The sequence below is a fragment of the Flavobacterium algoris genome (assembly GCF_048158525.1).
GTDB classification, from domain to species: domain Bacteria; phylum Bacteroidota; class Bacteroidia; order Flavobacteriales; family Flavobacteriaceae; genus Flavobacterium; species Flavobacterium algoris.
This window is the reverse complement of record NZ_JBLNKT010000002.1, coordinates 1-57,671: the sequence shown is the minus strand read 5'-3', so window position 1 is coordinate 57,671 and position 57,671 is coordinate 1. Positions and strand designations below refer to the sequence as shown.

Sequence of the window (57,671 nt, the reverse complement as noted above, 5' to 3'; positions counted from 1 at the left end):
TCAAAAGTATAGATGGAAAGTGAATTTTTAGTAACTTAAAAAGACGTTTTCTTTTGAAGTCATTTCAGCTGTTTTCTTTGTGAGTCTTGAAGTGGAGGCGTATTTATTCTTAAAATTTTACTATCAAATCAACAAATCAACAAATTGTCATTAAATTTGCACCATGCAAATCGATAAAAAAGACATACGAGCCTTATCAAAAGAACAATTACGTGATTTTTTTGTGGCTAATAACGACAAAGCCTTTCGTGGAAATCAAGTTTATGAATGGTTGTGGAGCAAAGGTGCACACAGTTTTGAAGATATGACTAATGTTTCTAAGGGAACACGTACTATGCTTGAAGCTAACTTTGTTATCAATCACATCAAAGTGGATACCATGCAACGCAGTGAAGACGGAACCGTGAAAAATGCTGTTCGGTTACATGACGGTCTGGTCGTAGAATCTGTTTTGATACCTACAAATACGCGAACTACAGCTTGTGTTTCTAGCCAAGTGGGTTGTAGTTTGGATTGTAATTTTTGCGCTACAGCACGATTAAAAAGAATGCGAAATCTGGAACCAGCCGAAATTTATGATCAGGTAATTGCCATCGATAAAGAAAGTCGTTTGTATTACAATCATCCGTTGTCCAATATTGTTTTTATGGGAATGGGAGAGCCGCTCATGAATTACAATAACGTTTTGAAAGCAATCGAAATGATCACTTCTCCGGAAGGTTTAGGGATGTCGCCCAAACGTATTATGGTTTCCACTTCGGGAGTTCCTAAAATGATAAAAAAACTGGCTGATGATGACGTGAAATTCAAGCTGGCTGTTTCCTTACATTCTGCGATTGATGAAATCCGTTCTAGAATTATGCCTTTTAGCGAAAATTTCCCTTTGGCAGATTTACGCGAATCATTAGAATATTGGTACCGAAAAACAAAAAGTAAAATCTCTTACGAATATGTGGTTTGGAAAGATATTAATGATAACAAAGCTTCGATTGATGCCTTAGTGAAATTTTGTAAATATGTTCCTTGTAAAGTCAATTTGATTGAATACAACCCAATCGATGACGGAGAATTCCAACAAGCTTCAGAAGAGTCTATTAATGCCTACATCAAAGCACTTGAGGCCAGTGGTATTGTTGTGAAAGTACGCCGTAGCCGCGGAAAAGATATAGATGCTGCCTGTGGTCAACTGGCAAATAAAGAAGCATAAAAAAGGAGTTCAATCTTGAACTCCTTTTTTGGTTTAATATCTATTAAGTCTTTTAATTACCTAAAGTAATTTGAGTTGCTGTACCACCATCAATGGATAGCATGGCTAAATTATCACAATCACCTGTTCCATAATCAATTGTTGCGAAATGCGAGTTTTTTGAAAGTTTTACTATTCCAGAAACAGGAAATGGCATCGGAACGGGTATTAAACTACAAGCAGTTTTATGAACTAAGGGTGTTGCTGATTCTATTAAAGAAGTAAAAATAGTCCCATTTGGGTGTGTTGTTGTAAATGTCCCATAAGTTGAATATACATCATCCGTTGGACTTAAACGAGTTAAAAATCCAGCAGTCATTTCTCTTATACGATCTCCATTACGTATGTAAATTCCAGTCGATGTGGTTAATTTCATATCGGTCATAGTAAATGTGGTTTTTGGATGCAAGGTGGTCCCACTGCCCAGCATTTCTCTTTTCCAAGTTGAGACTCCTTCCAGTTTATTATCATTGATGTAAAAATTATGATAGGTAACAGTCATGATTTTAGGAAAAGTGGTTCCAATAGTTCGGGTTAAAATAATTTGCCCTTTTAGAGAATGTCCTCTAAAGATACAGGCGGAAGTTTCAGTTCCAAAAGTAATAGTTAAGACTCTAACAGAAATGGTTGATCCTAAATCACTAACTATTGCACAGCTAGGTAATAATGAATGATAATTCTCCGTAATTTTGCCAGTTGTGGAACCTTCACTTACTTCATATTGATTATCCGCAATAAATGATATATCGTCTATGGCATTATCCATTTTCTGAGTTGAAGCGACATCACTACTGGTAACTGTTGCTTCTGCAGTTGTAGAACTAGAGTCTTGCGAACAGCTTGTGAATGCAAGAATGCTCAAAGTTATTCCAAATAATAAAATTTTCTTTTTCATAACAAATAGGTTTTAGGTTAAAGCTTTGATTTGTAAAAGTATAAAAGGTTTAATTGGGGCTCAATTAGACTATAAAAATACAAAAATTTACTTAGAAAAATTATCGTTTCATAAATTTAGTTCTGTTAGAGAGCTATTTATAAAGACAGAGAACAGAGAGTCAAAAATGGGTTTTAAAATAGAAAGCGATTAAAAAAACATATAACTACAGGAAATAGATAAAGGTTTTTATTTAAAATAGTATATTTGAAATCTAAATGAATGTCACCTCTAAAATAAAACAGCCCATTTTCAATGAAATGGAACTTTTTGAAAAAAAGTTCTACGAATCGATGACTTCAAAAGTGGCTTTGTTAAATAGAATCACCTATTATATTGTAAACAGAAAGGGAAAGCAAATGCGTCCTATGTTTGTTTTTCTGACTGCCAAAATGGTTTCGGGAGGTATTGTAAACGAAAGAACCTATCGAGGAGCTTGTGTTATTGAACTTATTCATACCGCTACATTAGTTCACGATGATGTTGTTGATGACAGCAATCGTCGAAGAGGTTTTTTCTCTATCAATGCCCTTTGGAAAAATAAAATTGCAGTTCTGGTTGGGGATTATTTATTGTCTAAAGGATTGTTGCTTTCTATAGATAATGGGGATTTTGATTTACTTCGAATTATTTCTGTCGCTGTTCGCGAAATGAGTGAAGGCGAGTTACTCCAAATAGAAAAAGCCCGAAGACTTGACATCACAGAAGATGTTTATTATGAAATCATTCGAAAAAAGACAGCAACACTTATTGCTGCCTGTTGTGCTCTTGGTGCAAAATCCGTTATTGAGGATGAAGTTCAGGTGGAGAACATGCGAAAATTTGGTGAACTCATCGGAATGGCTTTTCAAATAAAAGATGATTTGTTCGATTATACCGATGAAGCCATTGGAAAACCAACAGGAATTGACATAAAAGAACAAAAAATGACTTTACCTCTTATTCATGTTTTGAATACGTGTACTTCCAAAGAAAAAAGTTGGCTGATTAATTCCATTAAAAACCATAATAAAGATAAAAAACGCGTTAAAGAAGTTATTGCTTTTGTAAAAAACAATAATGGATTACTTTATGCAGAACAAAAAATGGTAGAATTCCAGCAAGAAGCACTTTTACTTTTAGATAATTATCCAGATTCTGAGTTTAAAGATTCGTTGATTTTGATGGTCAACTATGTTATTGAAAGGAAAAAATAATTTTTTTCCAAAATAATTTCCCTTCGTAAACTATTGATTTTGTTATCTTTTTTTATTTTCGAACAATAAAATAAAAAAAAATATAAAATAACATGCAACCTTTTTGCATTGTTAATCGTCTATGCTAATAGAAACACTTTATAAAGATTTTGAAAGTAATCAACTTACATCAGGAGGAAAATGAATTAATTCAGTTAGCTGTCGAAAGTAATCGGCAGGCGCAACAGAAGATTTATACCCAGTTTTCTCCAAAAATGTTAAGTGTTTGCCGTCAATACATAAAAGACATTCATCAGGCAGAAGATATCATGATTACCGCTTTTATGAAGGTTTTTACCAATCTGAAAAATTTTCAGCACAAAGGAAGTTTCGAAGGTTGGATTAGAAGAATTATGGTGAACGAATGTATTTCTTTCATTAGAGTCCAAAAAAAGGTGAAATATATTGAGGATGAAGACTGTTTTGAAGAAAGCTTCAATAACATCGAAAGCCAATTTTCAATTGATGCTATTCAATTTTTGATCGACAGTTTGCCGGATGGCTATAAAATGGTTTTCAATTTATATGCTATCGAAGGCTATAAACATCAGGAGATTGCCAGCATGTTAGGAATTAATGAAGGAACATCTAAATCGCAATTGTCGCATGCCAGAAAAATGCTGCAAGGACAAATTAGCAAGTTAAAAAATTACGATAATGGAACGGAATAAATTAGAAACACAGTTAAAAGAGCAATTGGATTCTCGGGAAATCAAACCATCAGAAATGGCTTGGAACAAACTGGATGCAATGCTTACGGTTGCTGACCCGAGCAATAGCGAACAGGCGAAGCAAAAACCGAAAGCTAAGTTTCCGTGGATGTATATTGCGGCAAGTATTCTGGGGTTTCTATTAATAGGGACTGTTTACTTTAGTCAAAAAGAAGATGCAATTAAAAATCAGAAAAATGAGGTTGTGATTCAGAATACGGTTAATCCTAAAACTACTGTAACTCCTGCTATTGTAGTCAATCCGAAAATAGAAGAAGAAAAAAGGGTAGCTGCGAATGTTGTCCAAAAACCAACTTCAAAAATCAATAAAACTACTCAGTTAAAAGAAGAATCAATAATCATTAAGAAGAGTTCAAATCATAATCAAGTAGCAGAAGTTTCAATCATTAATCAAAAAAAAGAACAAAAATCAATCACACCCCAGACCAATAGTGTTTCAATTGACGAACTGTTAGCAGCTGTTGAAAATCCTTCGAAAAGGGAAAAACAATTGAATCAAAAACCGGTTGTGCATGTAAATGCAAGTAATTTGCTCTCGCAAGTGGATGGAGAATTAGAGCTTTCCTTTCGAGAAAAAATAATCAATAAGGTAAGTAAGAATTACCAAACAGTAAAAGTAGCTTTGTCCAATCGCAACTTAGAATAAAAATCATCAATCATCATTAAAATCAAATCATCATGAGAAATTTCACCATTTACTTAGCACTACTTTTATGTCTTTATGCCAGCAAAATGCTTGGACAGGAAACTTTTGAAAAACGAGCAAAAAACATCGCTTCAAAAATAGAAACGATTACAAAAGAAGAAAAAGCAGCTTTGAAAATAGAAGTAGAAGCGGTTAACAATCAATTAATAAACGGCACAATTTCTAGAGAAGAAGCAGAGAATAAAAAGAAAGTATTGGCAGAAGCCAGAGCTGTAAATATTGAATCGAAAGTGGCTCAGGAGCAAGAAAACTTGAAAAATCTAGTTCAAGAAAAAGTAGATGGAAAAATTAAGGAGCAGGATACTCTGAAAAAACGCAAATTTGAATTGAATTGGGATTGGGAAAAAGATTCAAAAAGGAATGATTCTATTCGTTCAACAAAAGGAGAGCTAAGAACAACCTCGCAATTTGTTTTTGCAGCGGGCTTAAATAATTTAGTTACAGATGGGAAAGTTCAGGATTCTGACTATAGATTTCTTGGTTCGCATTTTTACGAATTAGGGGTTTCATATAATAGCAGAATCGCTAAAAATAATAATCTGCTTCACGCTAAATATGGCTTGTCAGTGATGTATAATAATTTACGCCCCACAGACAATCGTAATTTTGTAGTAAGTGGTAACCAGACTAATCTTGTGGTTAATCCTGTTGATTTAAATGATTCTCGTTTTAGAAATGTATATTTAGTGGCACCAGTTCATTTAGAGTTTGATTTTTCAGGTAAAAAGATGAAAGAGGACAAGCCATTTTTCAAAACACATCAAAGTTTCCGTCTTGGAGTAGGTGGTTATGCAGGAATCAACTTAAAGTCAAAACAAATTATCAAATATGATGATAATGATTTAAAAGCTACTGAAAAAACCAAAGGAGATTTTAATACCAGTAATTTCATCTATGGTTTGAGTACTTATATTGGATATAAAGAAACGAGTTTGTACTTGAAATATAATTTGAATCCTTTGTTTAAAGACAATGCAGTGAAACAAAATAACGTTTCTTTAGGACTGCGTTTCGATTTAAATTAAAATTTGGTTCAGTTAGTTTTATACTTTGAGAAGCACTTTGAAAGAAGTGCTTTTTTTATTTTAGATAGAATTATCAAATTTGATTTGTGTATTTTTACAAACTTTTCAATTATTAAATATTACGTAAAATTTGATTTCAAAAGCCACTATAGATACTGTTTTCGAAACTGCTCGTGTAGAGGAGGTTATTGGTGATTTTGTGCTATTGAAGCGTGCAGGAAGTAACTTCAAGGGATTAAGTCCATTTTCTGAAGAGCGTTCTCCATCGTTCATGGTTTCTCCTGCTAAAGGAATTTGGAAAGATTTTAGTTCTGGAAAAGGTGGTAACTCTGTAGCTTTCTTGATGGAACACGAAAAATTTACGTATCCGGAAGCTATTCGCTATTTAGCCAAAAAATACAATATTGAAATTGAAGAAACCGAGCAAACGGATGAAGAGAAAGCCAATACTGATGTTCGAGAAAGTATGTATTTGGTCTCAGAATTTGCAAAAACTTATTTCCATAATACACTTTTAAACTCTGAAGAAGGAAAAGCAATTGGCTATTCTTATTTCAAAGAACGCGGTTTTACCAATGAGACTATAAAGAAATTTGGATTGGGTTATTCACCTGAAGCTTGGGACGCTTTTACCAAAGAAGCTTTAGGAAAAGGATACAAATTAGAATTCCTGGAAAGTACGGGTTTAACAATAGCAAGAGAAGACAGACCGTTTGATCGTTTCAAAAGTCGTGTAATGTTTCCTATACAAAGTATGTCTGGAAGAGTTTTGGGTTTTGGAGGTCGTATTCTTACGAATGATAAAAAAGCGGCAAAATACCTGAATTCTCCAGAAAGTGATATTTACCATAAAAGTAAAGTACTTTATGGAATTTTTCAAGCCAAACAAGCTATCGCTAAACTGAACAACTGTTATTTGGTTGAGGGATATACGGATGTAATTCAGTTCAATCAATCCGGAATTGAGAACGTGGTTGCTTCATCTGGAACGGCATTGACACCAGACCAAATCCGTTTGGTCAACAGATTGACCAAGAATATTACCGTTCTTTTTGATGGAGATGCTGCGGGACTTCGTGCTTCTATTCGAGGAATTGATTTGATTCTTGAGGAAGGAATGAATGTAAAAGTATGTACTTTTCCTGATGGTGAAGATCCTGACAGTTTTGCTAAAAAAACATCGTATAACGATTTAGTTTTATATCTCGAAAATAATGCAAAAGATTTTATTCAATTTAAAGCATCGCTTTTGATGAATGAAGCTAAGAATGATCCTATAAAAAAAGCCGATTTAATACGGGATATGGTATTGAGTATTTCTAAAATTCCAGATAGAATCCAGAGAGAAATTTATATTCAGGAATGTTCCAGAATTATGGATATTTCGGAGCAAGTGCTTGTTAGTACTTTGGCACAATTAGTTCAAAAAGATGTTTCTGAGGTTGGAAAAAAACAAAAACAAGAGCAAAAAGCTTTTGAAGTTGTGAAAAATGAAAATCCGGTTGAAGCTGAAAAAGTGGACGTTCTCTATCGTTTGGAAAGAAAAATTATCGAGATTCTTTTGTTGTACGGAAATAAAACTGAAGAGTTTGAAGATACTTTTTTGAAAACAAATGAGGATGGAGAAATAGAAAATGTTTTAGAAAAAAAGGAATATAAAGTATATCAGAGAATTTATTTGAGTCTTCAGGAGGATGAGGTTGAATTAGCCAATCCATTGTTTCGCGATATATTCAATAATTTGATAAACTTCTATCATCAGAATGAAAACTTCAGTTTAGAGCAATATTTGATGCATTTACAGGCAGATTTAGCGCAAGAAGTAACTGATATTTTAATGGAAGATGAAAGAGTTATTTTGCACAATTGGGAAGGGCAGAATATTTTTCCAAAATCTAAAAATGATACAATAGTTCAGAATGTTTCCGAGACTATTTTAACTTTGCGATGGTATTTAGTAGGTAGAATCATCGAAGAATTAAAAAGCTCTGTATTATCGGAAGTAAATTCAGATAATACAGAGCCTATGTCAATGATTATGGATTATAATATGTTAATCCATTCGTTTTCAAAAAAATTAGGAAGAGTAATGTCTAGATATTACTAAACAATTTCTAATGTTTTTGCTTTGTTTACTAAATCAACTAAATTGGTAACATTCAGTTTTGTTAGTAATCTTAATTTGTAAGTACTAATTGTTTTTTCGTTGAGTTTTAGAATTTCCGCTATTTCATGATTCTTTTTTCCATCACTTAAATAACGTAATACTTCTACCTCACGGTTAGAAAGCTTTCGATACAATCGTTCGCTCTTACTTTGTTTTGCAATTAATGCTAGGTTTTTCTTAACGGTTTCGTTAATAATTATCTTTCCTTGATGTACTTTGATAATTGAAATTCCTAAAGTTTCAAGTTTTTCTTTTTTGTGAATAAACCCTGAAACCCCAGCTTTTATGGCATTTGGTGCATAAATTTGTTCAGAAAGACCACTGAATATAATAATTTTTGTTTTTGGGAAGTTTTTCAAAACTGCTTTTACTTCAAAAATGCTTGAAAGCCCCTCTAATTCCAAATCCAATATTAATACATCAATCTCTTTGGTAAGCAGTATATCTCGTACCATCAAAAAATTACCAACATTGGCAACTATTGATATTTCGGCATGGTCTTTAAAGTAAGATTTTACTCCAAAATGCACTACGGGATAATTGTCGGCTAAACATACTTTAATCATGGTATTTAATTTTATTTAAGTGTTGTTTATTTTTTGGACAGTAAATTTAATAAAAAAATTCTGTAATTAATTGGAAATCAATACAAAATATTATTTTTTTTATAAATTTGATATTAAACAAACTGGTATTGCATTCATTTTGTGTTTGTTGGTGTTATTTAGTCGTTTGTAAATTTCAAAAACTACCTTTTCTCTGCTGGTAAAATCATTTGCTGATTTTCCAGTTTCATCCTCATTCATTGCCCATTCCAGCTCATCATAACTGGCACCTAATTGATCTTCATCAGTTCTTTCATCACCAAATAATCCATCAGAGGGAGATGCTTTTAAAATCGAATCTGGAACTTCTAAGTAAGCACCCAAGCTATACACTTGGGATTTTAATAAATCAGCAATAGGGCTCAAATCTACACCGCCATCGCCATATTTAGTGTAAAATCCAACACCGAAATCTTCTACTTTATTTCCAGTACCGGCAACCAGTAATCCATAAATGCCTGCAAAATAATACAAGGTAGTCATTCGTAAGCGTGCACGCGTATTGGCTTGAGATAAGTGGAGCTTATGGGTGTCAACATTATCCGGAACTATTTTTTTAAAACTTTCAAAAACATAAGTTAAATCAGCTTCAACACTTGTTACGTTTGGGAATCTATTTTTTAATTGTTCGATGTGTTCGCGTCCCCGGGTTACATGGCTGTGCGGCTGGTGGATTGGCATTTCGACACACAAAACTTGCAATCCGGTTTGTGCGCATAATGTTGAGGTCACCGCTGAATCTACTCCTCCAGAAATTCCTATGACAAATCCGTTAACTTTAGCATTTTCGGCATAAGTTTTTAACCAATTTACTATATGAGTATTCACTTTTTCAACTTGAATTGTACTTTTTTTAGTCATAATAGTTTACGTTTTAAAAATCAGGAATGTATATTTGCAAAGTCAATTTGTTGCGCACTCGCTTCCTTAGATTCTTTGGAAACAAATTTAATTAATATATATGAAAAAATATCTGTTTCTTGTAGTCTTTTGTCTCTTTATTTTATCCTGTGATAAAAAAAACAAAGTAGAAAGCGCTGTAACAGCAATTCCTTTAGAAGTAAAAGTGGAGCGTTTTGATAAAATATTTTTTGAAACTTCCCCGAAAGATTTAGAAAAAGTCAAAAAGGAGTTTCCTTACTTTTTTCCTGAAGGGAATGATAATAGTGTTTGGTTGCAAAAGATGCAGGATCCCATCTTGAGAGAATTATATACTGAAGTTCAAAAAAAATATGCTGATTTTGACCCTGAAAAACTTGAGCTTGAGTCACTTTTTAAACATATTAAATATTATTTCCCCCAGACTAAAGCGCCAAAAGTTATCACAGTAATCTCTGAAATGGATTATAAGAACAAAGTCATTTATGCAGATAGTCTGGTCATTATTTCGCTCGAATTGTATTTGGGCAAAAACCATAAGTTTTATCAGTTTCCAAATTATATAAAACAAAATTTTGAGCAAAGACAAATCTTACCTGATGTAGTTTCAAGTTTTTCATCTCGTAAAATTGCTCCTGTGACTGATAAAAAAATGTTAAGTCAAATGATTTATTTTGGAAAACAATTGTACTTAAAAGACTTACTTTTGCCAAATTATACGGATGCAGAAAAAATGGGATACACTCCTGAGCAAATAAAATGGTGTGAAGAAAATGAAAGTTATATGTGGCGTTATTTTATCGAAAAAGAAATGCTTTACAGTGATGATCAAAAGTTAATACCTCGATTTATAAATCCAGCGCCATTTTCTAAATTTTATTTGGAAATTGATAATGATTCGCCAGGACAAGTTGGTGCCTGGATAGGGTGGCAAATCGTTCGATCCTACATGAAAAATAATGAAGTTCCTATTGCAGATTTATTAAAAACAGATGCAAAAGAAATATTTGTGAAATCAAAATACAAACCTAAAAAGTAATGTCAAATCAAAATACCTCAGAAATTAAGTTTCTAATCGAATTAGACGATAACCGTGTTCCAGAAAAATTAATGTGGTCCGCAAAAGACGGTGGAGTAGAACAGGAAGAAGCTAAAGCTATTATGTTGTCCATTTGGGACAGTAAAGTAAAAGAAACGATGCGTATCGACTTATGGACAAAAGATATGCCTGTTGATGAAATGAAAATTTTCTTTCATCAAACTTTGGTTGCTATGTCTGAAACTTTCAAACGAGCCACTGATGATGAAAAAATGGCTGACACTATGAAAGATTTCTGTGATTATTTTGCAGAAAAATTGGACCTAACGAAATAAATACCGTTTTGTTCCAAAAAGAAATCCCAAAACTATTTTTTTGAAGTTTTGGGATTTTTTGTTTCTAAAATGTGACTAAGATTATTTTTTAAAACTGACTGTTGTTTTTGAAAACTTCTTGATTCACTTCGTCAATATAGGAAAGTAACTCTTCTTTTCCTGTAGATTCTGTTGCTGATGTAACAAAATAATGAGGCATCTCGGCCCAGTTATTAGCAAACATTTTCTTTTTGTATGCAGCGATATGAGAATCGATTTTTACTTTGCTTATTTTATCTGCTTTAGTAAAAACGATGCAAAAAGGAATTTCACTTTCGCCCATGTAAGACATAAAATCGATATCTATGGTTTGTGCTTCATGACGAATATCAATCAAAACAAAAGCGCAAACTAATTGTTCTCTTGTTTCAAAATAATCAGTGATGAATTCCTGAAAAATAGATTTTGTTTTTTTTGAAACCTTGGCATAGCCATAACCTGGTAAATCAACTAAGAACCAGTTACTGTTGATCAAAAAATGATTAATCAATTGTGTTTTTCCTGGTCTGCCAGATGTTTTAGCTAACTTTTTATGGTTTGTTAGCATGTTTATCAAAGAGGATTTACCAACATTTGATCGGCCTATAAAAGCATATTCCGGCAAAAAGTCTTTGGGACATTTGGCTACATCGGAGTTACTAATAATAAATTCGGCGGTATTAATTTTCATTTCTTTTAGGTGTAAAATTCTTCTTAAAGATTAGTGTATTGCTAAATGGGTATGAGTTAACCAATCCTCTAACAAACGATTAAACTCATCCGGATGTTCCATCATGGCAGCATGTCCGCATTTGTCTATCCAATATAGAGTGGAGTTAGGCAATAATTTATGAAACTCCTCTGCTACATCTGGAGGGGTAACTTTATCATTTTTCCCCCAAATAATACAAGTTTGAACATGCATTTTTGGTAAATCTTTTGCCATATTATGACGAATGGCACTTTTTGCTATCGTCAATGTTTTTATTAATTTTATTCTGTCATTTACGGATGCGTAAACTTCATCAATAAGTTCTTTAGTTGCTACTTTTGGATCATAAAATACATCTTCGGCTTTTTTCTTGATGTATTCATAGTCTCCTCTCTTTGGGTAGCTGTCGCCCATAGCGCTTTCGTAAAGTCCTGAACTACCTGTTATTACGAGTCCGGATACTTTTTCAGGATACATTTTAGTGTGATACAAAGCAATGTGTCCGCCTAATGAATTTCCTAAAAGGATTACTCTTTCTAATCCTTTGAATGTGATAAAATCTTTAACGTATTTTGCAAAACTTTTTACGTTTGTTTTTAAAATATTCTGTGTGTATATAGGTAAATCTGGAATGATTATTTTATATCCTTTATTAGAAAAGTAGCTTGCAACAGCATCAAAGTTGCTTAGTCCTCCCATTAGACCATGTAAGATGACAATTGGTGTTCCTTCGCCTGCTTCATAATAGCTGTATCTACCTTCTTTTTTATAGTATTTTTCCATGTTTTTGAATCTGGATTTTCAATTTTGACAAATATAGGATTTAATAAATAAAAATGAATTTTTACAACAATTTTTAATTATTAAATTCTATCGGCAAATATGAAAATAAGAAGCTATTTTTTGCGTATTTATCTGCAATTTTATGATTATACTCTTTTTATCCCTATTGATTTTAAAGGATGTTTCTGACTCTTTTAATCTAGTCTTTTTTAATAACATTATCTTTCTTACAAATAAAATAAAAATAACCTAACGCTCTGATTGTCCAAAAATTAAGGGTTTTTACTCAAAAGTGGTTAAACTTATTAACAAAGTGGTATATAGTGGTAAAATGTGGTAATATTTTTTATATTTTTGCTCAACATCATTTAAACTTTTTACTTGGATACAATTATTGGAACATATGAATGTAAAGTTGATGCTAAAGGAAGGTTGCTGTTGCCGGCGCCTTTAAAAAAGCAATTGGCTTCTTCTCTTCAAAACGGTTTTGTTTTGAAGCGTTCCGTGTTTCAGCCTTGTTTGGAGTTGTATCCTATGAAAGAATGGGATTTGATGATGCAAAAAATTAATAAATTGAACCGATTTGTAAAGAAAAATAATGACTTTATCCGCAGGTTTACCGCTGGAGTAAAAGTGGTTGAGATAGATGCTTTAGGTCGGTTATTAGTGCCTAAAGATTTAGTGGTTTTTGCGAGTATTGCTAAGGAAGTTGTGTTTTCATCGGCAGTGAACATTGTTGAGATTTGGGATAAAGATTTATACGAAAAATCGATAAATGGTGAAGATGTTGATTTTGCGGATTTGGCAGAGGAAGTAATGGGAAATATAAATGACGACGACAATGGAATATCATAATCCGGTTTTGCTTCAGGCATCAGTAGATGGTTTAAATATTAAGCCAGACGGCATTTATGTAGATGTAACTTTTGGTGGCGGAGGCCATTCAAAAGAAATTTTGAAAAGACTGGGACCAGATGGTAAATTATTTGCTTTTGACCAAGATGAAGACGCATTGGCAAATGCTTTACCAGACGAAAGATTTACGCTTATCAATGAAAATTTCCGTTTTATAAAACGGTTTATGCGTTTTTACGGAGTGAAAAGTGTTGACGGAATCTTAGCGGATTTAGGCGTTTCATCACATCAATTTGATGTTCCGGAAAGAGGTTTTTCTACTCGCTTTGATGCGGGTTTAGATATGAGAATGAGTCAAAAAAATGATTTAAATGCGTATCGTGTTGTCAATGAGTATGATGAGGCGAATTTAAGAAGGGTATTTTTGGATTATGGTGAATTAAAAAATGCACCAGTTTTGGCAAGAACAATTATAGAAGCCAGAGAAGATCTACCAATCAAAACAACGGATGAATTAAAAGAGGTCTTGGCGAAATATTTACCTGAAAGAGTTAGAAATAAAATATTGGCTCAAATCTATCAGGCCATCCGAATTGAAGTAAATCAGGAAATGGATGTTTTGAAAGAATTCTTGGAGCAATCCTTAGAAATATTAAATCCAGGCGGCAGATTAAGCGTGATTTCGTATCATTCTTTAGAAGATAGATTAGTGAAAAGATTTGTGAAAAATGGAATGTTTGAAGGAGAGCCAGAACGTGATTTTTTTGGTAATTTTTCGGTTCCGTTTAAAACTATTGGAAAATTAATTGTTCCGGATAACGCTGAAATAAAAGAAAATAATAGAGCAAGAAGTGCCAAATTAAGAATAGCTGAAAAGAGATAATTAGTTATGAAAAACGGAGTTTACAGCTTATTAAAAGCTAGATTTCTTATAGATGATGATGCTGTTAAAAACTGGCGATTCATTGTTTTTATAATTATTTTGGCGATTGTTATGATTGCTAATACGCAACGTTTTGAACAGAAAGTATTTATGATTGCCGATTTGACAAATCAAGTTAAAGAATTGCGTTCGGAATTTGTCGACAGACGTTCAGAATTGATGAAATTGAAAATGGAATCGACTGTTTCTGAAAAAATGGTAGAAAAACAAATTTTTCCGTCAACAGTTCCTCCTGTTAAAATCAAAGTTAAAAAAGAAGAAGAAAAAAGCTTTTTCAAAAAAATATGGCAGTAGAAGATAAATACATATCGTACAGAATTTATCTAGTAGCATTCGCTATCTTTTTGATGGCCATTGCGATTGCCGTAAAATTAACAAATATTCAATGGGTCGAGGGTGATTATTATAGAAAATTAGCCAAAGAAAGAACCGTTAGAAATTTTGTGATTCCTGCTAATAAAGGCAATATTTATTCGGCTGATGGGAGTCTTTTAGCAACTTCTATTCCTAATTATGAAATTCGATTTGATGCTGTTGCTCCAAAAGCAGAAGCATTCGAAAAAAACGTGAAGTCATTGTCAGATTCACTGGCATTAGTTTTAGGAAAGCCGTCAAATTTTTTCCAAAACGAATTAAGAAAAGCCAGAGCTAACAAAAACAGATATTATTTAGTTGCCCGTAAATTAAGCTATACTCAGTATTTTAAAATAAAAGGTTTTCCATTATTTAATTTGGGTGCTTATAAAGGTGGAATTATAATCGAACAAGAAACCGTAAGAGAACATCCGATAGGGAGAATTGCTGAACGAACTGTTGGTTATGAGAGAACTTCTCATGGTGCATCACTCGATGGAAAAGGAATTGAATGGGCTTTTAGAAAATATCTGAACGGTAAAGACGGGAAAATTTTAAAGCAAAAAATCGCAAAAGGGCAATGGAAACCAATACGGGATATCAATGAAGTTGACCCGCAGGATGGTTACGATGTGATATCGACAATTGATGTTTATATTCAGGATATTGCGCATCATGCATTGCTAAAACAATTGGAATTGTATCAGGCAGACCACGGTTGTGTTGTTGTTATGGAAACAAGTACAGGTCATGTGAAAGCAATTTCAAATTTGGGAAGAGCTACTGACGGAACGTATTTTGAAACAACTAATTATGCAGTAGCCGAATCTCATGAGCCGGGTTCTACTTATAAATTAGCCGATTTAATGGCACTTCTTGAAGACAAAAAAGTAGATACCAGCGCCGTTTATGACAGCAATGGTGGAGTCGTTGTTTATTCAGGAAGAAAAGTTCGGGATTCACACGAAGGCGGTTATGGAAAAATTTCTTTAGCAAGAGGTTTTGAACTTTCGTCGAATACGGTTATGGTTCAAGCCGTTTATAATAGCTATAAAAATGAACCTTCAAAATTTGTAAATCACCTTAATAATTTTGGATTAAACAGACCTCTGGGACTTTCGATTAAAGGAGAAGGTCGTCCTTATGTTCCACAACCAAGTGATAAGCACTGGTCAAATATTTCACTTCCTTGGATGGCTTTTGGATATGGAGTTTCTATTACGCCAATGCAAACATTAACCTTTTATAATGCTGTTGCTAACAATGGAGAAATGGTTAAACCGCAGTTTGTTTCTGAAATCAAGGAGTGGAATAAAACAATAAAAAAATACGATAAAGAAGTTTTGAATCCTAAAGTATGTTCGCAAGAAACAATCAAAAAACTAAAAGCCGTTTTAGCGAATGTTGTAAAAAAGGGAACAGGTTCAAAACTCTATTCTAAAGATTTTTCGATGGCAGGAAAAACCGGAACAGCTGCCGCTAATTATGGTAAAGATGGTGGCTCAGGAAAATATTATATTTCCTCTTTTGTTGGTTATTTTCCAGCGGATCATCCTAAATATTCTTGTATAGTTGTAGTACATAAACCAAGTACAGCGTTAAATAATTATTATGGTGCTGATGTGGCAGGCCCAGTTTTCAAACGTATTGCGCAAAAGATTTTTACCGATGCGCCTTCAACTAATGAGATTAAAAATTTAGATAGGAAAATACAGAAACAAGAAAACAATTACGATTCGTATTTTGTAAAGTCACAAAAGAAAGAACAATTAATTCCTAACGTAAAAGGAATGTCAGGAATGGATGCTGTAGCCTTATTGGAAAATTTAGGTATAAAAGTAAAAGCTATTGGAGTTGGAAAAGTGAAAAAACAATCGCTTCAGGCAGGACAAAACATAGTTAGAAACACAACAATTTTATTAGAATTATCGTGAAAATCTTAAAAGACATATTGTATAAAGTTGCTATTGAAGCGGTAAAGGGTCCGACGGATATTGCCATAAACAAAATGGATTTCGATTCTAGAAAAATCGAGGTCAATGATGTTTTTGTTGCTATTCGTGGTTCAATTTCAGATGGTCATGATTTTATAGAAAAAGCAATTCAGCAAGGGGCTCTAGCTATTATATGCGATACATTTCCGGAGAATATTGTAATAGGAATTACTTATGTTCAGGTAAAAAATACCAATTCAGCGGTAGCATTTATGGCTGCAAATTATTTTGGAGACCCTTCTCAAAGCTTAAAGTTAGTTGGAATCACAGGCACAAACGGCAAAACAACGATTGCGTCTTTGTTATACCAATTATTTAAAAAAGCAGGTTTTAAAGTTGGATTACTTTCTACTGTAAAAATTTTAGTTGACGATGTTGAATATAAAGCGACTCACACCACTCCGGATTCGATTACAATAAACCACTATCTACAAGAAATGGTAGAGAACGGTGTTGAATATTGTTTTATGGAAGTGAGTTCTCATGGTATTCATCAAAAAAGAACAGAAGCATTGCATTTTGTTGGCGGTATTTTTACCAATTTGTCTCACGACCATTTGGATTACCATCCAACATTTGCAGAATACAGAGATGTAAAAAAATCGTTTTTCGATAATTTGCCTAAAACGGCATTTGTATTGTCCAATATTGATGATAAAAATGGACCAGTGATGTTGCAGAATACTGCAGCTAAAAAATTGACTTATGCTTTAAAAACCTATGCTGATTATAAAGCGCAAATTCTGGAAAATCAATTATCAGGTTTATTATTGAAAATAAATGGAGATGAAGTTTGGGTAAAACTAATAGGGACATTTAATGCTTATAATTTATTGGCTATTTATGGAACGGCGGTTGAATTAGGGATGGAAAGTATGGAAGTCCTTCGATTATTATCTGATTTAGAAAGTGTTTCAGGACGTTTTCAATTTATTGTTTCCACTTCAAATATTACAGCGATTGTAGATTATGCGCACACGCCGGATGCATTAGAAAATGTGCTAAAAACAATCAATGACATTCGTACTAAAAACGAGCAATTGATAACTGTTGTAGGTTGTGGTGGCAATAGAGACAAGACTAAACGTCCAATTATGGCTGGAATTGCAGCTGAGTTGAGTGATAAAGCAATTTTCACTTCGGATAATCCAAGAAATGAAGATCCAGAAGTTATTATTACTGAAATGGAGCAAGGTGTTGGACCTCAAAATTATAAAAAAACATTGACTATAACAGATAGAAAGCAGGCGATAAAAACGGCTTGCCAATTGGCTCAGCCAAATGATATTATTTTAATTGCCGGAAAAGGGCATGAGACGTATCAGGAAATAAATGGCGTTCGTCATGATTTTGACGACATGAAAATAGTGAAAGAAATATTAGTCCAACTTGGAAAATAAGGGTCAAAGGATTATTTGATTATTCAAATAGTCACAAAATCAAAAATTAACGAAATTAAAAAGCAACGATTAACCAAATAAACAAAGATATATGCTATACTATTTATTTGAATATTTAGACAAAACATTGGATGTTCCTGGGACAGGCGTTTTTCAGTACATCACTTTTAGATCGTCATTGGCGTTGTTGCTTTCTTTGCTGTTATCTACAATTTATGGTAAAAGAATTATCAGTTTCCTACAAAGACAACAAGTAGGAGAAACGGTTCGTGAACTTGGTTTAGCAGGTCAAAATGAAAAAGCAGGGACGCCAACAATGGGAGGTTTAATCATCATATTTGCCACTTTGGTTCCAGTAATACTTTTCGCAAAACTGCATAATATTTATATCGTTTTATTGATTGTGACTACATTATGGATGGGAACGATTGGTTTTATAGACGATTATATCAAAATTTTCAAAAAAGATAAAGAAGGGCTAAAAGGTATTTTTAAAGTTGTAGGTCAAGTAGGTCTGGGTTTAATAGTTGGGACAGTTCTTTATTTTAGTCCGGCAGTTACAGTGCGTACCGATACTTCAACATCAGATATCTTTAAAGTCACAACAACCGGAACGGTTATTCTGCCTGCTCCAGTTGAAGAAAAATCAACGGCAACAACAATTCCTTTTTTTAAAAATAACGAATTTGATTATGCGGAACTATTAGCTTGGACGGGTGAAGGATATGAAAAATGGGCATGGTTGATTTTTATTCCAGTTGTTATTTTCATCATTACTGCGGTTTCTAACGGCGCTAATTTAACGGACGGGATTGATGGACTTGCCGCAGGGACTTCAGCAGTTTCAGTTCTTGCGTTAGGAATATTTACGTTTGTTTCGGGGAATATAATTTTTTCCAATTATTTGAATATAATGTACATTCCTAATTCGGGGGAAATGACGGTTTTTATAGCTGCTTTTGTGGGATCATTAATTGGATTTCTTTGGTACAATTCCTATCCGGCATCAGTTTTTATGGGAGATACAGGAAGTTTGACTATCGGTGGAATTATTGCAGTTCTGGCAATTGCTGTTCGAAAAGAAATGTTGATCCCGTTATTATGCGGAATTTTTCTTGTCGAAAATCTATCCGTTGTTTTACAAGTAAGTTATTTTAAATATACAAAAAAACGCTTTGGCGAAGGCCGAAGAATATTTCTAATGTCCCCTTTGCATCATCATTATCAGAAAAAAGGGTACCATGAAAGTAAGATTGTAACCCGTTTTTGGATTGTTGCTATAATGCTGGCCATATTGTCAATTGTCACTTTAAAATTAAGATAAGATGAGGCTAGTAATTTTAGGTGGTGGAGAAAGCGGAGTAGGAACTGCTATTCTGGGTAAGAAAAAAGGATACGATGTTTTTGTGTCTGATTTTGGAAAGATAAAAGGAAATTACAAAGAGGTTCTTATTATTAATGAAATTGCTTGGGAAGAAGAAAAGCACACCGAAGATTTGATTCTGAATGCTGATGTGGTGATGAAAAGTCCCGGTATTCCAGATAAATCTCCAATGATAAAAAAGCTTTTAGCAAAAGGTGTTTCAGTATTATCTGAAATTGAGTTTGCAGCTCCTTTTACAGATGCGACTATAATAGGTATTACCGGAAGCAATGGAAAGACCACCACTACGATGTTGACCCATCATTTGCTGAAATCAGCAGGATTGAATGTAGGATTAGGAGGGAATATCGGGAAGAGTTTTGCTTGGCAAGTTGCTGAAAATAACTACGATTCTTATGTGCTGGAATTGAGTAGTTTTCAATTGGACGGAATTATAAATTTTAAGCCACATATTGCGATTATTACGAATATTAGTCCAGATCATTTAGACCGATACGATTACAAATATGAAAATTACATTGATTCAAAATTTAGAATTACAATGAATCAAACCGAGGAAGATTACCTCATTTATGACGCAGACGATGAAGCCATTACAGAATGGTTTAAAACACACACAACAAAAGCTAAATTAATTCCTTTTTCATTGACCAAAACGTTCAGCGAAGGAGCTTATATAAAAAACAACAAAATGGAAATTTCAATCAATCAAGAAGAGTTTACAATGGACACAGCGCATATTGCCTTGGAAGGAAAACATAACATGAAAAACGCAATGGCAGCAACCTCTGTGGCAAAATTAATGCAAATTAGAAAAGCTACCATACGGGAGAGTTTATCTAATTTTCAAGGAGTAGAACACCGTCTTGAGAAAGTATTGAAAATTCAAAACGTACAATACATCAATGATTCAAAAGCAACCAATGTAAATGCCACTTTTTTTGCATTAGACAGCATGAATACGCCTACGGTTTGGATTGTGGGTGGCGTTGATAAAGGAAATGATTACAATGAATTGATGTCATTAGTTCGTGAAAAAGTGAAAGCTATTATTTGCCTTGGCGTGGACAACAAGAAAATAATAGATGTTTTTGGCAATGTGGTTGATATGATGATTGAAGTTGACAATATGAATGATGCGGTGAGAATGGCGCAACGATTATCAGAAAAAGGAGATACGGTATTATTGTCGCCTGCTTGTGCCAGTTTTGATTTATTCGAAAACTACGAAGACAGAGGAAATCAGTTTAAGCAAGCGGTTAAGAATTTATAAAAACGTTTAAGGTTTAAAGTTTAAGGTTGAAAAACGTTAAACTTTAAACACAAAAACTTTAAACAAAAAAGAAATGAAACAACTAATAAACAATTTAAAAGGAGATAAAGGAATTTGGTCATTTGTGGCCTTATTAGCCTTGTTTTCATTTATGCCTGTTTTTAGTGCGAGCAGTAATTTGGCTTATATTGGTCATGGAACTGGAAATACATTAGGTTATCTGGTAAAACATTTAGCGCATATTGCCTGTGGTTTTACGATTATTTATTACGTACATAAAATTCCCTATCATTATTTTCGTTCTATTTCTAAATGGTTATTGCCTGTAGTATGGGTGGTTTTGGCCATTACAATGATAAAAGGAACGGTGATTGGCGGAGCGAATGCGAGCAGATGGCTTCAAATTCCTTTTGTGGGGATTTCGTTTCAGCCCTCGGCTTTTGCTGCTTTGGTTCTGTTTGTATTTGTGTCGCGCTATTTGTCCAAAACGAGAGAGAAAGCGATTGATTTTGTTGAATCATTAAAAGAGCTTTGGTTGCCGGTTTTTATAACGCTGATGTTTATCTTACCCTCAAATTTTTCGACCACCGCTCTTATTTTTTGTATGATTATAATGCTTGCCTTTATTGGTAAATATCCTTTAAAATACATTGGAATAATTATAGGTTCTGGGATATTATTTTTAATGTTTTTTGTTTTGCTTTCCAAAGCTTTTCCGGATGCAAAATTTTTTAACCGCGTAAAAACGTGGGAAAGCCGTATCGAAAACTTCTCAACGGATAAGCCCGATGAAGATGATTACCAAATAGAAAAAGCTAAAATTGCAATTGCCTCGGGACAACTATATGGATTAGGTCCGGGTAAAAGTGTTCAAAAGAATTTTTTACCACAATCGTCTTCCGATTTTATTTACGCCATTATAGTTGAGGAATACGGACTTTTAGGAGGTTTGGGAGTTCTTGGATTGTATTTGTTATTGTTGTTTCGATTTGTGATCGCTTCGCACAAAGCCAATACATTGTTTGGGAAATTGGTAGTCATCGGATTGGGTTTCCCCATGATCTTTCAGGCGATGATTAATATGGCCGTTGCAGTGGAATTATTACCCGTTACCGGACAAACATTACCATTAATAAGCAGTGGAGGAAGTTCCATCTGGATGACTTGTTTTGCACTTGGAATTATCATTAGTGTAACTAAAAAGGAGGAAGAGATCGCTCAGGAATTAAAAGACGCGGCTAAAAGAGAAGAAGCACTTCAAAAACTAATCGATAGAGAATTAGAAGAGGAAGTTGTGACAGAAGAAAATTATTCTATTGAAGATAAAGCTACGAATCCAATGCATGCAGTTTTAAATAAGTAATTCGGTTTTCAGAGAAAAAGTAAATTATAAAAACTTAGGAACTCAGTAACTTTAATAAAAATGAAACACTATAAATTCATATTAAGCGGTGGCGGAACAGGCGGACATATTTATCCGGCGATTGCAATTGCCAATGAACTAAAATTTCGTTTTCCTGATGCCGAAATTCTTTTTGTAGGTGCCAACAATAAAATGGAAATGCAAAAAGTACCTCAAGCAGGTTACAAAATCAAAGGACTTTGGATTGCAGGATTACAACGAAGACTGACATTTGATAATGTGCTTTTTCCAATTAAATTGCTTTCAAGTTTGTTAAAATCCAGAACGATAATAAGGGACTTTAAACCGGATGTTGTTATTGGAACCGGAGGTTTTGCTAGTGGGCCTTTACTGCAGATAGCAGGAATTGCGGGTATTCCAACAGTAATTCAAGAACAAAATTCCTATCCTGGAATCACCAATAAATTATTGAGTAAAAAAGCAAGCAAAATTTGTGTTGCTTACGAAAATCTGGAAAGATTTTTTCCAAAAGGGAAAATGATTTTGACCGGGAATCCAGTGCGTCAGGATTTAATTGATATCGAAAGTAAAAGAGCGGAAGCCATTCAATATTTTAATCTAGACTCTGAAAAGAAAACATTATTAGTTCTTGGAGGAAGTCTGGGAGCAAGAAGAGTCAACCAATTAATCGAAAAAGAATTGGAAAATATTCTTTGTCAAAATGTTCAGGTGATTTGGCAATGCGGGAAATTATATTTAGAAGATTATAAAAAATATAACAAAGAAAATGTTCAGGTTGTCGCTTTTATCGAAAGAATGGATTTAGTTTATGCTGCTGCAGATGTTATTATTTCCCGAGCAGGAGCGTCATCAGTTTCGGAATTGTGTATTGTTGGGAAGCCAGTAGTTTTTATTCCTTCACCAAATGTTGCTGAAGATCACCAAACTAAAAATGCACAGGCGATTGTTGATAAAAAAGGAGCATTAATGCTCAAAGAATCGGAGCTTGATTCGCAATTTGGTCTTGTTTTTGAAGCCTTGTTGAAAGATCAGGGAAAACAAAACCAGTTGAGTGAAAATATAAAACAATTGGCTATGCCAGAAGCAACAAAACAAATTGTTGACGAAATTGTGAAGTTGATTAAATAGAAAGAAAAAAGATAATAGTGCAAAGACTTAAAATAATATGAACTTAAATCAAATACATAACGTCTATTTTATAGGAATTGGAGGCATCGGGATGAGTAATCTGGCGCGTTATTTCAAGAATTTGGGAAAACAAGTTTCAGGATACGATAAAACAGCTTCAGCGCTTACGAATGAATTAATAGAAAGCGGAATTTCAATTCATTTTGAAGACAGTATCGATTTAATTCCAACAGATTTTTACGTAGAAAATACGTTGGTGATTATTACGCCAGCAGTTCCAAAATCGCATTCGGAATGGAATTATTTCTTGGAAAGAGATTTTCAGGTTAAAAAAAGAGCCGAAGTTTTAGGGATTATTACAAAAGATACTTTCTGTTTTGCAGTAGCGGGAACACATGGAAAAACGACTACCTCAGGTATTTTAGGTCATATTTTGCACGAAAGTGGCGCTGATGTTACTGCTTTTATTGGTGGAATTGTAGAAAATTATAATTCGAATTTAATAGGAAACGGAAAAACAGTAACTGTTGTTGAAGCTGATGAATTTGACCGTTCGTTTTTGCATTTGCATCCTAATATTGCCTGTATTACATCAATGGATGCAGACCATTTGGATATTTATGGAACCAGTGAAGCGATAGAAGAATCTTTTGTTGAATTTGCTTCTAAAGTAGAAGATAAGAGCAAGCTTTTTATAACGAAAGAATTGCCATTAGAAGGTATAACGTGTGCTGTAAATGAAGTTGCTGTTTTTAAAGCTTTTAATGTTAGAGTAGGAAATGGCAGTTATGTTTTTGACGTACAAACTCCTACGGAGATAATCAAAGATTTGTATTTTGGATTACCAGGTAAACACAATTTGATGAATGCATTAATGGCTATTGCAATGGCAAATATATTCGGCACCCCAACCGATGCCATTGCAAGTGCCATTAAATCATTTAAAGGGATAAAAAGAAGGTTTTCGTATCAAATTAAAACAGATAAGTTAGTTTATATTGATGATTATGCACACCATCCAACGGAGATAAATGCAGTACATCAGGCGGTTAGAGAATTGTATCCAAACCAAAAAGTTTTGGCAATTTTTCAACCACATTTATTCAGCAGAACGAGAGATTTTGCGGATGATTTTGCCAAAAGTTTATCTGCTTTTGATGACGTAGTTTTATTAGATATTTATCCGGCCCGTGAATTGCCAATGGATGGCATAAATTCACAATGGTTGATGGATAAAATGACCAATAATCATAAAAAAATTGTTGCTAAAAATGATTTAATACCAACAATTTTAGCTAGCGATGCTACCGTTATTGTAACTATTGGAGCAGGAGATATTGGAGAATTAGTGCCATCCATTAAAAAAGCGATAAATGAAACTATTTAATTGGACAAATATTCGATTAATACTAATGTTTATAGTAGTAATTTTTCTGTTTTCGTTTACGTCAAATCGAAATAAAAACAGAAAATTGACTAAATCTGTAGTGGTTTTTGTTGGAGATAATGCGCCTTTTGTTAAACAGGAAACGGTTAATAAATTGTTAATAGAAAATAAACGAGAGGCATCAAGCATTCAAAAAGTTGATTTAGATTTGAATAAACTGGAAAGAACGCTAGATGCACAAGAAATGATTGAAAAATCAGATGTATTTGTGAGTATTGACGGTGTGTTGAAAGCAGTAGTAAAACAAAAAACTCCTATAGCTAGAGTTTTTGATGATGGTGGTTCTTTTTATATTGATTACGAGGGGAATAGAATGCCACTGTCAACTAATTTTACAGCGAGAGTTCCACTTGTATCCGGGGGGATAAATAAAAAAAATAACGAAGATTTAGCCGACTTATTTCGAGCAATCTATGACGATGCGTTTTTGAAAAAAAACATCATTGGAATTGAAATTATGCCGAATGGTAGCTTAAAAATGCTCAATAGAAATTTCGATTATCAAATTGATTTTGGTAGAATGATAAATGTGGAGCGAAAATTTAAGAATTACAAAGCTTTTTTTCAGAAGGCGGTTTTAGATAGTTCGTTGTATAAATATAAAAAGATTGATCTCCGATTTACGGAACAAGTAGTTTGCACTAAATAATAGATAATGGAAAAAGAGAATATTGCAGTAGGTCTAGATATTGGGACAACTAAAATAGTTGCCATGATAGGCAAGAAGAATGAATACGGGAAACTAGAAATTTTAGGTGTAGGAAAATCTAAAAGTTTAGGTGTGGCCAGAGGCGTTGTAAATAACATCACTCAAACCATACAATCAATACAACAAGCGATACAAGAAGCCGAAAATAATTCAGGCTATAAAATAAAAGATGTAGTGGTGGGAATTGCGGGCCAACACATCCGTAGTATTCAACATACAGACTACATCAGCAGAAATAATCCAGAGGAAGTAATTGGAGGAAATGATATTCAGCTTTTGATTGACCAAGTAAATAAATTGGCAATGTTACCTGGCGAAGAAATAATTCATGTTTTGCCACAAGAATTTAAAATTGACGGACAATCTGAAATTAAAGAGCCTATAGGAATGTATGGTGGAAGATTAGAGTCCAGTTTTCATGTTGTAGTAGGACAAGCCTCATCAATACGTAATGTAGGCAGATGTATTCAAAGTTCAGGAATTGAATTGTCAGGTTTAACCTTGGAACCATTAGCTTCGGCAGATGCAGTTTTGAGTCAGGAAGAAAAAGAAGCAGGAGTTGCACTTATCGATATAGGTGGTGGAACAACAGATTTAGCCATTTTCAAAGATGGTATTATTCGTCATACAGCGGTAATTCCTTTTGGGGGAAATGTAATCACAGATGATATTAAAGAAGGATGTTCTATCATTGAGAAGCAAGCTGAATTATTGAAAGTTAAATTTGGATCTGCTTGGCCAGGGGAAAATAAAGACAACGAGATTGTTTCTATCCCAGGATTGAGAGGTAGAGAACCAAAAGAAATTTCATTAAAGAATCTTTCTAAAATTATTCATGCTCGTGTTGTTGAAATTATTGATCAAGTTTTTACGGAAGTGAAAGCATACGGACACGAAGATCCTCGTAAAAAACTAATCGCAGGAATAGTACTTACTGGTGGTGGTGCTCAATTGAAACACATCAAACAGCTAGTAGAGTATATTACAGGAATGGATACAAGAATAGGATATCCAAACGAACATTTAGCTGGAAATTCAGACGAGGAGATTTCGAGTCCTTTATATGCTACTGCAGTTGGATTAGTAATGAACAGCATTGAAAATAATACTCAAAGTGCGGTTAGAATGGATGCAATTGAACAACCAAAAGCACCAGTTTACAGACAGCCGATAGTTCAAGCGCCAGTAATTGAGGTTTCTGAAGAGAAAGTTGAGGAAGAGGCACGAAACACTAATGAAAAGCAGAATTCTACAGTGAACAGAATTCAGAGAAATTTCTTCGACCGTTATGTGGATAAGATTAAGGATTTCTTAGATAATGCAGAATAAGGGCAGTGCCCAAAAAACACAATAAATAATAAATATCAAAAACCAAATAAAATGATGAGCAACTCAGAATTTGGAAGTATTTCATTTGATTTACCAAAGAACCAATCAAATGTAATAAAAGTTATTGGTGTAGGTGGAGGCGGAAGTAACGCCATAAATCACATGTTTAAACAAGGAATCAAAGGCGTAGATTTTATTGTATGTAATACAGATTCTCAGGCCTTACAGAGCAGTTCCGTGCCTAACAAAATACAGTTAGGAGTACATTTAACTGAAGGACTTGGTGCTGGAGCAAACCCAGATGTAGGTCAGCAATCAGCTATTGAAAGTATTTCCGAGATTGAAAAAATGTTGGACCGCAATACTAAAATGGTGTTCATCACTGCCGGAATGGGTGGTGGAACTGGAACAGGAGCTGCACCAGTAATCGCACAATTGGCTAAAGAAAGAGATATTCTTACTGTAGGAATTGTGACATTACCTTTCTTATTTGAAGGGAAAGTGCGTCAGGAACAAGCATTAATTGGTATAGAAAAGTTACGTAAACAAGTCGACTCTTTAATTGTTATCAATAATAACAAATTAAGAGAAGTGTATGGGAATCTTGGTTTCAAAGCCGGGTTTTCAAAAGCAGACGAAGTTTTGGCAACAGCCTCAAGAGGAATTGCTGAAGTAATCACGCATCACTATACTCAAAATATTGATTTAAGAGATGCCAAAACAGTATTGTTTAATAGCGGAACGGCTATTATGGGATCTTCTGTTTCTTCAGGTGAGAATAGAGCTAAGGAAGCCATTATTGCGGCTTTAGATTCTCCTTTGTTAAATGATAATAAAATTACTGGTGCCAAAAACGTATTGTTGCTTATCGTTTCTGGAACTAATGAAATTACTATTGACGAAATTGGAGAAATCAATGATCATATTCAAGTTGAAGCAGGTCATAATGCGAATATTATCATGGGTGTTGGTGAAGACGAATCGCTTGGAGATGCTATCGCAGTGACTATAATCGCTACAGGTTTTGATATTGAACAACAAAATGAAATCGTAAATACAGAGCCTAAAAAAATAATTCACACACTAGAGGATGAACAAAGAAGTGTTCATAATCTAAGTAATAAAACGGTTACTGGATTCGATTTGAATACAGAATCTCCAGTTTCTAATTCAAACGAAAGAATTGTTTTCGATTTGTTAGAAGATACTGTAGTTGCGCCTGAACCAGTGGTACCAACACCAGCGCCAACAATCAATAAAGAAGAGTTGATGGTTATGTCTGAATTTATTAAAAATTTAGATGTCACTTTCGAAATTGTTTCTCCTATCACTGATATTGATTTCACAATTACATCACCTGTAGCCGAAGTTAAAGAAGTAAAAGCGGTACAGCCAAAAGTTATTGAAAGACAAGAACAAACTACTTTCTCCTTTGATTTGCCACTTTTCAAAACAGAGCCGGTAGCACAAGTGGAGGAAAACAAAGTTTTGTTTGAACTAACGAATGAAACTCGTGATATTAAAGTAAATGAAGCAGTTCAATTTGTTCCGGTAACGGAATTGACTGACAACGGAATTATCAAATATTCTCTTGAAGAATATATGGAGCCTGAGAATGATTTCATGGCTAAGCCAGTTGCTAAGACTCCAGAAGTTGTTATTCCGGCTGAGTTGAACATTACCATGAAACAAGTTAATACACCGGTAAATACACCAGTTGATTTTGATGCTATTTCTCCTATGGAAATGACTATCGAAGAATCATTAAGAATGAGAGCTGATGAAAGAAGAAAAAAATTAAAAGAATTCAATTACAAGTTTCATAATAATGTTTCTAAAATTGATGAGTATGAAAAAGAGCCTGCTTACAAAAGATTAGGAATAGACATTTCAAACAATCAAACTAATAATACAAATTCAAGAATTTCTGTTGGAACAGACAGCAACAACGATCTACAGTTGCGTTCTAACAACTCGTATTTGCATGACAATGTAGATTAACTAACTCAAACCAAAATGAGAAAGCCCGAAAATTTAATTTTCGGGTTATTTTTTTGTGTAGTGAGAAGAAAGCAATCTATTGTTAATTCCAGTAAATTTCTTTAAATTTGTCGGGCCTTAATCCAGCTGTCGTTTCAAGCTTTTTCTCGAAAATGCTTTTTTCTAAGTCCTTAAAAGAGCTTCTAAAGTCGCTTTTTAAGTCCAATAAAAAATACATTTTCTCCTAAAAAGGCTTTTCACTACCATCTGGGGCATTAAAAAAGCAGTCGTTTTCATAATTAGCATTTCAACAATCGATTAAACAAATAATCGATTAACCAAATTAACAATAAAGAATATGAGTTTATCAGTACAAATCATGGACGAAATGAAAATCGCCATGAGAGCCAAAGATACAGTTGCACTTGAAGCGTTAAGAGCTATCAAATCTGAAATCTTGTTAGCACAGACAGCTACAGGGTCTAAAGAAGAAATAACAGAAGATGACGAGGTTAAATTGCTTCAAAGATTAGTAAAAACCCGTAAGGAAAGTGCTAGAATTTTTACAGAACAAAACCGTTTGGATTTGGCTGAACCAGAATTAGCTCAAATTGCAGTAATCGAAAAATTCTTACCGGCACAATTAAGTGAAGTAGAAGTAGAAGCAGTGATTGCAAAAATCATTTCCGAAACTGGAGCTTCAGGTATTGCTTCAATGGGAAAAGTGATGGGGTTGGCTGCTGCGCAATTAGGCGGAACTGCTGAAGGAAAAACCATTTCTACACTAGTTAAAAAATTATTGACATAAATAGATTCATGATTAACGATTTTACTTCACAGATTCAAAATCGTTAATTAACATCTAATATAATAATGACTGCGTAGTTCAACTGGATAGAATATCAGATTTCGACTCTGAGGGTTGCAGGTTCGAACCCTGCCGTGGTCACGAATAAATAGAATAGGATAGAAAAAATATCAAGCTCGCTTGAAATAATTTTTTCTATCCTATTCTATTTTCAAAGCGGAGCTTTGAAGGTAGGACGAAGTCAACCCTACCGCGGTCACAAATAAACAAAAATACTCCAAAATAATTTCAAGTAAACTTGATTATTTTGGAGTATTTTTGTTTTAAAGGAGACAAAAAAAATATGACAGAACAACTTTTTATTTCTATACTTTTTGGGACATTATTCCTTCTAATAATTATTTTTAGAGTTCTGGAACCTGCTTATCTCTTACTATTCAATAAACCACTTTACATCCATTGGTATCCTTTCTCCAAGAAATTAAAATCAAACCAACGACAAATTTTAGTAAATGAATTTCCATTTTATAATAGGCTTTCCGCTAAAAGGAAAATGTATTTTGAACATAGAGTGAATAAGTTTATTAGGAATTATCAGTTTATAGGTAAAGAGATTGCTATTATGGAACACATGCAAATGTTGATCGCTGGAACTTATGTGATGTTAACTTTTGGAATGAGAAATTATCTCGTCAGTTTATTCAACAAAATAATTATTTATCCTTCCAGTTATTTTTCTATGGTAAATCAACAATATCATAAAGGAGAATTTAATCCTGGAATGAAAGCCGTAGTTTTTTCATGGGATGATTTTTTATTGGGGCACGCAACATCAAATGACAATATTAATCTTGGCCTACATGAGTTTTCGCATGTACTGCATTTTCATTGTTTGAAAAGTAATGATCCAAGTGCTATTGTCTTTTTTGATGAATTCAATGAAGTAATAAAATATTACACAGATCAAAATTTAAATAATGAGCTACGGCAAAAAGGCTATTTTAGGCTGTATGCCTATGAAAACCAATTTGAATTTTTATCGGTAATATTAGAACACTTTTTTGAAACGCCTCCTATTTTTAAAACAACCCATCCTCAATTATATGCACATATTGCTAAGATGATTAATTTTAAAGAAGAATATTTAAATTGAAAGGGATCATTCAAATCAGTTTAATTCGGTTTTATATTTTATAATATGTTCTTTTTTATTAAAAGCCACTGGTAAGTTGCTAAAAAGAAAATCGTTATGTAAAATGAAATAGTAACGCCATATTTTTATATATTTGTCCATAATTGTAATAATCATTTTATACTCAAAAGAAAATGATATTAGTTCTACAAAAAAGAGCAATTACTACACGATTGAAATTATCATCATCAGGAATTATCTTTGTAAGGTTAAGAGTCTATAATCACAGATATTATTATGGACATGATTTTAAAAAAAGCAATTACAAGAATACCTGAAATTACTCTAAAATTGTTATTTTTATAATCATAAACCGTATGTCAAGAAGAGGCTGTTTTATACTACTGGCAAGTTTTATAGGTATACTGAATTCCTGTAATTCATCAGAAGGGGATAGAAAGAAAATTTCTATTGGATTTTCACAAAGTGTTGGTGACGATATTTGGAGAACATCGATGAATCATGCCATGGAAGTTGAAGCTTCACTTCATCCAGAGGTTAGCTTGAAAATTTATAATGCGAATCGTCAACCCAAAAAACAGATTCATGATATTGAAAAGTTTATTGAAGATAAAGTAGATGTCATCATAGTTTCTCCTTTTGAATCAGATTCGATTGTCCCAGTGATAGAAAAAGCAAAGATTAAAGGGATTCCGGTAATCGTAGTGGACAGAAAAGTAAATACGAGTAATTACACCGCATATTTAGGTGCAGACAATATCGAAGTGGGACGATTAGCGGGTAAACATCTCGTTTCAATTTCTAAAGGACATGCTAATGTGATTCAAATTTATGGGGATTTAAATACATCGCCTGGTTTAGAAAGAAGTTTGGGGTTTAAGCAAATTGTTAAACAATATCCTGGTATTAAAGTTTTTGACATCGATTCAGATGACTTTGGGCATCCCAAAACAAATTATATAAAGTTATTAGATAGTCTGTCTAATATTGATTACGTATATGCCTTTAATGATTTAATTGCGTATAACGCATGGAAAATTGCCAAGGATAAAGGAGTAGATAAAAAAATAAAATTTATAGGGGTTGATGGACTTAATGGACCATTCGGAGGGATTCAATATGTTAAAGATAAAATTTTAGAAGCAACTGTTTTATATCCAACAGGCGGAAGCGAAGCGATACGATTAGCGTTGAAAATAGTCAATCAAGAAATAGTTCCTAAAAATAATAAATTGAATACGATATTGATTGACTCTCTTAATGCAGATATAATGAGCAATCAATTTGATAAAATAACAATCCAACAATCTGATATTGAACAACAACAAAAGATTATTAAAAATCAGGAAAAAAAATATTCAACTCAGAGTAATCTTCTGAGACTTTTAATTTCTTTATTTATAATTGTGCTAAGTTTAGCTATTTATAGTATTTATTCTGGAATTACAATTCGTCGTAAGAAGAAAGAATTGGAAGAGACAAACAAAAAAATTGTTAGCCAAAGAAATGAAATTGAAAAATTTTCTGAAGAATTAAAACTAAGTAACGAAGCAAGACTTAATTTTTTTACAGGTTTGTCTCATGAATTCAAAACGCCTTTAACGTTGATATTGAGTTCTATAGAATCTTTGGGAAATGAATTTAGAAATAAAGGGGTTTCCGTGAATAAGGAAATAAATTTGATGTATAACAACTCCAGAAGGTTACTCCGGTTAATTAATCAATTATTAGACTATAGAAAAACAGAGGATCAAAAATTTACTTTGAGAGCATCAAAAACTAATATTTTAGATTTTTCAAAAAGTATTATTAGTGATTTTGATCGGGAAGCGAAGAAAAGAAATATTGATTTTTCATTGACAACTAACAATCCGGAATTAGAAGTCTATATGGATCGAAATCTTATGGATAAAGTCTATTTTAATTTGTTGTCAAATGCCTTTAAATTTACTCCTGAAAAGGGTAAAATTTCGATTGTAATAAAAGAAGATAAACCCAATAGCACTGTTAAAATTCACTTTAAAGATTCAGGTATAGGGATTCCAGAAAATGAGTTGAAGGAGGTTTTTAATGCTTTTTATCAGGGTTCAAATAATTACAGGAACAGTTCTGGAATAGGGCTTCATTTGTCAAAAAGTTTTGTCGAGCTGCACAATGGAAAAATAGAGATTAATTCAAAAAATGGAGCGGAATTTATAATTACATTACCATTAGGAAAAGAACATTTGGACGAAAAATACATAATAAAAGAGCCAATGCTAGATTTTGTCCATGAACCGGATTATTTGGATTCCGAGTTTATTCAGACTGTTGAACCCAAAAACACCGAAGATAAATATTCGATTCTTTATATAGAGGACAATACCGAGCTTTTAGATTTTGTATCTCATAAGTTTTCTGCTGAGTATACTTTTTTTGCTTCTGATGGTACCAATGCAATTGAAAGAGCATTGGAATTAATTCCCGATATTATTATCTGTGATTTGAATTTGCCTGAAAAGAATGGTTTTCAGATTTGTGAAATACTCAAGAAAGATTTAAGAACGTCACATATTCCTATTATAATGCTTACTGCTTCGGATAATCAAGATTCTTATTTGAAGGCTCTAGAAAGTGGTGCCGATATCTTTTTGACAAAACCATTCAATTTGAAAGTATTGGCGCAATCTATTAAAGGATTGCTCTTTAACAGAGAAAAACTTCGATTTTATTATACCAATAATATTTTAAATATTGAGGATGGTGATTTTGGTGTTTCTGAACAAGATTTTCTAAGAAAGTTGAATGATCTTATTGAAAAAAACTTGGATAATTCTGCTTACACTGTTGAAGATCTTGCACGAAGTTTAACTATTTCTCGGGTGCAATTGTATCGAAAAGTGAAAGCTATATTAGGAATTAGTGTAAGTGACCATATTAATAATATGCGATTAGATAAGTCAAAGGAGCTACTGAAAAAGTCAGAATTAAACATTTCAGAAATTGCATACGCGGTTGGTTTCTCCTCACCAAATTATTTTTCAACTTCCTTTAAAAATAAATTTGGAGTTACGCCTAAAGAATATAAAAGTAAAAAGTAGATTATTTTCTATGGAACTATTTTCTTCCTAACAAAAATAGCGTAACATAATCGTACTTTATGTAACATAAGAGCAGCTACAACGAAGTAGTTGCTTTTTTTGTTTATATCTAATGTATTGATAATTAATATTTTGAATTATTTCATAAAGCATTGTATGAAACCACACCATTCTTGATATAAAAGCCGATTTTTTAAAAATATCTTAGTAATTGAATTTAAGATCTAAACATAATTAATTTTTTGTTTGATTTTAAATTGGATCAGCGAAAGCTTTTGGGAGTTTTTTATTTCCTTTAATTGATTTCGTTTTGCTGATAAAAAATATTTACTCTGAGAGTATCAAATCTTTTTGCGCACTCATAATTCTCGTAAACCATTCAAATATGAAAATAAATCGCACGTTTTTATGCCTTCCACTTTGTTTAGCATTATTTAATAATTGCACTAAAGAGGGTAAACCAACTGAAACCCCTATTGCAGAAACAAACGCTCCGGCGTGTCAAACTGCTAATGAATCGGATAATACGTATCGGACATTCTTTAAGCCTTCTGTGGGTTGGGTTGGTGATCCCATACCATTTTATGAAAATGGTATCTTCCATCTTTTCTATTTGTACGATGCAAGAAATACAATGTCCACGTTTCACCCATGGTATAAGGTAACTACGTCTGATTTTGCAACGTTCACCGACACTAGTGAAATGATAGCTACAGGAACTGCAAATCAGCAGGATGGTGCATTGGGAACCGGATCCGTTTTTAAATTAAATGGAATTTATTACGCATTCTATACAGGTCATAACGGAAATCTTGATCCTAAAGAAAAAATTATGCTTGCAACGTCTACGGATTTAAAAAACTGGACCAAAGATCCTTCCTTTTTATTGCAGGCTTCTTGGGGATATGATCGCAATGAATTTAGAGATCCAATCGTCATAGAAGATAAAAGTACAGGAACGTATAAAATGTTGATTGCGACACGTTCTGAGGTTGGTTTAGTTTCTAACAGCACTGTGCCATGGCGAGCAGTAATCGCGCAATACAGTTCTACGAATTTGAGAGATTGGACTTTGGAAAAGCCATTTTATGAGGATACAACTACCTTTATAACAGAATGTCCTGATGTGTTCACGATGGGTGATTATCAGTATTTGATTTACTCAAATATTGATGATCGAATGGTACACTATAAATACCGTTTACTGACTGCCAATACTTGGATTACTCCCGTAAATAGTGCGTTAGATGGAATTGCTTTCTATGCTGGAAAAACAGTTGCCGATGGCATCAACCGGTATATAGCAGGATGGTGTCCTACTAAAAACAAAAACAGTGATGCCGCTATTTTTGATTGGGCTGGATCGCTTGTGACGCATCGACTTGTCCAGCATCCGAACGGAAGCTTTGGGATGACTATACCGGATGGTGTCAACAACAAATTTAGTGTTAATGAAGTTTTAAATGCGAAAATAGGCTTTGGAACTACAAAGCAAGGAGATACCTATACATTGAAGGATAATGCATCTGAAAAAGCATTTTCAGTATTTGACAGAGAAACTGGAGCATTTAAAATTAAAACACATATAAAAGCGACATCATCCACTCAATTCGGTTTTGAATTTGGAACGTGTGAAACGCGAAATGAAGTATTTGCCATTGTATTCGATTTAGCCAAAAATCAATTAAGATTAGATAAGGTTATAAAAAATGCGTCGTCCTTAAATCTAACGCAGCTTCCGCTAAATGCCCCAGCTAATAAAGAGTTTGATATTACAATCATTTCTGAAAATTCGGTATGTGTGGTGTATATTAATGACGAAATAGCTTTTACGAACCGTATTTATAAAATGAATCAAAATCCGTGGGCTATTTTTGCTGATAATGGTGAAGTCACTTTTTCAGACTTAAAAATTTTTAAATAAAAGCGTGCTATAGAAAGGGTGTCTTAGGCTTTCCAAAAGCTTTGGGCTCACTAAAGAACAAATTCTGTTCGTTTTTTGAATAAGTTATTACATGCTCTTTCACTTTTATTAGTTACAGACTAAAATCAGGGCCATCAAAATCTAATTTTGATGGTTTTTTTATGGCTGCATTTCAATGTACTAATTAGAAAGCTTACGTACTGATGTGATTGCACTGAACTCCAGTTCAAGTGCTTTTTGCGGAGTGATGCGCAGCAGAATTATATGTCGGACTGTTTGAATTCCAAAGGGCTTTGTTCTCGCTGCAATTCCTATGCATCGATTCTAAAAACGCTTTGAATCCTTAGGGTATCCTGTATTTCATCTGCGTAAATCTTTAGTATACTGTAATAGTGTAAAATTACCTGATAGATTCATTTTTTTATCGATTATTTTTAAACTTTATGTAAAAATAAATTTAAAATTTTATTAATTGAATAAAATTCATCAAGTGACTTTTTTTTATTCCTGAATATCTATTTTTTTTTTAAAATACGTGTAACATAATTGTAACATGTGTAACATAATCGAACTACAACGAAGTAGTCATTTGTTTATTTTAAATTGTAACTATTTGATAATAAGTGTTTTGTTGTTTATTCGCTATTGCGAAACAGTATTAAATAAAATTGTAACATCCTCAAAATAAAAGCAAAATTTATGCAGATATCTTAGCAATCTAATTTAATATTTTTTGATAATGAAAAAAATTATTGTTTGGTCTTTAATTGCTTCACTAGCAGGGTTTCTTTTTGGATTTGATACCGTTGTTATTTCAGGAGCTGATAAAAAGCTACAAGTTTTATGGAATTCCTCCGATGCTTTCCACGGAACAGTAGTTATGGGAATGGCTTTGTGGGGTACCGTTTTCGGAGCAATATTTGGTGGTATTCCAACCAATAAAATAGGAAGGAAGAATACACTGTTATGGATAGGAATTTTATTCTTCATTTCGGCTATTGGTTCAGCCATGGCAAATAATCCATTTGTTTTTGCCGCATTTAGATTTATTGGGGGCCTTGGGGTTGGAGCATCAACAATAGCTGCACCCGCTTATATCTCTGAAATTGCTCCTGCAAAAGATAGAGGTAAACTGGTTGCTTTCTATCAGTTTAATATTGTTTTGGGAATTCTGGTTGCTTTCCTTTCCAATTACTTATTAAGGAACATGGGTGAAAACTCCTGGAGGTGGATGATGGGGGTACAAGCAATTCCATCTTTTATTTATACCGTATTTATTTATACGATTCCCAAAAGCCCAAGATGGCTCTTGTCTAAATCCAGAAATGAGGAAGCTAAAAAAGTCTTACAGTTAATGGGACAAGAAGCCGACTTTGAAAAAATGATGACAGAGATTAACCAGCATACTAACGATACGACTATTTCCAATGAAAATATTTTCATGAAAAAATATCGCACTCCTTTGATTTTAGCCTTTTTTATAGCGCTGTTTAACCAATTGTCTGGTATTAATGCCTTCTTGTATTATTCACCCAGAATTTTTCAAGAAGCTGGTTTGGGAGAAAGTACCGCTTTATTGAGTAGTATAGGAATTGGAGCCATAAACTTAGTTTTTACGCTAATTGGTGTTTTTTTAATTGATAGATTAGGGCGAAAAGTCTTAATGTATATCGGTTCGGTAGGCTACATTATTTCACTTTCTCTTGTTGCCATGGCCTTCTTTTTCCATTGGCAAGGAATGGCGGTTCCCATCTTCTTGTTTTTATTTATTGCTTCCCATGCAATAGGTCAGGGAGCCGTAATCTGGGTTTTTATTTCAGAAATTTTTCCGAATCATCTTCGAGCATCAGGGCAAGCTTTTGGAAGCACAACGCACTGGGTTTTAGCAGCAATAATTCCATCTCTAATTCCTTTTTTGTTTTCGACGATAGGCCCTGGAGTTGTGTTTTTATTTTTCGCAGTAATGATGGTTTTCCAACTTGTGTTTGTTGCGGTTTTGATGCCGGAAACCAAAGGGATTTCCTTGGAAGAATTAAGTAAAAAATTAATAAAAAAAGAAAATTATGATTACAGTAACTAAAAAAAGATACTTCTTGTCGATATGTTGTGTAATGGGATTACTGACTTTATTTAGTTGTAAAGAATCTTCCCTTTTGGATAAAAGAGTGTATTCTGAGGAAGAACTTTACAGACCAAATTTTCATTATACCCCCAAAAAAGGATGGATGAATGATCCCAATGGTATGTTTTTTTATAATGGCTATTATCATCTTTTTTACCAGCATTATCCAGATTCAAATGTATGGGGCCCGATGCACTGGGGCCATGCAATAAGTAATGATCTTATTACTTGGACTGAAAAGCCAATAGCTATTTATCCAGATGAAAAAGGATATATTTTTTCGGGAAGTGCTGTAGTTGATTTAAAAAACACCTCTGGTTTTGGTAGTTTACAAAATCCACCTATTGTGGCCATGTTCACTTATCACAATCCTGTAAAAGAGAAAGCAGGGGAAGCAGGTGTTCAATCACAAGGAATTGCTTATTCATTAGACGAAGGCTTGACTTGGACCAAGTATGAGAAAAATCCAGTTGTTAAATTTCCTAGTGTAAAAGATTTTAGAGATCCAAAAATGACTTGGGATAATGTCCATAAACAGTGGTTAATGGTTTTAGCAGCAGGGGATAAAACGATGTTTTATAGCTCTAAAAACTTAAAAGATTGGCAGTTACTTTCTGATTTTGGTAAAAACATTGGGGCTCATGGCGGTGTTTGGGAATGTCCAGATTTTTTTCCCATGCTTATAGATGGTTCCGATGAATATAAATGGGTGCTTTTGCTAAGCATAAACCCTGGAGGTCCTAATGGAGGTTCTGCTACTCAATATTTTGTTGGAGATTTTGATGGTACCACATTTACATTGGATGAATCCTTTTCTCAGGATTTGAAACAGCATAAATCACTTTGGATTGACTACGGAAGAGATAATTATGCGGGTGTTACTTGGTCAAATATTTCAGAAACAGATGGCAGAAAGTTGTTTACAGGTTGGATGTCCAATTGGCAATATGCGAATAAAGTTCCTACTGAGAAATGGAGAGGGAGTATGACGCTACCAAGGGAATTAAAACTTATAAAAGCAGGAAATCATTTCAGAGTCTCTTCTCAGCCAGTCAAGGAATTACAAAATTATGTGTCAAAGACCATAAAAAAAGAGGTGCTTAAAATTGAAAAAAAAACGGTGTTGATTGATAAATCGCTGATTGATTTATCAAGAGTGGATATTCGATTTACAATGAAGAACTTGAAAAAAGACGTCTATACTTTTTCACTTTCCAATAATGCTAATAACACGATACATTTTGGTATCAATACAAAAGACAAGTACTTTTTTATCGATAGAAGAAAATCAGGGGATTTGTCTTTTTCAGATGTTTTTGCAAAGCAAATTTCTAAAGCTCCGTTTACCGAAGATTTTGATAAAATGGATGTACGAATACTAATTGATAAAACCTCAATAGAAGTATTTTACAATAATGGACAAACAGTTATGACCGAAATATTTTTTCCAGAAAAACCAATGGAAACATTTTCAGTCATTAAAGAAAATTTCAATTTCAAGATTGAAAATTTAATAATTAACCAACTAAAATTTAACTAAACTATCTAAATTATGAAACAAAAAATCATCCTCTATTTAATTTTAATGGGTTCCTTTTTTTCCCTTGCGGCCCAGAACATAGGAATAAAAGGAGTGGTAACCTCTTCCGAAGACGGAATGTCACTTCCCGGAGCTACAATTACGGCCTCCGGAACAAAAAATGCTACCACGACAGATCTGGATGGTCATTATGCGCTTAACAATGTAGATAAAAATACTACTTTGGTATTTAGTTTTACAGGTTTTGCAAGTCAAACAATCAAAGTTAACGGTCAAGAATCGATAAATGTTGTTTTAAAACCGGAGTCCACCAATTTAAACGAAGTTGTAGTAGTAGGATATTCAAAGGAGAGAAAAGTAGATGTAACAGGAGCCGTTACGGTGGTAGATTTAAAACCGATTGCAGGTCAAAGTATGAGCTCTGGAAATGCTATGCAGGCTTTACAAGGGAGAGTTGCTGGATTGACCATTGAAAAATCGGGTGACCCAAGTGGAGCAAATAGCAGAATATTAATCAGGGGTGTGAGTACGCTTGGAAATACAGATCCTTTGTATGTAATTGATGGAGTTCCTACGGTAAGACCGGAAGTATTTGCCAGCTTGAGTCCAAGTGCTATAGAATCAGTTCAAGTATTGAAAGATGCTTCTGCTTCCTCTATTTATGGATCTAGAGCTGCAAATGGTGTTATCATTGTAACAACAAAGAATGCTGCAAAAGGAGTGATGAGTGTTTCTTACAGTACTAATGTTTCAGTGCTTTCTGAGAAAAAGCAACGTTATAAAATGCTTAATGCACTGGACAGAGGAAAGGTTTTGTGGCAGGCATCAGTTAACGATCATGCAGATCCAGCTGGCGGGTATGGCGAGATCTATAATTTTGATTGGAATCATGATTTTAATAACCCAGTGTTAAACAGCGTAACTGTTAAACCTTATGTTGGCGGGGATACCAATGTGCCTGTCGGAGATACTGATTGGCAGAATACGATGTATAAAACGGGATTGCTAATTAACAATGATTTATCGGTATCCGGTGGGTCTGATAAAGCAAATGCAGTGTTGAATATGGGTTATTTAGATAATTCAGGAATGTTGAAATATACCAATTATGAAAGGTATTCAGCAAGACTTAATGCCAATTTTAAGTTGTTCAATGATAAAGTTAGATTTGGTGTGAATTCTCAATTTACACAGTCTAACGAAAGAAGTGCTGCCAATGATGTAGGAAATGCACCAACACCAGGTTTAGCCATAACTTTGGCACCAACTATTCCTGTATTTACAGCCTCTGGTGAGTATGCCGGACCATTAGGATCGGGTTATTCAGATAGAAATAATCCTTTATTGATGCAATATTTGAACAGATGGGATAACAGCAAAAAAGTCTCTTTGTATGGAAATGTCTTTACAGAAATAGATCTGTTAAAAAATCTTACCTTCAGAAATAGTATCGGAATGGATTTTAATGATTTCAATAGAAAAGACATTGAGCCAACTGTAAGCAATGGGTTTGTTAATAGAAGTACCAATAGTTTGACTTTTGATACCAATAAATATTCAAGTTTAACAATTTCAAACACGTTAAGTTACAACTTGAAAGTTTCAAATCATAAAATTGGAGTAGTTGTAGGGACTGAATCGACTAAAACTGATTTGAATACTTTATATGCTCGTGCTGAAGGATTTGCAGTAGAATCAGAATCCTATTTTACGCTTTCTGCAGCTACAGGAGCCAGAACTAATAATGGTATTTCAACAGGAAGCAGGTTGCTTTCTCAGTTTGGTAAAGTGAATTATGCATTTTCAGACCGGTATTTGGCTACGTTTACTATACGAAGAGATGGTTCGTCTAGATTTGGACAGGACAACAGATATGGGATTTTTCCGGCTGCTACTGTAGGTTGGAAGATTAATAATGAAGATTTTTTCAAAAATATAAAAGCCGTTTCAACCCTTAAGCTACGTGCTGGTTATGGAGAAGTGGGGAATCAATCTATTGGGGATAATGCTCGTTTTGGTTTGTATGAAGCGCGATACGGATCGAATCAAAATGTATATTTTCCTGATTTTTTCAATATCTATTATAATGTTGGAACTGCCTATGATTTGAATGGAACTAATACTGGGAATTTACCTTCTGGTTTTGTATCTATACAAGCCGCTAATTCAGGTTTAAAATGGGAGACTACGAAAGAGGTTAACGTAGGTCTTGATTTTGGTTTTTTCGAAAATAAATTATCAGGTTCCTTTGACTATTTTTCAAGACACACCGTTGGGATTCTAATTAAACCACCAGTTGCATCTGCTGTAGGAGAAGGGCAACAGCGTTTCGTAAATGGCGCTTCCACTGCAAATAAGGGTTGGGAACTTACCGTAGGATATGCTGATAAATTAGAAAATGGATTGTATTTTAATGTTACTACAAATTTTGGTGCAACAAAAAATAAAATAACAGATTTACCGGCAGAAGTTAGGGCAGCATATCCTGGGACTGCTTTAAATTCCATAATCGGTCATTCCCAATTTGAAGTTTTTGGTTTTAAAACCGATGGATTATTCCAAAGCCAAGCTGACATCGATTCTCATGCGACTCAAGTAGGTTCTAGATTGGGAGGTATAAAATTTGTTGACATCAATGGTGATGGTGCTATAAATTCGGATGATAGAACTTTTATTGGAACAACACTTCCAAAATTAGAATATGGTATCAATATTAGTTTAGCGTATAAGAACTTTGACTTCTCCATTTTTGGTTCTGGTGTAGCCGGAAGAATTGGGGTTGATCCTTATATTTACTGGAATAATTTTGTTCAAGGTAGAGATAATGCTGGTCCGGGAACGTTTAATGCTTGGACACCAACCAATACCAATACGGATGTGCCGTCTCTTTCTTTGGCACATAATGACAGCCAAACTTCAGATTATCTTTTTAGAAATAATTCCTATTTTAAACTTAGAAATCTACAAATTGGATATTCTCTTCCTGACGGTTTAGTCAGTAAAACGGGATTCATAACTAGATGTAGAGTGTATGCGCAAGGGGAGAATTTATTCTGGTTTACTCCAAAGGGTTACATAGGGTCAGATCCAGAGCGAACAGATGTTAATAGAATACCGGTACCTACTACTTTATCATTAGGTGTAAACTTTAATTTTTAATTAATTCTCATGAAAAAATATAATAAAATAGTTATCAGCTTTTTGTCCGTCTTATTTTTGACATCATGTAGCGCAGATTTTTTAGATTATGAACCTACCGGAGTATTATCTTCCGGGAATGTGGCAACAGCAGGAAATGCAGATGCCCTTGTTAACGCTGCTTATGCTGCAATTGGCAATGATGAAATGGTGGGGCCAATAACACACCAATGGGTTTATGGAAGTGTACGATCAGATGATGCTTACAAAGGTGGAGGTGGTCGCGGCGATGTTGACGTTATAGACCGTTACGAACAATATAATCTAACAACTCCGGATTATGGAGATTGGATGTTACCTAGAACTTGGACGAATCACTATAAAGCGATTTCAAGAGCTAATTTTGCTTTATCTGTAATCAATGCAATTCCTGATGCGGATTATCCGTTAAAAAAAGTGAGACAAGCGGAATTACGCTTTTTAAGAGCACATTCTCATTTTATGTTGAAATTGCTGTTTAAGAAAGTTCCTTTTATAACAGAAGATTTAACTCAGGAACAGATTTTAAAAACGTCTAATGATTTGTCAAATGAGGATTTGTGGAATAAAATTGCAGATGATTTTCGTTTTGCTTTCGATAATTTACCGCAATCACAGGATCAAGTGGGAAGGGCTGATAAAAATGCAGCAGCTGCTTATTTAGCAAAATTAAGATTGTATCAGGCTTACGAACAAAATGATACACATCAAGTTACAAGTATTAATGCAGCTCGATTACAAGAAGTTATTGATTATGCTGATAAAGTAACCGGAAGTTTAGAACCGGATTTTGGGAATAACTTTTTAGATGGTCATGATAATGGATCAGAATCTATTTGGGCAGTTCAGTTTTCTATCAATGATGGAACCAATACAGGAAGAGTAAGTTTTGTGACTGGGTTAAATTCTCCTCATGGTACGCCACTTTATGGATGTTGTGGTTTTCATATGGCAAGCCAGAATATGGTAAATGCTTTTAGAACAGACGCTAATGGTTTACCATTATTGGATACTTTTAATAATTCAGATATTTTTAACGCAGTTGATGGCAGTGGAAATGCTCCGCTTGCTGCAGGTGTTACTGTTGATCCAAGAATTGACCATACGGTAGGCGTTCCCGGAAGACCATTTAAATACAAAAATACTCTGAAAGCTACTGGTGATATGGTTTACAAATTCAGTTGGGCTAGAGATCCTGGAGTTTATGGATACTTTGGAAATATGAAAGAGCAGCAATCCCCGGATTGTTCCTGTTATGTGAAAAATGGACCATTCATTGGTACTTCAAAAAATGTTGATTTTATAAGATATGCTGATGTGCTATTATTCAAAGCAGAAGCATTAATACAATTAAACAGATATACTGAAGCATTACCTATAATTAATCAAGTTAGGGCAAGAGCTGCAGCGAGTACAACAATGCCTTTGGCAGCAGGAGCTTCAAATGTTTATAAAATTGCTCCATACGCTTCTTTTCCTTCAAAAGATTATGCTATGAAAGCACTTATGTTTGAAAGACGATTGGAGTTTGGAATGGAAGGTCCTCGATTTTTTGATCTTGTTAGATGGGGTAAAGCAGAACAAGTTTTGAACGCTTATCTTGGTGTAGAAAAAACAAAGAAAGATTTCCTTTCCAATGCGCATTTTACTGCAGGTAGAGATGAGTATTATCCAATACCTCAAAGAGAAATTGATTTTACTGGAGGTTTATACAAACAAAATCCAGGATATTAAAAATAAGGTTAATTATAATGTTTGTTTGGTTAGTGTTTTAAATTAGGTTAAAGGCAAGTTTTAAACTTGCCTTTAATTTTTAAATTTTTTAGTTATGAATACAAAATACATGCTAAGTGTAGTTAGTTTTGGGGAGGTTTTATGGGATCTTTTCCCAACCCATAAAAAAATTGGAGGAGCACCATTGAATGTTGCGCTTCGAATGAATTCTTTGGGGGCAGAAACAACGATTATAAGTCGTGTCGGTGCAGACGAAGATGGGAACGAGATTATATCTTTTATAAATAATCAGGATGTGAGTTCAGATGCTATCCAAATAGGGGAAGATTATAAAACAGGTGTGGTTAACGTAATGATTAACGAAAAGGGAAATGCTTCTTATGATATTCATTATCCGTCTTCCTGGGACAAAATTACACCCAGTAAAGAAATGGATGAGAAAGTTTCGGAATCAGATGCTTTCGTTTTTGGGAGTTTAATATGCCGGGATGAGGTTTCCAGATCAACGCTGTATGACCTTTTGGACAAAGCTAAATATAAGGTTTTGGATGCAAATTTAAGGGCTCCGTATTATACGGCAGATGTTCTTTATGAATTAATGCTAAAAGCGGATTTCATTAAGCTCAATGATGAAGAATTATATGAGATAAGCCAGCAATTGGAATCTCCTTATAATTCCTTTGAGCAAAATATTAAATTTATCGCTGAAAAGACTAATACAAAACATGTTTGCGTAACAAAAGGCGCATTTGGAGCGGTCTTATATTACAATGATAAATTTTATTACAATAGTGGTTATTTTATAAAAGTAGTTGATACTGTAGGTGCAGGGGATTCTTTCTTAGCGTCACTGATAGTCAAATTACTTAGAGGGAAGTCACCACAAAAATCGTTGAATTATGCATGTGCTGTGGGTGCTTTAGTGGCTGGTCATGAAGGAGCAAATCCTAAAATTTCCGAAAAAGAAATAACTAAATTCATGATGCTTTGATAACTATTTAAGCAAGAAATTAAGCCTATAAAAAAGCCAAAGAAAGTAATGTCTTTGGCTTTTTTATGCAAAATAGTGAGAACTAAAAAGAAGTCAATTTCTTCAAGTCGGCAATCGTTGCTGTAGGATTCTCCGCTTTAAAAACAAAACTTCCCGCCACAAGAATATCAGCTCCGGCTTCGACAAGTTGTTTAGCATTTTTATCGGTAACGCCACCGTCAATTTCTATAATGGTTTTGGCTCCTTTTCTGGTAATTAAATCTTTTAATTTTTGAACCTTAGCGTACGTATTTTCTATAAAAGATTGTCCGCCAAAACCTGGATTCACACTCATGATACAAACCAAATCGATATCGTTGATAACGTCTTCCAAAAGGTCAATGTTTGTGTGTGGATTTAAAGCTACTCCAGCTTTCATACCTTCAGCTTTAATGGCTTGCAAGGTTCTGTGTAAGTGAGTACAGGCTTCATAGTGGACACATAGGATATTTGCTCCTAAATCAGCAAAAGTCTTGATGTATCGGTCTGGGTCTACAATCATTAAATGAACATCGATTGTTTTTTTTGCATGTCTTGAAATAGCTTCAAGAACGGGCATTCCAAAAGAAATGTTTGGTACAAAAATGCCATCCATGATGTCAATATGAAACCAATCGGCTTCACTGTTATTGATCATTTCGATGTCGCGTTGCAAATTAGCAAAATCAGCAGCAAGAACTGATGGTGCAATTAATGTGTTTTTCATTGTATAATTGTTTTGTTGAGATGCACCGTAGTGAATCTTTACAGTTGTATTGTTTGTGTAAAAGTAGTTTTTTTAGAGCAATTGGCGAAAGTTTTTTATAGATTCAATTCGCGACTCATCCGCCGATTTGCGTAAGGGATTGAAGTGGAAATCCTTTTTATTTTTTTAATAAAAAGATTGCAACGAAAAGCCAGACCCGAAGTTTTTACGAAGGGTTACGCCCAAATGATAAAAGGAATAGGTGAGGTAAATCTGAAATGAATTCAGATTAAAAAAATAAAACTCCGGTAATCAGCCGGAGTTTCAATCATCAATCAAAAAACGAACAGTCAATCAAACTGTTGTTCATTTTGAATTAAAAAATTTAAGTTTTAAAGATTTTAATTGGGGAATATTGTGAATTAACCTAAGTAGGTTTTTAATATTTTACTTCTGGAAGTGTGTTTCAATCTTCGGATTGCTTTTTCCTTGATTTGACGTACACGCTCACGAGTTAAGTCGAAAGTTTCTCCAATTTCCTCTAATGTCATTGGGTGTTGATCACCAAGACCAAAGTACAAACGAACAACATCAGCTTCTCTTGGGGTCAATGTTTCTAAGGAACGCTCGATTTCAGTACGCAATGATTCGTGGATTAATTCTCTGTCCGGATTTGGAGATTCACCAGAACGCAATACATCGTAAAGGTTTGAATCTTCTCCTTCTACAAGAGGTGCATCCATTGATAAGTGACGACCAGAGTTTTTCATACTCTCTTTTACGTCATTTACGGTCATGTCAAGTTCTTTTGCAATTTCCTCAGCAGATGGTGGACGCTCGTTAGATTGCTCTAATAAAGCGTACATTTTGTTGATTTTATTGATAGAACCAATTTTATTCAAAGGCAAACGAACGATACGGGATTGTTCTGCCAATGCTTGTAAGATAGATTGACGAATCCACCAAACGGCATACGAGATGAATTTGAAACCACGTGTTTCATCAAAACGTTGTGCTGCTTTTATCAATCCTAAATTTCCTTCGTTAATCAAATCGGGAAGGGTTAACCCTTGATTTTGATATTGTTTTGCTACCGAAACCACGAAACGTAAATTGGCTTTTGTCAATTTCTCTAATGCTTTCTGGTCACCGGCTTTAATCTTTTGTGCTAATTCTACCTCTTCGTCAGCGGTAATAAGGTCAACTTTTCCAATTTCTTGTAAATACTTGTCTAATGAAGCAGTTTCACGATTGGTTACCTGCTTGGTGATTTTTAGTTGTCTCATGTTTTTTTTGTCTCCTCAATTTTTAAGTGTACAAGTAGTTATACGTATGGGGTCAATAAAAAGTTACAATAGTTTTGAAAATAATTTAAATAAAAACAAAAAACCCATTTCAAATAAATGAAACGGGTTTTTCTATAAATAAACCTTTAGTAAACTAAGATCTGATTACTCTTTTTTCTCCTCGCGTGGAGGTCTTGGCATTAAGGCTTTTCTAGATACTTTCTCTTTACGAGTTTTAGGGTCTAAACCAAGGTACTTAATCATGAACACATCACCTATGTTTACTACATCGGCAACATTTTCTGTTCTTTCCCAAGCTAATTCCGAAACGTGAAGTAATACTTCGTTTCCGGGAGCATCAAGGTATTCTACAACTGCACCAAAATCTAGCATTTTGATTACTTTTACTTCGTAAGCTTCACCCATTTGTGGTTTGAAGGTAATCGATTGGATTTTGGCCAATACCGCTTCAATTCCAGCAGGATCAGTTCCAAGAATTTCGATAACTCCTTGTTCGTTTACTTCGTTGATTACGATAGTTGTTCCTGTAGCTTTTTGTAATTCTTGAATTACTTTACCACCAGGTCCAATCAAAGCACCAATAAAGTTACCAGGAATTGTTCTTGTGATAATTTTTGGAGCATAGGCTTTAACATCTGCTTTTGGAGCTGCTAAAGTACTGGTTAGAATTCCAAGGATATGCAAACGACCATCTCTGGCTTGAGCCAAAGCAGCTTCCATAATCTCGTATTTCAATCCGTCAATTTTGATATCCATTTGACAAGCCGTAATACCTTCAGAAGTTCCAGTTACCTTAAAGTCCATATCTCCCAAGTGATCTTCATCACCAAGAATATCAGATAAAACGGCAAAACGATCTCCATCAGTAATCAATCCCATTGCAATTCCAGAAACAGGACGTATCATTTGAATTCCAGCATCCATTAACGCTAATGTTCCAGCACAAACTGTTGCCATAGAAGATGAACCATTTGATTCTAATACTTCAGAAACAATTCTGATAGTATAAGGATTTTCAGCAGGAATCATGTTTTTCAAAGCACGTTGTGCTAAGTTTCCGTGACCAACTTCTCTTCTTGAAGTTCCTCTTAATGGACGAGCTTCTCCTGTAGAAAATGGGGGAAAATTATAATGCAAGTAGAATTTTTCTTCTCCTTGTTCAGATGGTGAATCAATTTGGTTTGCTTCTCTAGAAGTTCCTAAAGTTGCTGTTGCCAAAGCTTGAGTTTCTCCACGTGTAAACAATGCCGAACCGTGAACTGATGGTAAGTAATCTATTTCACACCAGATAGGTCTGATTTCTGTAGTTTTTCTTCCGTCAAGACGTGTTCCTAAATCTAGCGTTACATTACGAACTGCTTCTTTGTTAACTTTGTAGAAATATTTCCCTACTAAATCCCCGTTTTCTGCTAATTCTTCTTCTGTAAACAAGGCTTTAACTTCGTCTTTTACTTCTGCAAATGCAGCAGTTCTCTCTTGTTTAGAAGATCCAACTTTTGCGATATCATAAATTTTATCATATGCAGCTGCTTTTACTTTAGCGTAAATTGCATCGTCAGATTTTTCAGTTTCGTACGTACGAACTTCTTTTTTTCCAAATGCTGCTGCCAATCTTTCTTGTGCGGCAATTTGAACTTTAATGTGTTCGTGAGCAAATTTAATAGCTTCAACCATTTCTGCTTCTGAAATTTCTTTCATTTCACCTTCTACCATTGCGATAGAATCTGTTGAAGCGCCAATCATCATGTCGATGTCAGATAGTTCTAATTGTGCACGACTTGGATTGATAATAAATTTACCATCAATACGACCCACACGAGCTTCAGAAATTAAAGTTTCGAAAGGAATGTCAGATAAAGCTAATGCTGCTGAAGCTGCCAATCCTGCTAATGCATCAGGCATTACATCTTCGTCATGAGACATTAACTGAATCATAACTTGAACTTCAGCATGATAATCATCTGGGAAAAGGGGACGCAATACGCGGTCAACTAATCTCATTGTTAAAACTTCGTTATCGCTTGGACGAGCTTCTCTTTTGAAAAAACCACCAGGAAAACGCCCTGCTGCAGCAAATTTTTCACGATAATCTACCGTAAGTGGTAAAAAGTCGATACCTGGAGTTGCTTTTCTTGAAGATACTACTGTTCCTAAAATAACAGTTTTGCCTATTCTTACTACTACAGCACCGTCAGCTTGTTTGGCTAAACGTCCTGTCTCGATTGAGATGCTTCTGCCATCTCCTAAATCGATGTTTTCTACAAATAATTGTGGAATCATAATTTTAATTCTCTTTAGATTAAACAATGGGTTTTAGTTGTGTTGTAGTTGTTGTTTTGCGTAGTTAATGCCTAAAACCCAATGAAAAACCAAACTTTTTTATTATTGTATATAAAAACAAAAAGAGGCACTTTCGCACCTCTTTTATATTGATTATTTTCTGATATTCAATACTTTGATAATCTCACGATATCTGTTGATTTCTGTTTTCTTCAAGTAGTCCAACAAAGATCTTCTTTTACCTACTAGCAATACTAATGAGCGCTCTGTGTTATAATCATGACGATTTTTTTTCAAGTGCTCTGTTAAATGGCTAATTCTGAAAGTGAACAAAGCAATTTGAGCTTCTGATTTTCCAGTGTTTGTTTTTTCTCCGTGTTTAGCGAAGATTTCTTCTTTAATCTCTTTAGTTAAATACATTCCAATATTTGTTTAATGATTTTTATGTATGTCATACAGCTATTGTAAGACGGGTGCAAAAGTAGAAAATAATTATCAATTATTAATTATGAATTGTAAATTATTTTAAATCTTAGTACAACTTCGCAATTTCTTCATTCACAAACTCGAGGAACTTTTCATCCTCTTTAGTGAATGGATCTATGACATGGCTGTCAATATCAATTTGTCCTATGTTTTCTCCGTTTACAAAAAGCGGCACTACGATCTCTGATTTTACAGTAAAACTACAAGCAATATAATTATCTTGCGCTGCAACGTCAGGAACTACAAAGTTTTCATTAGAAACGGCCACTTGTCCGCAAATTCCTTTTCCAAAAGGGATTACCGTATGATCTGTTTCTGCTCCTACATAAGGTCCTAAGTGTAATGTTTTGGATTCGTGGTTAGCAAAATAAAATCCAACCCAATTATAATAGTCAACGGAGTTACTAAGAAGCTCACAAATAGACAAGAGTTTTTCGTCTCTTGACTGCGTTGTATTTAAAGTGATTTCGGTTACTTTTGGTTGTAATTCTTGAAATGTCATGTTTTTATTTTTTATTTATGCAAAAGTATTTAAAGCCAGTTTTAAAAATTATATAAATTTGTTAAAAAATAGATTTTGAAAAAATATTTTATTCTCTACAAACCTTTTTTGTTTTTTCTGGCTACCTTTTTTTTGACTTACATTGCTCTTACCTTTTTGTATCAGGAATATCTTAATAGTTTTGGAGAAAATAAACTGGATAGAATTACCCAATTAGTGGGCCAGAATACAAAACAGGTTATGCAATTGTTTGATAAAAGCGCTACTGTTGAGGAAAATACTTTAGAACCTTATATTAAGTTGTTTTACAGTCAAAAATATGTAGCTAGAATTATTGAGGGTTGTAATGCCATTAGTGTTATCATTTTGTTTGTTGCTTTTATAGTTGCTTTTTCAGGAAAATTAAAAACAACGTTGCTTTTTATCTTTGCCGGAAGCGTACTTATTTATGTATTAAATGTATTTAGAATAGCAATTTTATGTTTTTTGATGTTTAATTATCCAAATCAAAAACAGTTTTTTCACGGAGTACTTTTTCCTTTATTTATATATGGTGTTGTTTTTATTTTATGGCTAATTTGGGTTAATAAATTTTCAAGATATGCTTCAAAAACTACTAAAGAATAAAGTTAGACTACTACAATTTATTGTTTTAGTTACATTGTTAGTGCTAATTCGTGCATTTGAAGATCAATTGTTTTACGATCCCTTTTTGGATTATTTCAAAAACGATTTTACTCATTTACCCTTACCCAATTTCAATTCATTTCAATTGTTTTTGGGATTGCTTTTTCGTTATACATTGAATACAGTGGTATCATTAGGGATAATTTATGTTCTTTTCAAAGATGTACAAATGGTGAAATTTGCTCTTGTTCTGTATTGTTTTTTCTTTATGGTATTAATTGCTGCTTTTTTCTATATAATTTTATTCATCAAAGGACATAATAATTTAGCATTGTTTTATGTTCGCCGATTTTTGATTCAACCCATTTTTGTTTTGTTATTTGTTCCGGGATTTTATTATCAAAAACAAAATAAGTAGTCTTTTTTATTTATCTTTAAGGTTGAATTTAATGATTTAATTTTCAACGAAATAAGGGTATGAAAATAGTAAAAAATTCCGGGGATATTGTTGAATTTAATGCCGAAAAATTAAAAAAATCCTTATTAAAATCAGGAGCCAATAGTGAAGTGGTTGAACGAATTTTGAAATCAATTCAAGGTGAAATCTACGAAGGAATTTCTACGAAGCATATTTATAAAATGGCTTTTGCGATGTTGAAAAAAACAGCTAATTCGCACGCAGCACGGTACAATCTAAGAGAAGCAATACGATTATTAGGACCAGCAGGTTTTTTCTTTGAAAAATACATAGCCCGACTTTTTTTGGAGGAACAATACGAAACCATAACTAATTTGACTTTACAAGGGGAATGCGTTTCGCATGAAATTGATGTTATAATCAAAAAAAATGGCACTATTGCGATGGTTGAATGTAAATATCATGCCGGTAGAGATGCTGCTTCTGATGTGAAAGTTCCTATGTATATCTTGTCTCGTTTTAATGATTTAAAAGGAAATAAGCATGCTGTTTTTGGCAAGGAAGAAATTATTTCAAAATGCTGGATTGTCACGAATAACAGGTTTACGACAGATGCTATCGATTTTGCCAGTTGTTCAGGATTGAATTTATTGAGCTGGAATTATCCCGAGGACAATAATTTAAAAACAAAAAATGACAGCAGTAATCTTTATCCCGTAACTTGTTTAACCACTTTGTCACTCGCCGAAAAGGATAAATTGTTAATCTTAGATGTCATTTTGGTGAAAGAGATTATAAATAATTCAGATTGTTTGAAAAAAATTGAATTGAGCACTAACCGAATTAAAAATGTATTGAAGGAAGCTTCGGATTTGTGTGGGTATATTTAAAAATAATAGGTTTTGGATTGTTTAATTTTAAATTCAAATCAAATGAAAATTAAATTTATTGGAGGCGCAGGAACTGTAACAGGTTCTAAAACATTAATTGAAAGCAACGGAATTAGAATTTTGATAGATTGCGGCCAATTTCAGGGGATTAAGCCTTTGCGCGAACTCAACTGGGAACCATTGCCTGTTTTGCCTTCAACTATAGATTTTGTTTTGTTAACTCATGGTCATTTAGATCATTGCGGCTGGTTGCCCAGATTGGTGGATCAAGGCTTTAAGGGGAAAATTTATTGTACAAGTCCTACTAAGGATGTCGCTAAGCTAATTTTATTGGATAGTGCTAAAATTCAAGAAGAAGAAGCCAAAAAAGCGAATGAAGGAAAATTTTCCAAACATGAAATTGCTCAACCTCTTTATACCGTAGTCCAAGCTGAAAAAGTTTTTCCGCTTTTTAGAGTTATTAAAACCAATGAAGCCATTCCTTTGGACGCTGAAATTAGCGCCGTTTACACTAATGCAGGACACATTATTGGCGCCTGTACAATTGAACTGCAGCTTGAGAATAAAATATTAGTTTTCTCAGGAGATATTGGACGAGATAATGATGCGCTTATGTATCCGCCAACAAAGCCAAAAAGAGGCGATTATATATTTCTTGAAAGTACCTATGGGAATCGGTTGCATCCGAATACAGATCCCAAAGACGAGTTGGAAATGTATATTAATAATGCTGTTCAAAAAGGCGGAACAATCATCATTCCTAGTTTTGCCGTAGAACGTGCGCAAAGTGTAATGTATCTATTATGGAAACTTAAAACGGAAGGAAGAATACCTAATATTCCTTATATCATTGATACTCCAATGGGAATAAGTGTTTTGGATATTTTTTCCAATAATAGAAAATGGCATAAATTACCAGAGCATGACTATGTTGAAATGTGTAATATGTTCACGATGATTGCAGAATATCAAGAAACCATTGAAACTATTTTTAATAAACAATCAAAAGTAGTTATTGCTGCTAGCGGAATGGTTACTGGCGGTAGAGTTCTCAGTTATTTGGAACGATATATTGGTTTACCCGAAACTACTGTGATTATTATTGGTTATCAAGCTGAAGGAACCCGCGGAAGAAAATTATTAGAGGGTGCCAAAGAAATTAAAATTCACGGTAAATATTATCCGGTGTTGGCTACTATATTAGAAATAGAAGGATTGTCTGCGCATGGTGATCAAAAAGACCTTCTGAATTGGCTGTCTGTTCTAGAAAATAAACCAAAAAAAGTGTTTTTAGTTCATGGAGAGAATGCACCAGCTGATGAACTTCGAATAAAAATTCAAGAAAAATATGGGTTTGATTGTAAAGTTCCTTTAATGGGGCAAGAGCTTGAGCTTTAATTTTTAACAGAAATTTGATTTATAGATTGATTAAATCACTAATTTTGCAAAATGAAATTCAAAAAGCACATTAGTATTCTTCTCGCTTTTTTCCTGTTGGTTTCCAATGTGGGATTGGCTTTTGATGTGCATTATTGTGGCAATGAAATCGCTTCAGTTTCTTTGAAAACGGACTTCTCATCTCAAAATTTTGAAAAAAAATGTTGTGATAAAGTCGAAAAAAAATCACCTTGTTGTAAAGATAAAGTGGTTCATTTTCAAAAGAAATCAGATAATATTCTTATAAAAGCATTTTCTTTAAATGCCGATGTGCCATTTTTAATAAAGGAATGGAATCCGATTGTTTTTTCTAAAGTTGCTGTTTTTAAAAATTTCGAAAATAACTCTTATTATTGCGATGCCCATTCGCCTCCACTTTTCAAGCTTTACAACCAATATATTTTCTACGCCTGATTTTAATGTTTTTTAAAAGTCAAATCATTTTATGTGATTTGAAATTACTTTTTATAAACATTAAAATATTTTGCCATGCAAAAAAAATTAACGCTGTTTGTTATTATTTTGTTCTCAATTCCGTTGTTTTCTCAAGAAAAACTGAATGAAGTCAAGGTGATAAAAAAGCAAAAAGGGATTCAAAAATCATTTACCGTAACAGGAAATACCACGCTAATTACAAGTAAGGAATTGCTTAAAGCGGCCTGCTGTAATCTTGCTGAAAGTTTTGAAACAAATCCGTCTATTGATGTCAGTTTCTCTGATGCTTTAACGGGGACTAAACAAATCAAAATGCTGGGATTGACCAGTCCGTACTTAATGATTACCGAAGAAAATATCCCATCAGTACGTGGTGCTTCACAAGCATACGGATTGTCATTTACTCCTGGAACTTGGGTAGAAAGTATTCAAATTACTAAAGGAACCGGAAGCGTAGTGAATGGATATGAAAGTATTTCGGGGCAAATTAATACGGAATTAATTAAACCGATTAATGATATTCCATTTTTCCTGAATGCCTATGGTTCGTCAGATTCGCGGTTTGAACTAAACACGCATTTCAATAGAAAAATATCCGATAAATGGAGCAGCAGCCTGTTTCTTCACGGGAATACAAGAGTTGCTAAAACAGACATGAATAATGATGGATTCTTGGATAATCCATTGACCAAACAAATCAATATTCTCAATAGATACCAATATTACAATGCCGAAAAAGGCTTGGTGAGTTTTATCAATTTCAGGTATATGAATGATAAAAAACAAACCGGAGAGTTGGACTTTAATCCAGATAAAGACAAAGGGACAACCAATTATTGGGGTTCAGAAATCAACACGGAGCGATTGGATGTTGCTACAAAAGTGGGGTATGTTTTTAAAGATTTGCCTTATCAGAGTATTGGTTTTCAGAATGCTTTTAACAGCCATAATCAACAATCATATTTTGGTTTGAATCAATACAATATTAAGCAAAGCAGTTATTATTCGAACTTGATTTTCAATTCAATTATCAGTAACACGATGAATAAGTTTGCTGCAGGTTTGAATTTCACGTATGATAAATATCAAGAATTTGTCAATATAAATGATTATAGTAGAATTGATAATTCAGTGGGTGCTTTTTTTGAATATACATATGATAATGCCGATAATTTTAGCATTATTCTGGGAGGAAGAATTGATAATCACAATCGTTTAGGAACATTTTTAACCCCACGATTGCATGTGCGATACAATCCTTGGGAGAAAGGAGTTTTACGATTTTCAGCAGGTAGAGGAAAGCGAAGTGCTAATATTTTTGCTGAAAATCAACAACTTTTTGCCAGTTCAAGAACATTTGATATTTTAGATTCCAACGGTAAAATATATGGATTGAACCCAGAAATCGCATGGAATTATGGGGTGAGTTTTTCTCAGAAATTCATGCTCTTCGGCAAAAGTGCGGATGCGGGGTTTGATTTTTATAGTACGGATTTCCAAAATCAGGTTGTTGTGGATGTGATGCAAAGTCCGCAACAAGTTTTGTTTTATAATTTAAATGGGAAGTCGGTTGCTAATAGTTTGCAACTGGAATTCAATTATGAAATTTTGGATCATTTGAATTTTCGTTCGGCCTATAAATTTTATGATGTAAGGACGGATTATATTTCTGGAAATTATCAAAAACCATTGCAGGCTAAACACAGAGTTTTTGGAAATTTAGAATACGAAACTCATATTGGAGAAAAGGGAAAACAATGGAAATTTGATTGTACTTTCAATTGGATTGGAAAACAGCAATTGCCAAATACAGCAAATAATCCCATAAATGATAGATTGCCAGAATTTTCGCCTTCTTATTCGTTGATGAACACTCAAATTACAAGAGTTTTTTCTGCTACATTTGAAGTGTACGTAGGTGGAGAAAATATTGGTAACTATACTCAGGAAAAAGTGATACTTGGTTCTGATAATCCTTTTGGACCAAATTTTGATACTTCAATTGTGTATGCACCTGTTTTTGGACAAATGTATTATGCGGGATTGCGATTCAAAATAAAATAGGCTCGGGATGAAAATTTATTAATCACTATAAAGAAGTAAAAATGAAAAATATAATTTTAATACTAATGGTTAGTTTTCTTGGATTTGCTGTTCAGGCTCAAGAGAAAAAGAATAAAAATGCCCATTACACAACTGAAGTAAATGGGATTTGTGAACAATGTCAAAAACGAATTCAAAAAGCAGCCTTTTCCGTTTCTGGAGTTAAATCAGCAATTTGGAGTATAGAAACACATCAATTGAGTTTGATTTTGAATGAAGAAAAGTGTTCTCCCTTAGATGTGAAAAAAGCTATTGCAAAAGAGGGACATGATACTGATGAGGTAAAGGCAATAAAAGAGGATTATGATAATCTTCATAGCTGTTGTAAATATGAACGATTGTAATTTTAAAGTCCAAAATGAAAATTTTGGACTTTTTTTAATTTAAGATTTAAAGGATTTATAATCTTCATTACCGCATTTTAAAGCGTTAATTAAACTTTAAAATGCGGCAATAAATTGCGGTTAAGCTAAATTATTCTTACTTTCACGACCAATAAATTTAATTACAAATCGTTTTATGAATAATTTTGATTGGACACAATTACTTAATCCTGAATTTTATATTACCCTTCAAATAGGAGGAGTTCAAATAGGTTTGTATATCGTTTTATTTATAATTTTTGCCGAAACTGGTCTTTTTGCCGGTTTTTTTCTTCCTGGAGACAGTTTGCTTTTTCTTGCGGGAATTTACGGTAAAGAGTTGGTTCAAAATATGGTTACTATAGAAAGTAATTTTATTAATGTTACTATATTGTCGTTATTGGTTGCCGCCGCAGGAATTGTGGGTAATATGGTTGGCTATTGGTTTGGAGCAAAAAGTGGGTATTATTTATTTAAAAAAGAAGATACTTTTTGGTTCAAGAAAAAATACCTTTTGCAATCAAAAGATTTTTTCGAAAAATATGGTGGGAAAGCCATAATATTTGCTCGTTTTTTACCAATTTTTAGAACTTTTGCACCAATTGTAGCTGGAATTGTCTCTATGGATAAAAGTAAATTTATGTTCTTCAATGTTTTGAGTTCTTTTTTATGGTCCTTTATTTTGATTTTCTCCGGGCATTATTTGTACGGGATCTTTTTAGAGAAATTTGGAATTAATTTGAAAGAACATATTGAATATATTATAATAATCATTGTTCTTATTACTACAGTTCCAGTATTATTCAAGCTTTTGAAAAAAAGGGTTCATATCAAATAATCATTAACACGCATAAACAAAAAGAGGCTGTCCGAAAAGTAATTTTCGGGCAGTTTTTTTTGTTTATTACTTTGATTCTTCGTATTTTTAAGTACCAAAATCAGCGATTATGCAGCCAGTTTTTAAACCTCATTCGGT

48 protein-coding genes and 1 tRNA gene are annotated in these 57,671 nt (G+C 33.7%); 39 read left to right on the top strand and 10 right to left on the bottom strand.

The features are described 5' to 3' along the window. Nucleotides 1–163 precede the first annotated feature (163 nt). Nucleotides 164–1,207: a dual-specificity RNA methyltransferase RlmN gene (gene rlmN, locus ACM55I_RS01255; RefSeq protein WP_039108904.1), complete on the top strand. Its 1,044-nt coding sequence runs from the start codon at nt 164–166 to the stop codon at nt 1,205–1,207. Between the two features lie 52 nt (nt 1,208–1,259). Here the strand turns inward: rlmN and ACM55I_RS01250 are convergent, their stop codons facing one another. Further along, nucleotides 1,260–2,141: a hypothetical protein gene (locus tag ACM55I_RS01250; protein WP_416844976.1), complete on the bottom strand. Its 882-nt coding sequence runs from the start codon at nt 2,139–2,141 to the stop codon at nt 1,260–1,262. Between the two features lie 257 nt (nt 2,142–2,398). On the opposite strand from ACM55I_RS01250, the gene ACM55I_RS01245 reads away from it, so the two are divergent. The 5 genes from ACM55I_RS01245 (at nt 2,399) to dnaG (ending at nt 7,984) form a co-directional block, all read left to right on the top strand. Next, on the top strand, nt 2,399–3,376 hold the full coding sequence (locus tag ACM55I_RS01245; protein WP_416844975.1) for a polyprenyl synthetase family protein: 978 nt from the start codon (nt 2,399–2,401) through the stop codon (nt 3,374–3,376). Nucleotides 3,377–3,525: 149 nt separating this feature from the next. After that, entirely contained in the window at nt 3,526–4,086 is a 561-nt protein-coding gene (locus ACM55I_RS01240) for an RNA polymerase sigma factor (RefSeq protein ID WP_416844974.1), read from the top strand. Next, the gene (locus tag ACM55I_RS01235) at nt 4,073–4,792 is read left to right on the top strand and encodes a hypothetical protein (RefSeq protein ID WP_416844973.1); all 720 of its coding nucleotides are present in this window, start codon (nt 4,073–4,075) and stop codon (nt 4,790–4,792) included. The genes ACM55I_RS01240 and ACM55I_RS01235 overlap by 14 nt, the downstream gene beginning before the upstream one ends. A 32-nt stretch (nt 4,793–4,824) precedes the next feature. Then, nucleotides 4,825–5,877 carry a hypothetical protein gene (locus ACM55I_RS01230; protein ID WP_416844972.1) on the top strand — a complete coding sequence of 351 codons (1,053 nt, stop codon included), beginning with the start codon at nt 4,825–4,827 and terminating at the stop codon, nt 5,875–5,877. Between the two features lie 130 nt (nt 5,878–6,007). Next, complete coding sequence (dnaG, locus tag ACM55I_RS01225) at nt 6,008–7,984, top strand: DNA primase (RefSeq protein WP_416844971.1); 1,977 nt, start codon at nt 6,008–6,010, stop codon at nt 7,982–7,984. Here the strand turns inward: dnaG and ACM55I_RS01220 are convergent. Both ACM55I_RS01220 and nadE read right to left on the bottom strand, forming a co-directional pair. Further along, the gene (locus ACM55I_RS01220) at nt 7,981–8,610 is read right to left on the bottom strand and encodes a LuxR C-terminal-related transcriptional regulator (protein WP_416844970.1); all 630 of its coding nucleotides are present in this window, start codon (nt 8,608–8,610) and stop codon (nt 7,981–7,983) included. The genes dnaG and ACM55I_RS01220 overlap by 4 nt on opposite strands. Nucleotides 8,611–8,709: 99 nt before the next feature. Further along, a complete protein-coding gene (nadE, locus tag ACM55I_RS01215; RefSeq protein ID WP_416844969.1) occupies nt 8,710–9,510 on the bottom strand; it encodes an NAD(+) synthase in 801 nt (266 codons plus the stop codon). Between the two features lie 100 nt (nt 9,511–9,610). Here nadE and gldB point away from each other — a divergent pair, with 100 nt between their 5' ends. Further along, on the top strand, nt 9,611–10,567 hold the full coding sequence (gene gldB, locus ACM55I_RS01210; RefSeq protein WP_416844968.1) for a gliding motility lipoprotein GldB: 957 nt from the start codon (nt 9,611–9,613) through the stop codon (nt 10,565–10,567). Further along, complete coding sequence (gene gldC, locus ACM55I_RS01205) at nt 10,567–10,902, top strand: gliding motility protein GldC (RefSeq protein WP_416844967.1); 336 nt, start codon at nt 10,567–10,569, stop codon at nt 10,900–10,902. Before gldB ends, gldC begins: the two co-directional genes overlap by 1 nt. Nucleotides 10,903–10,990: 88 nt before the next feature. On the opposite strand, the gene yihA is transcribed toward gldC, so the two are convergent. Continuing rightward, entirely contained in the window at nt 10,991–11,611 is a 621-nt protein-coding gene (gene yihA / locus ACM55I_RS01200) for a ribosome biogenesis GTP-binding protein YihA/YsxC (RefSeq protein WP_416844966.1), read from the bottom strand. Between the two features lie 30 nt (nt 11,612–11,641). Beyond that, nucleotides 11,642–12,415 (bottom strand): alpha/beta fold hydrolase, encoded by a 774-nt coding sequence (locus tag ACM55I_RS01195; RefSeq protein ID WP_039108917.1) that lies wholly within the window; start codon nt 12,413–12,415, stop codon nt 11,642–11,644. Nucleotides 12,416–12,796: 381 nt separating this feature from the next. Between ACM55I_RS01195 and mraZ the strand changes: the two genes are divergently transcribed. From mraZ to ACM55I_RS01080, 23 genes are all read left to right on the top strand, one after another. After that, on the top strand, nt 12,797–13,270 hold the full coding sequence (gene mraZ / locus ACM55I_RS01190; protein WP_416844965.1) for a division/cell wall cluster transcriptional repressor MraZ: 474 nt from the start codon (nt 12,797–12,799) through the stop codon (nt 13,268–13,270). Continuing rightward, nucleotides 13,245–14,153 carry a 16S rRNA (cytosine(1402)-N(4))-methyltransferase RsmH gene (gene rsmH / locus ACM55I_RS01185; RefSeq protein ID WP_416844964.1) on the top strand — a complete coding sequence of 303 codons (909 nt, stop codon included), beginning with the start codon at nt 13,245–13,247 and terminating at the stop codon, nt 14,151–14,153. The genes mraZ and rsmH overlap by 26 nt, the downstream gene beginning before the upstream one ends. A gap of 6 nt (nt 14,154–14,159) precedes the next feature. Beyond that, a complete protein-coding gene (locus ACM55I_RS01180; protein WP_416844963.1) occupies nt 14,160–14,507 on the top strand; it encodes an FtsL-like putative cell division protein in 348 nt (115 codons plus the stop codon). Further along, nucleotides 14,498–16,501, top strand: coding sequence for a penicillin-binding protein (locus ACM55I_RS01175; RefSeq protein ID WP_416844962.1), 2,004 nt, complete (start codon nt 14,498–14,500; stop codon nt 16,499–16,501). The genes ACM55I_RS01180 and ACM55I_RS01175 overlap by 10 nt, the downstream gene beginning before the upstream one ends. Then, nucleotides 16,498–17,961 (top strand): UDP-N-acetylmuramoyl-L-alanyl-D-glutamate--2,6-diaminopimelate ligase, encoded by a 1,464-nt coding sequence (locus ACM55I_RS01170; RefSeq protein WP_416844961.1) that lies wholly within the window; start codon nt 16,498–16,500, stop codon nt 17,959–17,961. The genes ACM55I_RS01175 and ACM55I_RS01170 overlap by 4 nt, the downstream gene beginning before the upstream one ends. Before the next feature lie 91 nt (nt 17,962–18,052). Beyond that, complete coding sequence (mraY, locus tag ACM55I_RS01165; RefSeq protein ID WP_416844960.1) at nt 18,053–19,285, top strand: phospho-N-acetylmuramoyl-pentapeptide-transferase; 1,233 nt, start codon at nt 18,053–18,055, stop codon at nt 19,283–19,285. Between the two features lies 1 nt (nt 19,286). Further along, nucleotides 19,287–20,618 carry a UDP-N-acetylmuramoyl-L-alanine--D-glutamate ligase gene (gene murD, locus ACM55I_RS01160; protein WP_416844959.1) on the top strand — a complete coding sequence of 444 codons (1,332 nt, stop codon included), beginning with the start codon at nt 19,287–19,289 and terminating at the stop codon, nt 20,616–20,618. 73 nt (nt 20,619–20,691) lie between these two features. After that, nucleotides 20,692–21,981, top strand: a complete 1,290-nt coding sequence (locus ACM55I_RS01155; protein WP_416844958.1) for an FtsW/RodA/SpoVE family cell cycle protein — start codon at nt 20,692–20,694, stop codon at nt 21,979–21,981. 60 nt (nt 21,982–22,041) lie between these two features. Beyond that, nucleotides 22,042–23,130, top strand: a complete 1,089-nt coding sequence (murG, locus tag ACM55I_RS01150) for an undecaprenyldiphospho-muramoylpentapeptide beta-N-acetylglucosaminyltransferase (RefSeq protein ID WP_416844957.1) — start codon at nt 22,042–22,044, stop codon at nt 23,128–23,130. Between the two features lie 37 nt (nt 23,131–23,167). Continuing rightward, complete coding sequence (gene murC, locus ACM55I_RS01145) at nt 23,168–24,517, top strand: UDP-N-acetylmuramate--L-alanine ligase (RefSeq protein WP_416844956.1); 1,350 nt, start codon at nt 23,168–23,170, stop codon at nt 24,515–24,517. After that, the gene (locus ACM55I_RS01140; protein WP_416844955.1) at nt 24,504–25,226 is read left to right on the top strand and encodes a cell division protein FtsQ/DivIB; all 723 of its coding nucleotides are present in this window, start codon (nt 24,504–24,506) and stop codon (nt 25,224–25,226) included. Before murC ends, ACM55I_RS01140 begins: the two co-directional genes overlap by 14 nt. Nucleotides 25,227–25,232: 6 nt before the next feature. Beyond that, nucleotides 25,233–26,615, top strand: a complete 1,383-nt coding sequence (gene ftsA / locus ACM55I_RS01135) for a cell division protein FtsA (RefSeq protein WP_416844954.1) — start codon at nt 25,233–25,235, stop codon at nt 26,613–26,615. Between the two features lie 51 nt (nt 26,616–26,666). Next, on the top strand, nt 26,667–28,616 hold the full coding sequence (gene ftsZ, locus ACM55I_RS01130) for a cell division protein FtsZ (RefSeq protein ID WP_416844953.1): 1,950 nt from the start codon (nt 26,667–26,669) through the stop codon (nt 28,614–28,616). A gap of 337 nt (nt 28,617–28,953) precedes the next feature. After that, nucleotides 28,954–29,403 (top strand): GatB/YqeY domain-containing protein, encoded by a 450-nt coding sequence (locus ACM55I_RS01125; protein WP_416844951.1) that lies wholly within the window; start codon nt 28,954–28,956, stop codon nt 29,401–29,403. 67 nt (nt 29,404–29,470) lie between these two features. Continuing rightward, nucleotides 29,471–29,544 (top strand) — tRNA-Arg (locus ACM55I_RS01120). A 202-nt stretch (nt 29,545–29,746) separates the two neighbouring features. Further along, on the top strand, nt 29,747–30,556 hold the full coding sequence (locus tag ACM55I_RS01115; RefSeq protein ID WP_416844949.1) for a zinc-dependent peptidase: 810 nt from the start codon (nt 29,747–29,749) through the stop codon (nt 30,554–30,556). 356 nt (nt 30,557–30,912) lie between these two features. Further along, nucleotides 30,913–33,636 (top strand): hybrid sensor histidine kinase/response regulator transcription factor, encoded by a 2,724-nt coding sequence (locus ACM55I_RS01110; RefSeq protein WP_416844948.1) that lies wholly within the window; start codon nt 30,913–30,915, stop codon nt 33,634–33,636. Between the two features lie 385 nt (nt 33,637–34,021). After that, a complete protein-coding gene (locus ACM55I_RS01105; RefSeq protein ID WP_416844947.1) occupies nt 34,022–35,560 on the top strand; it encodes a glycoside hydrolase domain-containing protein in 1,539 nt (512 codons plus the stop codon). A gap of 739 nt (nt 35,561–36,299) precedes the next feature. Further along, the gene (locus ACM55I_RS01100) at nt 36,300–37,640 is read left to right on the top strand and encodes a sugar porter family MFS transporter (RefSeq protein ID WP_416844946.1); all 1,341 of its coding nucleotides are present in this window, start codon (nt 36,300–36,302) and stop codon (nt 37,638–37,640) included. Next, nucleotides 37,624–39,222 (top strand): glycoside hydrolase family 32 protein, encoded by a 1,599-nt coding sequence (locus tag ACM55I_RS01095; RefSeq protein ID WP_416844945.1) that lies wholly within the window; start codon nt 37,624–37,626, stop codon nt 39,220–39,222. Before ACM55I_RS01100 ends, ACM55I_RS01095 begins: the two co-directional genes overlap by 17 nt. 12 nt (nt 39,223–39,234) lie before the next feature. Then, entirely contained in the window at nt 39,235–42,381 is a 3,147-nt protein-coding gene (locus ACM55I_RS01090; protein WP_416844944.1) for a SusC/RagA family TonB-linked outer membrane protein, read from the top strand. A 9-nt stretch (nt 42,382–42,390) separates the two neighbouring features. Next, nucleotides 42,391–44,133 carry a RagB/SusD family nutrient uptake outer membrane protein gene (locus ACM55I_RS01085; RefSeq protein WP_416844943.1) on the top strand — a complete coding sequence of 581 codons (1,743 nt, stop codon included), beginning with the start codon at nt 42,391–42,393 and terminating at the stop codon, nt 44,131–44,133. A 94-nt stretch (nt 44,134–44,227) separates the two neighbouring features. Continuing rightward, entirely contained in the window at nt 44,228–45,124 is an 897-nt protein-coding gene (locus tag ACM55I_RS01080; RefSeq protein ID WP_416844942.1) for a carbohydrate kinase family protein, read from the top strand. A gap of 82 nt (nt 45,125–45,206) precedes the next feature. Here ACM55I_RS01080 and rpe read toward each other — a convergent pair whose 3' ends face one another. From rpe to ACM55I_RS01055, 5 genes are all read right to left on the bottom strand, one after another. After that, nucleotides 45,207–45,869: a ribulose-phosphate 3-epimerase gene (gene rpe / locus ACM55I_RS01075; RefSeq protein WP_416844941.1), complete on the bottom strand. Its 663-nt coding sequence runs from the start codon at nt 45,867–45,869 to the stop codon at nt 45,207–45,209. 401 nt (nt 45,870–46,270) lie between these two features. After that, entirely contained in the window at nt 46,271–47,134 is an 864-nt protein-coding gene (locus tag ACM55I_RS01070) for a sigma-70 family RNA polymerase sigma factor (RefSeq protein ID WP_007137700.1), read from the bottom strand. 165 nt (nt 47,135–47,299) lie between these two features. Further along, nucleotides 47,300–49,435: a polyribonucleotide nucleotidyltransferase gene (locus ACM55I_RS01065; protein ID WP_416844940.1), complete on the bottom strand. Its 2,136-nt coding sequence runs from the start codon at nt 49,433–49,435 to the stop codon at nt 47,300–47,302. Between the two features lie 153 nt (nt 49,436–49,588). Continuing rightward, the gene (rpsO, locus tag ACM55I_RS01060; RefSeq protein WP_066079886.1) at nt 49,589–49,855 is read right to left on the bottom strand and encodes a 30S ribosomal protein S15; all 267 of its coding nucleotides are present in this window, start codon (nt 49,853–49,855) and stop codon (nt 49,589–49,591) included. A gap of 112 nt (nt 49,856–49,967) precedes the next feature. Continuing rightward, the gene (locus ACM55I_RS01055) at nt 49,968–50,423 is read right to left on the bottom strand and encodes a GAF domain-containing protein (RefSeq protein ID WP_416844939.1); all 456 of its coding nucleotides are present in this window, start codon (nt 50,421–50,423) and stop codon (nt 49,968–49,970) included. 75 nt (nt 50,424–50,498) lie between these two features. Between ACM55I_RS01055 and xrtF the strand changes: the two genes are divergently transcribed. From xrtF to ACM55I_RS01015, 8 genes are all read left to right on the top strand, one after another. After that, a complete protein-coding gene (xrtF, locus tag ACM55I_RS01050) occupies nt 50,499–51,050 on the top strand; it encodes an exosortase family protein XrtF (RefSeq protein WP_416844938.1) in 552 nt (183 codons plus the stop codon). Beyond that, complete coding sequence (locus ACM55I_RS01045) at nt 51,025–51,468, top strand: exosortase F system-associated membrane protein (protein WP_416844937.1); 444 nt, start codon at nt 51,025–51,027, stop codon at nt 51,466–51,468. Before xrtF ends, ACM55I_RS01045 begins: the two co-directional genes overlap by 26 nt. A gap of 59 nt (nt 51,469–51,527) precedes the next feature. After that, nucleotides 51,528–52,358 (top strand): restriction endonuclease, encoded by an 831-nt coding sequence (locus ACM55I_RS01040; RefSeq protein WP_416844936.1) that lies wholly within the window; start codon nt 51,528–51,530, stop codon nt 52,356–52,358. 42 nt (nt 52,359–52,400) lie between these two features. Beyond that, nucleotides 52,401–53,756: an MBL fold metallo-hydrolase RNA specificity domain-containing protein gene (locus tag ACM55I_RS01035; protein WP_416844935.1), complete on the top strand. Its 1,356-nt coding sequence runs from the start codon at nt 52,401–52,403 to the stop codon at nt 53,754–53,756. A gap of 51 nt (nt 53,757–53,807) precedes the next feature. Continuing rightward, nucleotides 53,808–54,209: an HYC_CC_PP family protein gene (locus ACM55I_RS01030; protein ID WP_416844934.1), complete on the top strand. Its 402-nt coding sequence runs from the start codon at nt 53,808–53,810 to the stop codon at nt 54,207–54,209. 75 nt (nt 54,210–54,284) lie between these two features. Continuing rightward, on the top strand, nt 54,285–56,294 hold the full coding sequence (locus tag ACM55I_RS01025; protein WP_416844933.1) for a TonB-dependent receptor plug domain-containing protein: 2,010 nt from the start codon (nt 54,285–54,287) through the stop codon (nt 56,292–56,294). 41 nt (nt 56,295–56,335) lie between these two features. Continuing rightward, nucleotides 56,336–56,677: a heavy-metal-associated domain-containing protein gene (locus ACM55I_RS01020; protein ID WP_416844932.1), complete on the top strand. Its 342-nt coding sequence runs from the start codon at nt 56,336–56,338 to the stop codon at nt 56,675–56,677. A 175-nt stretch (nt 56,678–56,852) separates the two neighbouring features. After that, the gene (locus tag ACM55I_RS01015; RefSeq protein WP_416844931.1) at nt 56,853–57,533 is read left to right on the top strand and encodes a DedA family protein; all 681 of its coding nucleotides are present in this window, start codon (nt 56,853–56,855) and stop codon (nt 57,531–57,533) included. Nucleotides 57,534–57,671 lie beyond the last annotated feature (138 nt).

What these genes read in the sequence shown, in the direction of transcription:
- rlmN (WP_039108904.1), top strand. Translation starts at nt 164, where the DNA reads ATGCAAATCGATAAAAAAGACATACGAGCCTTATCAAAAGAACAATTA.
- ACM55I_RS01250 (WP_416844976.1), bottom strand. Translation starts at nt 2,141, where the DNA reads ATGAAAAAGAAAATTTTATTATTTGGAATAACTTTGAGCATTCTTGCA.
- ACM55I_RS01245 (WP_416844975.1), top strand. Translation starts at nt 2,399, where the DNA reads ATGAATGTCACCTCTAAAATAAAACAGCCCATTTTCAATGAAATGGAA.
- ACM55I_RS01235 (WP_416844973.1), top strand. Translation starts at nt 4,073, where the DNA reads ATGGAACGGAATAAATTAGAAACACAGTTAAAAGAGCAATTGGATTCT.
- ACM55I_RS01230 (WP_416844972.1), top strand. Translation starts at nt 4,825, where the DNA reads ATGAGAAATTTCACCATTTACTTAGCACTACTTTTATGTCTTTATGCC.
- ACM55I_RS01220 (WP_416844970.1), bottom strand. Translation starts at nt 8,610, where the DNA reads ATGATTAAAGTATGTTTAGCCGACAATTATCCCGTAGTGCATTTTGGA.
- nadE (WP_416844969.1), bottom strand. Translation starts at nt 9,510, where the DNA reads ATGACTAAAAAAAGTACAATTCAAGTTGAAAAAGTGAATACTCATATA.
- gldB (WP_416844968.1), top strand. Translation starts at nt 9,611, where the DNA reads ATGAAAAAATATCTGTTTCTTGTAGTCTTTTGTCTCTTTATTTTATCC.
- gldC (WP_416844967.1), top strand. Translation starts at nt 10,567, where the DNA reads ATGTCAAATCAAAATACCTCAGAAATTAAGTTTCTAATCGAATTAGAC.
- yihA (WP_416844966.1), bottom strand. Translation starts at nt 11,611, where the DNA reads ATGAAAATTAATACCGCCGAATTTATTATTAGTAACTCCGATGTAGCC.
- ACM55I_RS01195 (WP_039108917.1), bottom strand. Translation starts at nt 12,415, where the DNA reads ATGGAAAAATACTATAAAAAAGAAGGTAGATACAGCTATTATGAAGCA.
- rsmH (WP_416844964.1), top strand. Translation starts at nt 13,245, where the DNA reads ATGACGACGACAATGGAATATCATAATCCGGTTTTGCTTCAGGCATCA.
- ACM55I_RS01180 (WP_416844963.1), top strand. Translation starts at nt 14,160, where the DNA reads ATGAAAAACGGAGTTTACAGCTTATTAAAAGCTAGATTTCTTATAGAT.
- ACM55I_RS01175 (WP_416844962.1), top strand. Translation starts at nt 14,498, where the DNA reads ATGGCAGTAGAAGATAAATACATATCGTACAGAATTTATCTAGTAGCA.
- mraY (WP_416844960.1), top strand. Translation starts at nt 18,053, where the DNA reads ATGCTATACTATTTATTTGAATATTTAGACAAAACATTGGATGTTCCT.
- murD (WP_416844959.1), top strand. Translation starts at nt 19,287, where the DNA reads ATGAGGCTAGTAATTTTAGGTGGTGGAGAAAGCGGAGTAGGAACTGCT.
- ACM55I_RS01155 (WP_416844958.1), top strand. Translation starts at nt 20,692, where the DNA reads ATGAAACAACTAATAAACAATTTAAAAGGAGATAAAGGAATTTGGTCA.
- murG (WP_416844957.1), top strand. Translation starts at nt 22,042, where the DNA reads ATGAAACACTATAAATTCATATTAAGCGGTGGCGGAACAGGCGGACAT.
- murC (WP_416844956.1), top strand. Translation starts at nt 23,168, where the DNA reads ATGAACTTAAATCAAATACATAACGTCTATTTTATAGGAATTGGAGGC.
- ACM55I_RS01140 (WP_416844955.1), top strand. Translation starts at nt 24,504, where the DNA reads ATGAAACTATTTAATTGGACAAATATTCGATTAATACTAATGTTTATA.
- ftsA (WP_416844954.1), top strand. Translation starts at nt 25,233, where the DNA reads ATGGAAAAAGAGAATATTGCAGTAGGTCTAGATATTGGGACAACTAAA.
- ftsZ (WP_416844953.1), top strand. Translation starts at nt 26,667, where the DNA reads ATGATGAGCAACTCAGAATTTGGAAGTATTTCATTTGATTTACCAAAG.
- ACM55I_RS01125 (WP_416844951.1), top strand. Translation starts at nt 28,954, where the DNA reads ATGAGTTTATCAGTACAAATCATGGACGAAATGAAAATCGCCATGAGA.
- ACM55I_RS01115 (WP_416844949.1), top strand. Translation starts at nt 29,747, where the DNA reads ATGACAGAACAACTTTTTATTTCTATACTTTTTGGGACATTATTCCTT.
- ACM55I_RS01110 (WP_416844948.1), top strand. Translation starts at nt 30,913, where the DNA reads ATGTCAAGAAGAGGCTGTTTTATACTACTGGCAAGTTTTATAGGTATA.
- ACM55I_RS01105 (WP_416844947.1), top strand. Translation starts at nt 34,022, where the DNA reads ATGAAAATAAATCGCACGTTTTTATGCCTTCCACTTTGTTTAGCATTA.
- ACM55I_RS01100 (WP_416844946.1), top strand. Translation starts at nt 36,300, where the DNA reads ATGAAAAAAATTATTGTTTGGTCTTTAATTGCTTCACTAGCAGGGTTT.
- ACM55I_RS01095 (WP_416844945.1), top strand. Translation starts at nt 37,624, where the DNA reads ATGATTACAGTAACTAAAAAAAGATACTTCTTGTCGATATGTTGTGTA.
- ACM55I_RS01090 (WP_416844944.1), top strand. Translation starts at nt 39,235, where the DNA reads ATGAAACAAAAAATCATCCTCTATTTAATTTTAATGGGTTCCTTTTTT.
- ACM55I_RS01085 (WP_416844943.1), top strand. Translation starts at nt 42,391, where the DNA reads ATGAAAAAATATAATAAAATAGTTATCAGCTTTTTGTCCGTCTTATTT.
- ACM55I_RS01080 (WP_416844942.1), top strand. Translation starts at nt 44,228, where the DNA reads ATGAATACAAAATACATGCTAAGTGTAGTTAGTTTTGGGGAGGTTTTA.
- rpe (WP_416844941.1), bottom strand. Translation starts at nt 45,869, where the DNA reads ATGAAAAACACATTAATTGCACCATCAGTTCTTGCTGCTGATTTTGCT.
- ACM55I_RS01070 (WP_007137700.1), bottom strand. Translation starts at nt 47,134, where the DNA reads ATGAGACAACTAAAAATCACCAAGCAGGTAACCAATCGTGAAACTGCT.
- ACM55I_RS01065 (WP_416844940.1), bottom strand. Translation starts at nt 49,435, where the DNA reads ATGATTCCACAATTATTTGTAGAAAACATCGATTTAGGAGATGGCAGA.
- rpsO (WP_066079886.1), bottom strand. Translation starts at nt 49,855, where the DNA reads ATGTATTTAACTAAAGAGATTAAAGAAGAAATCTTCGCTAAACACGGA.
- ACM55I_RS01055 (WP_416844939.1), bottom strand. Translation starts at nt 50,423, where the DNA reads ATGACATTTCAAGAATTACAACCAAAAGTAACCGAAATCACTTTAAAT.
- ACM55I_RS01045 (WP_416844937.1), top strand. Translation starts at nt 51,025, where the DNA reads ATGCTTCAAAAACTACTAAAGAATAAAGTTAGACTACTACAATTTATT.
- ACM55I_RS01040 (WP_416844936.1), top strand. Translation starts at nt 51,528, where the DNA reads ATGAAAATAGTAAAAAATTCCGGGGATATTGTTGAATTTAATGCCGAA.
- ACM55I_RS01035 (WP_416844935.1), top strand. Translation starts at nt 52,401, where the DNA reads ATGAAAATTAAATTTATTGGAGGCGCAGGAACTGTAACAGGTTCTAAA.
- ACM55I_RS01030 (WP_416844934.1), top strand. Translation starts at nt 53,808, where the DNA reads ATGAAATTCAAAAAGCACATTAGTATTCTTCTCGCTTTTTTCCTGTTG.
- ACM55I_RS01025 (WP_416844933.1), top strand. Translation starts at nt 54,285, where the DNA reads ATGCAAAAAAAATTAACGCTGTTTGTTATTATTTTGTTCTCAATTCCG.
- ACM55I_RS01020 (WP_416844932.1), top strand. Translation starts at nt 56,336, where the DNA reads ATGAAAAATATAATTTTAATACTAATGGTTAGTTTTCTTGGATTTGCT.
- ACM55I_RS01015 (WP_416844931.1), top strand. Translation starts at nt 56,853, where the DNA reads ATGAATAATTTTGATTGGACACAATTACTTAATCCTGAATTTTATATT.